General features: G+C 73.4%; 51 protein-coding genes and 1 tRNA gene (2 of these 52 cut by a window edge). 18 read left to right on the top strand and 34 right to left on the bottom strand.

All coding sequences use genetic code 11. The features are described from left to right. Both rpoD and O4U47_RS00740 read left to right on the top strand, forming a co-directional pair. Nucleotides 1-211 carry the end of an RNA polymerase sigma factor RpoD gene (rpoD, locus tag O4U47_RS00735; RefSeq protein ID WP_270675296.1) on the top strand. The gene continues 938 nt to the left of window position 1, outside the view, so the window shows 211 of its 1149 coding nt (coding positions 939-1149); its start codon lies beyond the left edge, outside the window; it ends in the stop codon at nt 209-211. A gap of 163 nt (nt 212-374) precedes the next feature. Then, nucleotides 375-1721, top strand: coding sequence for a glycoside hydrolase family 18 protein (locus tag O4U47_RS00740; RefSeq protein ID WP_270675038.1), 1347 nt, complete (start codon nt 375-377; stop codon nt 1719-1721). Between the two features lie 48 nt (nt 1722-1769). Here O4U47_RS00740 and O4U47_RS00745 read toward each other — a convergent pair whose 3' ends face one another. Then, the gene (locus O4U47_RS00745; protein WP_408638910.1) at nt 1770-2306 is read right to left on the bottom strand and encodes a pyridoxamine 5'-phosphate oxidase family protein; all 537 of its coding nucleotides are present in this window, start codon (nt 2304-2306) and stop codon (nt 1770-1772) included. 130 nt (nt 2307-2436) lie between these two features. On the opposite strand from O4U47_RS00745, the gene O4U47_RS00750 reads away from it, so the two are divergent. Next, nucleotides 2437-5367, top strand: a complete 2931-nt coding sequence (locus tag O4U47_RS00750; protein ID WP_270675044.1) for an FAD-binding and (Fe-S)-binding domain-containing protein — start codon at nt 2437-2439, stop codon at nt 5365-5367. A 69-nt stretch (nt 5368-5436) separates the two neighbouring features. On the opposite strand, the gene O4U47_RS00755 is transcribed toward O4U47_RS00750, so the two are convergent. The 3 genes from O4U47_RS00755 to O4U47_RS00765 all read right to left on the bottom strand — a co-directional run bounded on the left by O4U47_RS00755 (nt 5437) and on the right by O4U47_RS00765 (nt 7420). Next, nucleotides 5437-6246 carry a hypothetical protein gene (locus O4U47_RS00755; protein ID WP_270675047.1) on the bottom strand — a complete coding sequence of 270 codons (810 nt, stop codon included), beginning with the start codon at nt 6244-6246 and terminating at the stop codon, nt 5437-5439. A gap of 237 nt (nt 6247-6483) precedes the next feature. Continuing rightward, nucleotides 6484-6969, bottom strand: coding sequence for a hypothetical protein (locus tag O4U47_RS00760; protein ID WP_270675050.1), 486 nt, complete (start codon nt 6967-6969; stop codon nt 6484-6486). Between the two features lie 100 nt (nt 6970-7069). After that, nucleotides 7070-7420, bottom strand: coding sequence for a hypothetical protein (locus O4U47_RS00765; RefSeq protein ID WP_270675053.1), 351 nt, complete (start codon nt 7418-7420; stop codon nt 7070-7072). Nucleotides 7421-7614: 194 nt separating this feature from the next. Between O4U47_RS00765 and O4U47_RS00770 the strand changes: the two genes are divergently transcribed. Both O4U47_RS00770 and O4U47_RS00775 read left to right on the top strand, forming a co-directional pair. Next, nucleotides 7615-7690: transfer RNA gene (locus O4U47_RS00770), tRNA-Asn, on the top strand. A gap of 537 nt (nt 7691-8227) precedes the next feature. Further along, complete coding sequence (locus O4U47_RS00775; RefSeq protein ID WP_270675056.1) at nt 8228-8353, top strand: hypothetical protein; 126 nt, start codon at nt 8228-8230, stop codon at nt 8351-8353. 64 nt (nt 8354-8417) lie between these two features. On the opposite strand, the gene O4U47_RS00780 is transcribed toward O4U47_RS00775, so the two are convergent. Next, on the bottom strand, nt 8418-9572 hold the full coding sequence (locus O4U47_RS00780; protein ID WP_270675058.1) for a hypothetical protein: 1155 nt from the start codon (nt 9570-9572) through the stop codon (nt 8418-8420). 56 nt (nt 9573-9628) lie between these two features. Between O4U47_RS00780 and O4U47_RS00785 the strand changes: the two genes are divergently transcribed. Continuing rightward, a complete protein-coding gene (locus O4U47_RS00785; RefSeq protein ID WP_270675061.1) occupies nt 9629-10552 on the top strand; it encodes a toll/interleukin-1 receptor domain-containing protein in 924 nt (307 codons plus the stop codon). Nucleotides 10553-10596: 44 nt separating this feature from the next. Here the strand turns inward: O4U47_RS00785 and O4U47_RS00790 are convergent, their stop codons facing one another. The 5 genes from O4U47_RS00790 to O4U47_RS00810 form a co-directional block, all read right to left on the bottom strand. Beyond that, on the bottom strand, nt 10597-11031 hold the full coding sequence (locus O4U47_RS00790; RefSeq protein WP_270675064.1) for a hypothetical protein: 435 nt from the start codon (nt 11029-11031) through the stop codon (nt 10597-10599). A 96-nt stretch (nt 11032-11127) separates the two neighbouring features. Further along, complete coding sequence (locus O4U47_RS00795) at nt 11128-11883, bottom strand: NPCBM/NEW2 domain-containing protein (protein WP_270675067.1); 756 nt, start codon at nt 11881-11883, stop codon at nt 11128-11130. A 152-nt stretch (nt 11884-12035) separates the two neighbouring features. Next, on the bottom strand, nt 12036-12923 hold the full coding sequence (locus O4U47_RS00800) for an ABC transporter ATP-binding protein (RefSeq protein ID WP_408638906.1): 888 nt from the start codon (nt 12921-12923) through the stop codon (nt 12036-12038). After that, nucleotides 12920-14014 carry a FecCD family ABC transporter permease gene (locus tag O4U47_RS00805; RefSeq protein ID WP_270675070.1) on the bottom strand — a complete coding sequence of 365 codons (1095 nt, stop codon included), beginning with the start codon at nt 14012-14014 and terminating at the stop codon, nt 12920-12922. Before O4U47_RS00805 ends, O4U47_RS00800 begins: the two co-directional genes overlap by 4 nt. Beyond that, entirely contained in the window at nt 14011-15069 is a 1059-nt protein-coding gene (locus O4U47_RS00810) for a FecCD family ABC transporter permease (protein ID WP_270675072.1), read from the bottom strand. Before O4U47_RS00810 ends, O4U47_RS00805 begins: the two co-directional genes overlap by 4 nt. Nucleotides 15070-15243: 174 nt before the next feature. Between O4U47_RS00810 and O4U47_RS00815 the strand changes: the two genes are divergently transcribed. After that, nucleotides 15244-16254 carry an ABC transporter substrate-binding protein gene (locus O4U47_RS00815; protein ID WP_270675075.1) on the top strand — a complete coding sequence of 337 codons (1011 nt, stop codon included), beginning with the start codon at nt 15244-15246 and terminating at the stop codon, nt 16252-16254. 304 nt (nt 16255-16558) lie between these two features. On the opposite strand, the gene O4U47_RS00820 is transcribed toward O4U47_RS00815, so the two are convergent. The 5 genes from O4U47_RS00820 to O4U47_RS00840 form a co-directional block, all read right to left on the bottom strand. Next, nucleotides 16559-17440: an SAM-dependent methyltransferase gene (locus O4U47_RS00820; RefSeq protein WP_270675078.1), complete on the bottom strand. Its 882-nt coding sequence runs from the start codon at nt 17438-17440 to the stop codon at nt 16559-16561. A 210-nt stretch (nt 17441-17650) separates the two neighbouring features. After that, on the bottom strand, nt 17651-18088 hold the full coding sequence (locus O4U47_RS00825) for a thioesterase family protein (RefSeq protein WP_270675081.1): 438 nt from the start codon (nt 18086-18088) through the stop codon (nt 17651-17653). Then, the gene (locus O4U47_RS00830; RefSeq protein WP_270675083.1) at nt 18085-19122 is read right to left on the bottom strand and encodes a 3-hydroxyacyl-CoA dehydrogenase NAD-binding domain-containing protein; all 1038 of its coding nucleotides are present in this window, start codon (nt 19120-19122) and stop codon (nt 18085-18087) included. Before O4U47_RS00830 ends, O4U47_RS00825 begins: the two co-directional genes overlap by 4 nt. 148 nt (nt 19123-19270) lie before the next feature. Further along, nucleotides 19271-20173: a BKACE family enzyme gene (locus O4U47_RS00835; RefSeq protein WP_270675086.1), complete on the bottom strand. Its 903-nt coding sequence runs from the start codon at nt 20171-20173 to the stop codon at nt 19271-19273. Beyond that, on the bottom strand, nt 20170-21138 hold the full coding sequence (locus tag O4U47_RS00840) for a TetR/AcrR family transcriptional regulator (RefSeq protein WP_270675300.1): 969 nt from the start codon (nt 21136-21138) through the stop codon (nt 20170-20172). The genes O4U47_RS00835 and O4U47_RS00840 overlap by 4 nt, the downstream gene beginning before the upstream one ends. A 395-nt stretch (nt 21139-21533) precedes the next feature. Here O4U47_RS00840 and dnaK point away from each other — a divergent pair, with 395 nt between their 5' ends. Next, nucleotides 21534-23405 (top strand): molecular chaperone DnaK, encoded by a 1872-nt coding sequence (gene dnaK / locus O4U47_RS00845; protein ID WP_270675089.1) that lies wholly within the window; start codon nt 21534-21536, stop codon nt 23403-23405. Between the two features lie 129 nt (nt 23406-23534). Here dnaK and pcaC read toward each other — a convergent pair whose 3' ends face one another. The 9 genes from pcaC to O4U47_RS00890 all read right to left on the bottom strand — a co-directional run bounded on the left by pcaC (nt 23535) and on the right by O4U47_RS00890 (nt 32410). Beyond that, the gene (pcaC, locus tag O4U47_RS00850) at nt 23535-23936 is read right to left on the bottom strand and encodes a 4-carboxymuconolactone decarboxylase (protein WP_270675092.1); all 402 of its coding nucleotides are present in this window, start codon (nt 23934-23936) and stop codon (nt 23535-23537) included. A 36-nt stretch (nt 23937-23972) separates the two neighbouring features. Next, nucleotides 23973-24764: a 3-oxoadipate enol-lactonase gene (gene pcaD / locus O4U47_RS00855; RefSeq protein ID WP_270675095.1), complete on the bottom strand. Its 792-nt coding sequence runs from the start codon at nt 24762-24764 to the stop codon at nt 23973-23975. Nucleotides 24765-25267: 503 nt separating this feature from the next. Further along, nucleotides 25268-26602: a lyase family protein gene (locus O4U47_RS00860; protein WP_270675098.1), complete on the bottom strand. Its 1335-nt coding sequence runs from the start codon at nt 26600-26602 to the stop codon at nt 25268-25270. A 232-nt stretch (nt 26603-26834) separates the two neighbouring features. Continuing rightward, entirely contained in the window at nt 26835-27425 is a 591-nt protein-coding gene (gene pcaG / locus O4U47_RS00865; RefSeq protein ID WP_270675101.1) for a protocatechuate 3,4-dioxygenase subunit alpha, read from the bottom strand. Then, on the bottom strand, nt 27425-28198 hold the full coding sequence (gene pcaH, locus O4U47_RS00870) for a protocatechuate 3,4-dioxygenase subunit beta (RefSeq protein ID WP_270675103.1): 774 nt from the start codon (nt 28196-28198) through the stop codon (nt 27425-27427). The genes pcaG and pcaH overlap by 1 nt, the downstream gene beginning before the upstream one ends. Nucleotides 28199-28212: 14 nt before the next feature. Next, nucleotides 28213-29388: a thiolase family protein gene (locus tag O4U47_RS00875; RefSeq protein WP_270675105.1), complete on the bottom strand. Its 1176-nt coding sequence runs from the start codon at nt 29386-29388 to the stop codon at nt 28213-28215. Between the two features lie 49 nt (nt 29389-29437). After that, complete coding sequence (locus O4U47_RS00880; RefSeq protein ID WP_270675108.1) at nt 29438-30220, bottom strand: CoA-transferase subunit beta; 783 nt, start codon at nt 30218-30220, stop codon at nt 29438-29440. Then, entirely contained in the window at nt 30217-31077 is an 861-nt protein-coding gene (locus tag O4U47_RS00885; protein WP_270675111.1) for a CoA transferase subunit A, read from the bottom strand. The genes O4U47_RS00880 and O4U47_RS00885 overlap by 4 nt, the downstream gene beginning before the upstream one ends. A gap of 502 nt (nt 31078-31579) precedes the next feature. Then, nucleotides 31580-32410, bottom strand: coding sequence for an IclR family transcriptional regulator domain-containing protein (locus O4U47_RS00890; protein WP_270675113.1), 831 nt, complete (start codon nt 32408-32410; stop codon nt 31580-31582). A gap of 264 nt (nt 32411-32674) precedes the next feature. Between O4U47_RS00890 and O4U47_RS00895 the strand changes: the two genes are divergently transcribed. The 7 genes from O4U47_RS00895 (at nt 32675) to O4U47_RS00925 (ending at nt 40869) form a co-directional block, all read left to right on the top strand. After that, nucleotides 32675-33637: an ABC transporter substrate-binding protein gene (locus tag O4U47_RS00895; protein WP_270675116.1), complete on the top strand. Its 963-nt coding sequence runs from the start codon at nt 32675-32677 to the stop codon at nt 33635-33637. 65 nt (nt 33638-33702) lie between these two features. Next, nucleotides 33703-34668 carry an ABC transporter substrate-binding protein gene (locus tag O4U47_RS00900; protein ID WP_270675120.1) on the top strand — a complete coding sequence of 322 codons (966 nt, stop codon included), beginning with the start codon at nt 33703-33705 and terminating at the stop codon, nt 34666-34668. Continuing rightward, nucleotides 34665-35513, top strand: a complete 849-nt coding sequence (locus O4U47_RS00905) for an ABC transporter permease (RefSeq protein ID WP_270675124.1) — start codon at nt 34665-34667, stop codon at nt 35511-35513. Before O4U47_RS00900 ends, O4U47_RS00905 begins: the two co-directional genes overlap by 4 nt. Next, the gene (locus tag O4U47_RS00910; RefSeq protein ID WP_270675126.1) at nt 35510-36346 is read left to right on the top strand and encodes an ABC transporter permease; all 837 of its coding nucleotides are present in this window, start codon (nt 35510-35512) and stop codon (nt 36344-36346) included. The genes O4U47_RS00905 and O4U47_RS00910 overlap by 4 nt, the downstream gene beginning before the upstream one ends. A gap of 14 nt (nt 36347-36360) precedes the next feature. After that, nucleotides 36361-37287: an ABC transporter ATP-binding protein gene (locus O4U47_RS00915; protein ID WP_270675128.1), complete on the top strand. Its 927-nt coding sequence runs from the start codon at nt 36361-36363 to the stop codon at nt 37285-37287. After that, a complete protein-coding gene (locus O4U47_RS00920; RefSeq protein WP_270675130.1) occupies nt 37284-39170 on the top strand; it encodes a thiamine pyrophosphate-dependent enzyme in 1887 nt (628 codons plus the stop codon). Before O4U47_RS00915 ends, O4U47_RS00920 begins: the two co-directional genes overlap by 4 nt. Nucleotides 39171-39408: 238 nt before the next feature. Further along, nucleotides 39409-40869, top strand: coding sequence for an aldehyde dehydrogenase family protein (locus O4U47_RS00925; RefSeq protein WP_270675133.1), 1461 nt, complete (start codon nt 39409-39411; stop codon nt 40867-40869). A gap of 75 nt (nt 40870-40944) precedes the next feature. Here O4U47_RS00925 and O4U47_RS00930 read toward each other — a convergent pair whose 3' ends face one another. The 5 genes from O4U47_RS00930 to O4U47_RS00950 all read right to left on the bottom strand — a co-directional run bounded on the left by O4U47_RS00930 (nt 40945) and on the right by O4U47_RS00950 (nt 46825). After that, a complete protein-coding gene (locus tag O4U47_RS00930; protein ID WP_270675135.1) occupies nt 40945-41856 on the bottom strand; it encodes a carbohydrate ABC transporter permease in 912 nt (303 codons plus the stop codon). Further along, nucleotides 41856-42866 (bottom strand): carbohydrate ABC transporter permease, encoded by a 1011-nt coding sequence (locus O4U47_RS00935; RefSeq protein ID WP_270675137.1) that lies wholly within the window; start codon nt 42864-42866, stop codon nt 41856-41858. The genes O4U47_RS00930 and O4U47_RS00935 overlap by 1 nt, the downstream gene beginning before the upstream one ends. A 214-nt stretch (nt 42867-43080) precedes the next feature. Continuing rightward, entirely contained in the window at nt 43081-44574 is a 1494-nt protein-coding gene (locus O4U47_RS00940; RefSeq protein WP_270675139.1) for an ABC transporter substrate-binding protein, read from the bottom strand. A gap of 42 nt (nt 44575-44616) precedes the next feature. Next, nucleotides 44617-46155 (bottom strand): glycoside hydrolase family 15 protein, encoded by a 1539-nt coding sequence (locus O4U47_RS00945; protein ID WP_270675140.1) that lies wholly within the window; start codon nt 46153-46155, stop codon nt 44617-44619. Between the two features lie 394 nt (nt 46156-46549). After that, nucleotides 46550-46825 carry a hypothetical protein gene (locus O4U47_RS00950; protein WP_270675142.1) on the bottom strand — a complete coding sequence of 92 codons (276 nt, stop codon included), beginning with the start codon at nt 46823-46825 and terminating at the stop codon, nt 46550-46552. A 189-nt stretch (nt 46826-47014) separates the two neighbouring features. Here O4U47_RS00950 and O4U47_RS00955 point away from each other — a divergent pair, with 189 nt between their 5' ends. Further along, nucleotides 47015-47917 carry a helix-turn-helix domain-containing protein gene (locus O4U47_RS00955; RefSeq protein ID WP_270675143.1) on the top strand — a complete coding sequence of 301 codons (903 nt, stop codon included), beginning with the start codon at nt 47015-47017 and terminating at the stop codon, nt 47915-47917. 261 nt (nt 47918-48178) lie between these two features. On the opposite strand, the gene O4U47_RS00960 is transcribed toward O4U47_RS00955, so the two are convergent. From O4U47_RS00960 to O4U47_RS00970, 3 genes are read right to left on the bottom strand one after another with little or no spacing between them, the layout of a single operon-like run. Next, a complete protein-coding gene (locus O4U47_RS00960; RefSeq protein WP_270675145.1) occupies nt 48179-48685 on the bottom strand; it encodes a cytidine/deoxycytidylate deaminase family protein in 507 nt (168 codons plus the stop codon). Further along, a complete protein-coding gene (locus tag O4U47_RS00965) occupies nt 48682-49440 on the bottom strand; it encodes a RibD family protein (protein ID WP_270675147.1) in 759 nt (252 codons plus the stop codon). Before O4U47_RS00965 ends, O4U47_RS00960 begins: the two co-directional genes overlap by 4 nt. Before the next feature lie 42 nt (nt 49441-49482). After that, on the bottom strand, nt 49483-50844 hold the full coding sequence (locus O4U47_RS00970) for an alkaline phosphatase family protein (RefSeq protein ID WP_270675148.1): 1362 nt from the start codon (nt 50842-50844) through the stop codon (nt 49483-49485). Nucleotides 50845-50989: 145 nt separating this feature from the next. On the opposite strand from O4U47_RS00970, the gene O4U47_RS00975 reads away from it, so the two are divergent. Then, nucleotides 50990-51334: a YciI family protein gene (locus O4U47_RS00975; RefSeq protein ID WP_270675150.1), complete on the top strand. Its 345-nt coding sequence runs from the start codon at nt 50990-50992 to the stop codon at nt 51332-51334. Between the two features lie 31 nt (nt 51335-51365). Here O4U47_RS00975 and O4U47_RS00980 read toward each other — a convergent pair whose 3' ends face one another. Both O4U47_RS00980 and O4U47_RS00985 read right to left on the bottom strand, forming a co-directional pair. Beyond that, a complete protein-coding gene (locus O4U47_RS00980; RefSeq protein WP_270675152.1) occupies nt 51366-53885 on the bottom strand; it encodes a DEAD/DEAH box helicase in 2520 nt (839 codons plus the stop codon). A gap of 127 nt (nt 53886-54012) precedes the next feature. After that, nucleotides 54013-55449 (bottom strand): carboxypeptidase regulatory-like domain-containing protein, encoded by a 1437-nt coding sequence (locus O4U47_RS00985; protein ID WP_270675154.1) that lies wholly within the window; start codon nt 55447-55449, stop codon nt 54013-54015. Between the two features lie 219 nt (nt 55450-55668). On the opposite strand from O4U47_RS00985, the gene O4U47_RS00990 reads away from it, so the two are divergent. Then, nucleotides 55669-56165: the 5' portion of a TetR/AcrR family transcriptional regulator gene (locus O4U47_RS00990; protein ID WP_270675156.1), read on the top strand. The gene runs 112 nt beyond the window's last position; the window shows 497 of its 609 coding nt (coding positions 1-497); the start codon lies at nt 55669-55671; its stop codon lies off the right edge, out of view.

The following is a 56165-nucleotide window of genomic DNA, read 5'->3' on the forward strand; positions in this document are numbered from 1 at the left end:
CCTGGTCGACCTGCTGGGCGGGCTGTCCGACCGCGAGCAGCGCATCATCCAGCTGCGGTTCGGCCTGGCCGACGGGCACCCGCGCACCCTGGAGGAGGTGGGGCGGGAGTTCGGGGTGACCCGCGAGCGCATCCGCCAGATCGAGTCCAAGACCCTCGCGAAGCTGCGCCACCCCTCGCGCGCGCAGATGCTCCGCGACTACCTGGACTGAGGGCGCGGTCCCGTCCGGCCCGCCGCCGGGGTCCGGCCCCGCGCGGGCCGGGGCGAACGACCGGAGGCGCCGCCGGGTTCCCGCACCCGGCGGTTCGGCCTGATGTGGCCGCGTGTACCCGGCCGTGTACTCCGGAAGGGGCCCTGAAGCTACCTTCTTAGTGATGTCAGCGCAGCGGCAGACGGCGCCCCGCAAGGGGCGGGTACTCATCGGGGTCGTCGCGGCAGTGGCCCTCGGCGCCCTCTTCTTCGGCGCGTTCACCCGCGTCGTGGACTACGCGCCCGCCGGGAGCGGAGACGGGAACGGCCTGCGCAGGCTGGCCTACTTCGCCGACTGGAACACGGCCAACCGCGGCTACTCGGTCAAGGACATGCGCGACAGCGGCGCCGCCGAGCGCCTCACCCGCGTGATGTGGGCCTTCGGCGAGGTCAGCGACGAGGGGCGGTGCTTCATCGACCCCGAGGCCGACCAGCCGTGGGAGATCTACCAGCGCCGCTACGACGCCGGCGAGAGCGTGGACGGCGCGGCCGACGACTACGAGCAGGACCTGGCCGGGAGCCTGAACCAGCTGCGCAAGCTGCAGGAGGAGGAGCCGTCCCTGTCGGCGAGCATCTCCATCGGCGGGTGGAACACCTCCACCTACTTCTCCGAGGCGGTGCGCACCGAGGAGTCCCGCCGGGAGTTCGTGTCCTCCTGCATCGACCTGTGGATCCGGGGGGACCTCCCGCGGCTGAACGACGAGCCGCAGGGCGGGCCGGGCGCGGCCGCGGGCATCTTCGACGGCATCGACCTGGACTGGGAGTGGCCCGGCGGGTCCGGGCACCCGGACAACGTCGAGCACCCGGACGACCCCCGCAACTTCACCCTGGTCGTGCAGGAGTTCCGGCGCCAGCTCGACGCCCTGGAGGAGGAGACCGGGCAGGAGTACACGCTCTCGGTGTCGCTGGCCAACGACGCGGAGATCATCGACGCCAGCTACGAGCCCGAGGCCTTCGAGCCGATCGACTTCGCCACCGTGCAGGGCTACGACTTCACCGGGTCGTGGAGCCGCACCACCGCCCACCATTCGCAGCTGTACGCCCCCAGCGGCGACGAGGACGACCCCAGCGGCGACCGGGCCGTGCGCCAGCTGCTCGACCACGGGCTGCCGCGGGAGAAGCTGGTGCTCGGCTTCCCCGGGTTCGGACGCGGCTGGTCGGGGGTGTCCCCGGAGGACTTCGGGCGCCACGCGCCCGCCCAGGGGCCCGCCGAGGGCGACTACGGGGAGGCCACCGACTCCTACGGCGACCTGAGGGACCGTCCGGGCCAGCGCTTCTTCGACCCGATCCACGGCGCGTACTGGCTGTACGACGGCGACGAGTGGTGGACTTACGACACCCCCGGGATCGTCCGGATGAAGGGGGCGTACGTGCGCCGCGAGGAGCTGGCCGGCCTGATGCTGTGGAACCTGGACATGGACCCCGACGCCGAACTGGTCGAGGCCATGGACGAGTCCCTGAAGGGCGACTGAGCGGATTCCCGGCGGCGGAGGCGGGGCCGCCCGCCCCCGCCGCTCCGGTCACGTCCTGCGGTGCTCGGCCACGCCCGCGCCCGGGCGCCAGTGCCGGATCGTCAGCCCGCCGTCCTCGACCGAGGTCAGCACCACCCCGGTCGGCATCAGGCGGAACAGGTGGAACGGTCCTGGCGGAACGCCCACCTCGCGGAAGGCCTCCAGCTCTTCGGGGTCGGTGACCTCGACCGCCGTCCCCGACACCTTGGCGTCCCCGTCGCCCATGGCCTCCTCGGCGTCCTCCCGGGTCGCCTCGCCCGGGTTGGCGTGCAGCGCGAACCGGCCGTCGCGCTGGAGGTCGCGCGCCTTGACCGCGCCCGGCATCGACCCCAGGGTCAGGTGGCGGCCGTAGAACTGCACCTCGGTCCCGCTGACCCGGGGCGCCCCGTCGGAGCGCAGCGTGGCCAGCACGTGGTGCAGGGTCCGCTCGAACCTCCCGCGCACCCGCGCGGCCAGCTCCGGGGCCTCCTCCTCGAACACCGCCCAGGGAACGCCCTGCCCCTCGCCCGCCCCCGTACCGGCCGCGCCGCCGCTGTTCTTCTCCATCGTGTCCATGCCCTCCAGGGTCCCCGTCCTTCCTGACATCTTCTGTCAGGTTGCGGGGCGGGTGCGGATTCGGCGCGCCGCGCGGGCGGACGGTTGTCACGCGGTGCCGCGCCGCGACAGGGTGGGGCCCATGCGCGACACCCTCAGCGGCACCGCCGGCCCCGACGACACCCCCTCCCGGGACGCCGCACCCGGGACCCCCGACGGGGTCGACACCGAAGCCCTCCGGCGCGCCCTGCGGTCCGGGGTGGCCGGGCGGGTGGCCTTCGACCCCGGCACCCGCGCCCTGTACACCGCCGACGCCTCCAACTACCGCAGCGTCCCGCTCGGGGTGGTGCTGCCCCGCACCGCCGACGACGTCATCGCCGCCGTCGCGGTCTGCGCCGAGTACGGGGTGCCCCTCACCCCGCGCGGCGGGGGCACCAGCATCGCCGGGAACGCCATCGGACCCGGGGTGGTCATCGACGCCTCCCGCCACCTGACCGCCATCGAGGAGGTCGACCCGGACGCCCGCACCGCGCGGGTGCAGCCCGGGGTGGTCCTGGACCGGCTGCGCGAGGCCGCCGCCCCGCACGGGCTCACCTTCGGCCCCGACCCCTCCACGCACAGCCGCTGCACCCTGGGCGGCATGATCGGCAACAACGCGTGCGGGTCGCACTCGGTGGCCTGGGGCACCACCGCCGACAATGTCGAGTCGCTGGACGTGCTGCTGGCCGACGGCACCCGGATGCGGGTGGGCGCCACCTCCGAGGAGGAGTTCGACCGGCGGGCGGCCCTGCCCGACCGGGAGGGGCGCGTCTACGCCGGGCTGCGCGACCTGGCCGCCGCATACGCCGACCCGCTGCGCACCGGCATGCCGCGGCTGGCCCGCAGGGTGTCCGGGTACGCCCTGGACCGGCTGCTGCCGGAGAACGGCGGCAACATCGCCCGGGCGCTCACCGGCACCGAGGGCGGCTGCGTCACGGTCCTGGGCGCCACCGTGAACCTGGTGCCCGCGCCGCCCGCCAAGGCCCTGGCGGTGCTGGGCTACCCCGACGCCCCCGCCGCCGCCGACGCGGTGCCCGAGATCCTCGTGCACGGCCCGCTCACCGTGGAGGGCCTCAACGAGCGCCTGGTCGCCGGGCTGGACCGGCCCGGCGCCCGCTCCGGGGTGGCCCTGCCCGACGGGCGCGCCTGGCTGCTGGTCGAGCTGGCCGGGGAGGACGCGGGCGCTGCCGCCGCCGCGGGGCACGCCCTGGTCGCCGCGCTCAAGGGCGGCGCCCGCCCCGCCGGTTCGGCGGTGGTCACCGACCCGGCGCAGGCCCGCGCCCTGTGGCGGATCCGCGAGGAGGGGGCCGGGCTCACCTCCCGCACCGCCTCCGGCGCCGAGGCCTGGTCGGGGTGGGAGGACGCCGCCGTCCCGCCCGAGCGGCTCGGCTCCTACCTGCGCGAGTTCGACCGCCTCATGGAGCGGCACGGGCGCGACGGCGTCGTCTACGGGCACTTCGGCGAGGGCTGCCTGCACGTGCGCATCGACTTCGAGCTGGACACGGATCCGGGCGTGCGGAACTACCGGGCGTTCATGGAGGACGCCGCCGACCTGGTGGTCGCGCACGGCGGGTCCATCTCCGGTGAGCACGGCGACGGCCGGGCCCGCTCGGAGCTGCTGCCCCGGATGTACGGCCCGGAGCTGATGGAGGCCTTCGGCGCGTTCAAGCGGGTGTGGGACCCCGGCGGGCTGATGAACCCCGGCGCGGTGGTCGCCCCGCGCCCGCTCGACGCCGACCTGCGGGTGCCCGCCTCGGGGAGGGCGCCGCTGACCGTGCTCTCCTACGCCGAGGACGGCGGCGACTTCGCCAAGGCCCTGCGCCGCTGCTCGGGGGTGGGCAAGTGCCGCCGCCACGAGGGGCCCGGCGTGATGTGCCCGAGCTACCAGGTCACCCGGGAGGAGAAGCACTCCACGCGCGGGCGGGCGCGGTTGCTGTTCGAGATGCTCAACGGCGAGGTGGTCACCGACGGGTGGCGCTCGGAGGAGGTCCGCGACAGCCTCGACCTGTGCCTGTCCTGCAAGGGCTGCCTGAGCGACTGCCCGGTCGACGTGGACATGGCCTCCTACAAGGCCGAGTTCCTGCACCACCACTACAAGGGGCGGCTGCGTCCGGCGTCGCACTACTCGATGGGGTGGCTGCCGGTGTGGGCGCGGCTGGCGTCGCTGGCCCCGGCCGAGGCCGACCGGGCGGTCCGCACGCCGGGGCTGTCGGCCCTGCTGAAGCGGGCCGGGGGGATCGCCCGGGAGCGGGACCTGCCGTCGTTCCCCCGCACCACGTTCACCCGCTGGTTCCGGCGTCGGCCCCCGGCGCCCGGGCACCGGGGCGCGGTGGTGCTGTGGCCCGACACCTTCGGCACCTACCTGGAGCCGCGGGTGCCCGCCTCGGCCGTGCGGGTCCTGGAGAGCGCCGGGTTCCGGGTGGTGCTGCCCAAGGGGCCGGTGTGCTGCGGGCTGACGTGGGTGTCGACCGGGCAGCTCGGGACGGCCCGCCGGGTGATGCGGCGGTCGGTGCGGGCCCTGGAGCCCTTCACCCGGGCGGGCGTGCCGGTCGTGGGGCTGGAGCCGAGCTGCACCGCGGCGCTGCGCACCGACCTGAAGGAGCTGCTGCCGGGCGAGGGCGCCGAGCGCACGGCGGCGTCGGTGCACACGCTGGCGGGGTTCCTGAGCGAGGCGGCCCCCGACTGGGAGCCGCCGCGGGTGGCGGGCGACGCGCTGGCGCAGGTGCACTGCCACCAGCACGCGGTCATCGGCTACGACGCCGAGCGGGCGCTGATGGACCGGGCGGGCATCCGCACCCGGGTGCTGGACTCGGGCTGCTGCGGCCTGGCGGGCAACTTCGGGTTCGAGGAGGGGCACTACGCGGTGTCGAAGGCGGTGGGGGAGCAGTCCCTGCTGCCGGAGGTGCGGGGCGCCGACCCGGACACGATGGTGGTGGCCGACGGGTTCAGCTGCCGCACCCAGGTCGTGCAGGAGACCGGCCGCACCGCCGTGCACCTGGCGGAGGCCCTGGCGAGCGGCCTGCCGAAGGGCTGAGACACGGACCGGGCCCAGCACCTGCGAGTCAGGTGCTGGGCCCGTGGCGCGGTGCGGGGCTTCGCGGGCTCACACGCCCCAGAAGTCCCGGCCGCAGGGGTAGTCGTCCTCCGACAGGTAGGCCGGCAGGTCCGGGTCCAGCAGGTCGGCGTGCTCGGCCGCGCCCATGTTGTACTCCTCGCGGGCGCCGAGGCAGTCGTACATGTTCTGGAACAGCGTCTCGATCTGCTCCGCACTGGCGCCCTCGTCGGTGGAGGCCTCGGCGAAGTCCTGCATCGAGCTGTCGAGGTCGTCGCTGAGCGTCGTCACCTCGTCGTACAGGCCCGGGAGATCGGCGTCCTCGTAGGCCTGCTGCGCCTCCTTCTCTCGCTCCTCCGCCTCTTTCTCATTGCCCTGGATCTCGCCGCCGAGCGCCTCGATCTCGTCGTTGGCGGAGTTGAGGTCGGCGGTGGTCTGCTCGTTCTGCATGTAGAAGTACACGCTTCCGCCCGCGCCCGCCAGGGCGAGGACCACGACCACGGCCAAGGTGATGATCAGGCCGGTCGGCTTCTTGCCGGGCGCGGACGGCGGTGCGGGGGCGGGCTGCTTGTCCCACGGGTTCTGCGGTCCGCCGGGACCCGGGGCGCCGGGCCCGGACGGCCCGCCGGGGCCCTGCCCGTGGCCGCCGGGAACGGCGCCGGGCGGCTGCGCCCCGGGCGGCTGCGCCCCGGCCGGAGGGGTCGGCCGGGCCCCGGGAGGGTTCTGCCCGGGCGGGACGCCCGGAGCCCCCGGGGCTCCGGGAGCGCCGGGGGCGCCCTGCCCCGGGGCGGGCCCGGCGCCGGGCCCGCGGTACGGGTCGGAGGGGCCGTGCGGTGGGACGGGAGGGTTCGGGGACCCCATGGTTCTCCTGTCTACGACGCTGTGTGGCGTGCCGGTCGGTCGGCGCCCCGGTACGGCTCGGGGGACCGTGGTGCGGTGGTGGTCGGGGGGAGACCGGTACCGGAGAGTACGCGGGCCGTGACCGGCTTTCCCAACGTTAGAGCCCCTTTGGGGGCGGAATGTTCTCAGGGGCGGTGAAAAACGGTGGATCGTCCGACTCCGGCCGCGCGGGACCGGAGTGACCGGCGGGACGGGCGCTCATACCCCGGTCCGCTCGCGCACGGCCGCGAGTTCGCGCCCGACGGCCTCCCGCACCCGGGGGTCGTCCGGGTCCAGGCCGTCGTCCAGGTGCACCCGCCAGTCGACCTCGGCGCCGCCCGGCGGCCGCCGGGCCACCAGCCGGAACCCCGACCCGCCCTCCGGCAGCTCACCGCGGTGGCTGACCACGATGGTGGCGGTGACCCGCTCGTGCACCGTCTCGGCCAGCCGCCCCGGGTCGGGGACGGTGTACACGCGCTCGCCGGCGCCCTCCTCGGTGAAGGAGAACGCCTCGCCGTCGGCGTCCCACCGCGCGCGGTCGATGTCCTGCCAGGAGACGCGGCGCCCGTCGGGCAGGTGCAGGGCGCGGTCGGTGGACACGAGGGGCCCCTCGCGGGAGTCGGCGTGCGCCAGCACGCGTTCCCCCCGCTCCAGCCGGAGCCGGTCGCGGACCTCCCGGGGGACGGAGGGGCGGAGCCATCTCATGGGCCCACCCTAGAACGTCGGGCGCGCGGCGGTAAGTGGGGCGGGCGGGTGCGGTCCCCCGCGTCCCGCCCGCACCGTGATCCGCGGTGACCGGCTCCGGTCACCTGTCGGCGTCGGACCGGGCGCCTCCCGGACCGGAGCCGTTGGACCCGGCCCACGCCTCGGCCTCAGCGGCCATCTCCGCCTCCATCTCGGCCTCCTCCTCGGAGGTGGGCCGGGACAGGAAGTCGCGGACGGAGGTGACCGGGAGCCGCTCGCCCACCTTGGCGGCGACGGTCCTGCCGGCGTTGCCGACCTGGGCCCCGACGATGCCCGCGGTCTCCTGGACGGCGGGGTTCTCCACGATCCTGCGGGCGGTCCCGGCGATCTGCTCGTAGCGGGCGCGCCCGGCCTTGGCCCCGAGGACGTAGCCGACGGCGAGGCCGGCGATGAAGGTGATCCGGTAGCGCATGGGTACCCCTCGGCGTCGAGTTCTGATGGGTCCGACGTTACCCCGCGCGGCCGCCCCGTCCCCGGAAGCCGCCCGCGCGCAGGGCGATCGGGGCGGGGAAAGCTGTCACGAGCACGCCTGAAGGTGCGCTAGAGTATTACCTGTCGCCACGGGGGACCGGCCCACGATCCCACCGGAAGGCGGCGGGAGCACCATCCCGCGTAGCTCAATCGGCAGAGCAGCCGGCTGTTAACCGGCAGGTTACTGGTTCGAGTCCAGTCGCGGGAGCCATAGAGGTCTTACTAGAACCCTTACCCAAGCGGTTAACCCCTAGTAGCACCTCTACGGAGTTCAACGGCGTAGGGTCCTTCCCCTCTGGGGGGAGGGCCCTACGGTCGTTCTGGGCCTGCTCACCGAAGACGGGCGAGGGCACGCTAGCCAAAGCGTGCAGCCGGTCGAACGGCGCCTTGAGGTCATGGCCACCGATCCGGTCCTCTTCCAGGTAGAGGGCGTGGAAGATGGCCTGTTTGAGCATGCGCCGCTGCTGGTCATCGCAGCGCAGGTACAGCTCCTGCGGGTTCTCCAGCAGCTTCAGGCACACCTCGATCAACCGGGCGGCCTAGCTCACGGTCCTCGTTGGTACGGCCGAGGCGTTCGCCGATGCCGGCGCGTCGCTGTTCGACCTTGCGCAGCCGCGCCTTGATCTTCGCCTTGGGTAGTCCCTTTCTGGAGCGCGCATCGGTAAAGAGGTCGGCTACTCCGACCTGAAGGTAGCGCCCCCTCATTGAAGCCGGGCTCGTCACCGACGAGACGACCATCGTGGCGCCCGTGCACCAGCTCCAGGTGATTGACGAAGAGATCCCCGAGACCATGCACGACTTCAGTGTCGACCTCGTCACGCCGGACGAGGTCGTCCAGTGCGAGCGTCGCCAGTGCCCGAACGGCATCGTGTGAGAGGACTTGACGACGGAGTGAGGTGGAGGAGATTCCGGTGTCGGCAACACAGCAGAATGGTTAATTAGTTTTCCTGCTCTGGCCACCAATAGATTGTTCCTATGAACTGCTGGACGTGCTTGCGTTGGGCCGCTGTCAAATTATCGGTACCTCCAGCGCCAGGGTCAGCGATGGCCAGCAAGGTTCTGGGGTAAGTCTTGTATTTTTTGGTCACTTGTTCCTCGACGAAGGAAATTAGCTCGTCAAAGGCTTCAAATGCGGGGTTTACCTCTCTCCAGTGCGGTTCACGTCCAGCGTGGACAGCTCGGTTCCTCACATCGTACAGTTGGTTCCAGTAGATTCCAGCGGGTTTTTGATCGTTGTTCGTGTCCCAGTTTCCACCCAGTCTCTCGGGGAGCATTTTGGTAAAAAGGGGCCTGAAGTTAGTTGCCTTCAGCTGTTCTTCAATGGTTGTCCGAGATTCGCCTTCGTCGACAAGGGTTAGTTCAAAGATTCCGTAGAGATATCTTTCAACGGCTGTTTGTAGAAAAAGAATTGCGGACATGGCGTCGCCACTCATGAGGCGAGCTCGTGCTTCGACTGACAATTGGCGGGCCACGCGAAGCGGATGCGGCTTTTTTTCTGCTTCGCCCCGTCGCTCGTATCCAATGATGATGCGGGTGTGTTCGGCTTCGTCTGGAGAGTACGGCAGGAAACGTTCATTGTAGGGCTTGTTGTGTACCTGAATGAAGTTTCGGTCGATAGCTTCATTGGTCTCTTGATCAAGAATCTCGTAGACGATGCGAGGATCCAGCCCTTCTTTGGAGATGGTGCGCATCATCGTCTGTTTGGTAGCGACCTGTGAGGCGCCGATTAGTGAGTTGACGGCTGCTAGGCAACGCTCGAAGATGATGGATATTCGTTCTTCTCTCGTCGGTGAGGGTGTATTGAACTCTTCTCTGTAAATGCGGCTGGTTGTGAGAACGAGTACCCAGGTTTGCCAAGAGCGCTCGTCATTTCCAGGGTCGTAGCCATCGATGAGCGAGGCGAGCCCGTGGCCGTAAGGATCTTCCGCTAGATCGTGGAAGTTGATGTGGGTATGAGCAACGGTCATCTGCACGCGGTGTGCATCGTCCGGGTTGCTGCTGTGCCGCGGTGCGTACCCCGTACCAGGTGGGATCGGGAGATCGAAGGGGAGCCGAAAGTAGAAGACCAGCTTCACTGCTTCGGAGTCGACCATGAGTAAAGTATGCCATGCCCTGGGTCGGTACGAGCCATCTCGGGTATAGTAGAGAAATGAGCGACATCAAATACGATATAGCTGTCTCGTTTGCTGGCGAGCAACGTGGCTACGTTGCCCGCTTCGTGGAAGCCTGCAAGGCGCTTGGAGTCTCTGTCTTCTACGACAGGGATCTCACCAATGAGTGGTGGGGGAATAGCTTCATTCGGGAACAGCGCAAAGTTTACGGGGCGAAAACTCGCTATTTCGTGCCGTTTATCTCAACTGAATATCTGTCGAAGCCGATACCGCAAGATGAGTTCTCGGCTGCCATGATGGCCGCTGTTAATCAGGGGGACAGCTATGTGCTCCCGGTGCTCTGGGGTGATGTTCAGGTGCCAGCAGACCTCCTGCACCCACACATTCACTACCTGAAGGCCGGTGACTACACCCCTGAACGGTTGGCGGATGCGGTGGCGCAACGCATTGGGATATATCCGCAGCAAGCGGTGCGAGAAGTTGGCGAAGTCGTGCGTGAGGCCATGCAATACCGAATGCCAAAGGTCGTTCCGCAAGAATTTAGCAAATACCGTGAACTGAATATCGCATTCGACTATTTGGCAGAGCAATTGAGTTCCGCTGTGCGTCAATTGGAGGATGCTGGGTTTATTGGCACGGTGAATCGTACAGATTCAATGATCATGCTTCGCGTGGAACTTCAGGGCCACACTGTGTACTCTCTCGATATAACCAAGGGCGGCCCCTTTGGCGATGACAAACTCAACTTTGTCGTTGGTGGGAATCACATAAATACTCACGGTAATTCGAGTAATGGCCACGCTGCGCCATTTTTTGATCGTGATACTCAAATGTCGAAGTTGCGCATGTTCGATCTGTCGGTATTTTGTTCCATGGGCGGCCAAGATAAAGAGTATACCAAAGAGGAGTTCTTCGATGCGCTCTGGGATCGGATTATCGATCAGTTGGAGCGGTTGACTTAACCCGTAGCTCCAGAAACATGCATTGGTCGCTGTGGCGAGCGTCTCTACCGCTCGTGGCGGTCGCGGATCTGGACGCCGTGCTTGAGCTTGAGAAGGCGGTGGCGGACTGTGTCGGGGCTGATGCCGAAGTGGTCATCGACGCGTGCGAGTGACCAACCACTCTCTGGAGACGGGCGGCAACCCCAACTTGGTCGACGGGGAGGCCGCTCTGGCGTATAGGGGGCGTGCACGGCTGCGGCCTTGAGCACGGCCCTCAGCGGGAGGGCGGTGACCAAGGCGGTGATGAGGCCGAGGACCGCCATCCAGAAAGCGAAGAGCGGCGTTTTTGCCTGAGTGGTGTCGGTCGACATCATCCCGCTGAGCGCACCGAGCGGCCAGCCGAGCGCGTTCCCCGGGATGCACGCGGCCACGGTCCCCACGACCGCCGCGGAGGCCGCGGTGATCGGGCCGTCCCGGTCGGTCGGCCGAGGGGTGGTCATGGACCAGGAGGAGGGACCGGTCCGGCCGCCATGAGGACGCCTTCCGCCGAAGGTCTGCGGACGGTTCGACGTACCGGCGGCCCTGTCCGGTTGCTCCTAGCCTTCCAGGCGGGCGTCTCCCCAGGTGGCGAATCGGTCCCTGTCACCGCCTCCGGCGTCGGGGGTGGTGATGCGCATGACGAGTTCCAGCTTGCTGCCCGCGGAGACCGGGACGTCGAAGTCGTGGCTCTCCTGCATCGCCATGTCGCCGCTCTGAGCGGCGACCTTTCCGTCGACCCGGACCTCGAACTCCATCGTGGTGCCGAGCCTGGATTCGTCGGAGACCCCGGCCACGGCCCTGAACGCGGTGAAGCCCTCCGGCACGGTGTAGGTGAACACCTTCTCGTCGGCCACCGCGTTCAGCCGGTAGTAGACCGACTTCGGATACCGCGTACCGGCGATGGAGGCGGTCCCGTCGCTGACGACGACGCCCGACCCCTCGTCCTCGAGGTCTTCCAGGTAGACGGCCTCCACGGGGGCCGCCTCTGACGGGGAGGCCTCGCCCGGTTCCCCTCCGGTGTCCATTCCGGTCCCTCCGGTCCCGCCCTCTTGGCCGGAGGCCTCCGCCCCCTCCCGGCCGAAGGGCGATGCCGGAACGAGTCCAGTGGAGTAGGCCGCAGGAACCGCCGCCACCGCCATCACGACCAGGACCGACGCGAGCACCAGGCGCCGGCGTCGGCGGGGACGAGACTCGCCGTGGAGGTGGATGCCCCCGTGGATGTCCCTGGCCTGGAAGACCTTGTCGGCGTTCCCCGTGTTCTCGTTGCGGTGGTGTTCGGGGCCGGGCTCCTGCTTCGGGGGTCCTCCGTCCATTCGTCCTCCTTGATGCGTGCGGCTCCGCACCGCCGTGACGCCACCGAAGAGGACGGAGCGGGCGGTCGCGGGGACGAAGGAACGGTGCACCGGGTGGCGTTACGGGGATCGTAGCGTTCCCGGTTCCCGCCGGGGAGGTCTCCGCGCGATTCCTACCCGCCCGCGCCACGCACCCCTATCGGGACCACCAGGGGCGAGCCGGACACCGGGTCGGGGACGACCTTGCTCTCCAGGCCGAACGTGTCGGCCACCAGGTCGGGCGTCAGGACCTCATCCGGAGGGCCCGAGGCGCGGATCTCCCCGTCGTGCATGGCCACCAGCAGGTCGCTGTAGCGGCCTGCCAGGTTCAGGTCATGCAGCACCATCACCACCGTCCGGCCGTGGTCCCGGTTGAGGCCGCGCACCAGGTCCAGCACCTCGATCTGGTGGGCCAGGTCCAGGTAGGTGGTCGGCTCGTCGAGCAGCAGCAGGTCGGTCCCCTGGGCCAGCGCCATGGAGATCCACGCGCGCTGGCGCTGGCCGCCCGAGAGCCGCTCCAGCGGGCGGTCGGCCAGGTCGGCCACGCCGGTCATCTCCAGCGCCTCGGTGACCGCCGCGGCGTCCGTCGACGACCACTGCCGGTACCAGCTCTGGTGCGGGTGCCGCCCGCGCATCACCAGGTCGCCGACGGTCAGACCGGGCGGGGCCAGCGGCGACTGCGGCAGCACCGCCACCGTCCGCGCCACGTCGCGGGGCGCGGTCCGCTGGATCGGGCGCCCGTCCAGCACCACCTGCCCGGACCGGGGCCGCAGCAGCCGCCCCAGCGCCCGCAGCAGCGTCGACTTGCCGCACCCGTTGGGCCCGATGACGGAAGTCACCGCGCCGTCCGCGACCGCGAAATCCAGGTCGCGCGCGATCACGGTCTCGCCGTAGCCCAGGGTGGCGCCCTCGGCGCGCAGCCGGGACGCGGCCGGGGCACCGGACGGACCGCCGTCGGGGGCGCTGATGAGGGCGCTGTCAGGGGCCTCGGCGGCGGGGGAAGGGGAGCGGTCGGTGGTCACAGGCGGGCCTCCCGGTGCCGGAGGATGATCAGGTACATCAGGAACGGCGCCCCCAGCACCGCGGTGAACACGCCCACCGGCAGCTGGGTGGGGGCGAACAGTCCGGCGGCGAGCTGGTCGGCGCCGAGCGTCAGCGCGGCCCCGGTCAGGGCCGAGGTCAGCGGGGGCGGCTCGGCGGCGCCGCACAGCCGCAGCGCGATCTGCGGGGCCGCCAGGGCGACGAAGGTGATCGGCCCGGCCGCCGCCGTGGCCGCGCACACCAGCAGCGCCGCGCACAGCATCAGGCCCAGCCGGGCGGCGTCCACCCGGACGCCCAGGCCGCGCGCCGCGTCGTCGCCCAGCCCCAGCGCCGCCACGGCGCGCGCCGCGACCAGGGCCGTCGGCAGCAGCACCGCCAGCGCGGCGGCGGCCACCCCGACCCGGTCCCAGTCGGCGGCGTGCAGACTGCCGGTCACCCACGTCTGCGCGCGGGCCGCGTCCTGCAGGTCGCTCCAGGTCATCACCCAGTAGACGAGGTTGGCGCACATCAGCGAGACGGCGACGCCCACCAGCAGCAGCCGGGTGCTCGCCACCCCGGACCGCCAGGACAGGCCGAACACCGCGGCGGCGGCGGCCAGGCCGCCCACCACCGCCCCGGCGGGCACGCCGAACTGGGCGGCCGCGCCGCTCACCCCGCCCGAGCCGCCGCCGAGCACGATCACCAGGACGGCGCCCACCGAGGCGCCCCAGCCGATCCCCAGGGTGTCCGGGCTGGCGAGCGGGTTGCGCGCCACCCCCTGCAGGATCGCCCCGGACAGCCCCAGGGCGGCGCCGACCAGGGCCCCGGTCAGCGCCCGGGGCATCCGCAGCTCCATCACGACGAAGCGCTCCCCGCGGTCGCCGCCCCCGGCGAGCACCGCGAGCACGTCGGCGGCGCCCATCGGGTAGTCGTCGAAGGCGGTCAGCGCCCGGACGAACAGCCCGGCCAGCGCCGCAAGGATGAGCAGCGCGACGGCGGCGGTGCGCGGCCTCCACGTCCAGGAGAGCGGTCCGGCGCGCAGGGCGCGGCGGCGGCCGGGCGGGGCGGGTGCGGGCGGTGCGGCGGGGGTCACGGGGCGATCATCCTTCCCCTGCGGACGAGGGCGATGAAGAACGGGGCGCCCAGGACGGCGAGGACGATGCCGACCTCCACCTCGCCGCTGCCGCGCACCACCCGTCCGGCGATGTCGGCGGCCAGCACCAGGCAGGCGCCGGCGGGGGCGGCCAGCGGCAGCATCCACCGGTGGTCGGGTCCGGCGACCGCGCGGGCCAGGTGCGGCGCGGCCAGCCCGACGAAGGCGATCGGCCCGGCGGCGGCCGTGGCGGCGCCGGTGAGCAGGGCGATGGCGGCCACCCCGGTGGCGCGGGTCAGGCGCACCCGCTGCCCGAGCGCGGTGGCCACGTCGTCGCCCAGCGCCAGCGCGTTGAGGCCGGGGGCGTTGGCGGCGGCCAGCGCCAGCCCGGCCGCGATGAACGGCAGCACCTGCCACAGCACGTCCAGGGGCCGCCCGGCCAGGGTGCCCAGCCGCCAGAACCGGTACACCTCCAGGCTGGCGTGGTCCATCAGCACGATCGCCGAGACGAGCCCGCCGAGCAGGGCGCTCATCGCGGCCCCGGCGAGCACCAGGGTGACCGGGGTGGGGCCGCGGGACCCGCCGGCGGCGATGGCGAACACCGCCGCGGAGGCGGCGAGCGCCCCGGCGACCGCGAGCCACACGAACGCCGACACCTCGGTCAGCCCCAGCAGGAAGACGCCCAGGACCACGCCGAGGGCCGCGCCGTGCGCGACGCCGAGGACGCCGGGGTCGGCGATCGGGTTGCGGGTGTGGCTCTGCATGAGCACTCCGGCGGTGCCGAGAGCGGCGCCCACGGCGATCCCGATGGCGGTGCGGGGCAGGCGAAGCGACCACACCACCGCGCTGGCCTCGCCGCCGTCCGGCGTGCCCAGCACCCGCCAGACCTCGCCCGGTGGGAGGGCGCGGGCGCCGATGAGCAGGCTCGCCGCGGCGCAGGCGGCGAGCAGGCCCACCAGCACCGCCAGGCCGATCGTGCGGCGGGCGCGCACGGCGGCGCCGAAACCCGGAGTGCTCGGCGGTCCGGCCGCCCGGGCGGGGGAGGCGGAGGGCATCACGGTCGCGGGACTCCTCGGGGACGGGGGACGGCGGCGGGGCGCCCCGGCCGGGCTCCGGACGGGCCCGGGCTGGACAAATGGGGCGCTGAACCGCATACTGCCTGATCGCGGGCGCAAGCTCACTCTTAGGCAAGACAAACCTAAGGCATTGTCCCATCAGAAAGGTCCGCGATGTCCCCCATCCGACGCCGCACCTCCCCCGGCGCCCTCGCGGGCGCCTTCGCCACCGGGGCGGCACTGCTGCTGTCCGCCGCCTGTGGAGGCGGGGGCGAGGAGTCCGGCTCCGCCGACGGCGGCGGCGACGGCGCGTTCCCGATCACCGTCGAGCACGCCATGGGCGAGACCACGATCGAGTCGGCGCCGGAGACCGTCGTCGTCCTGGACAACAGCTACCTGGACTCGGCCATCGCGCTCGGCATGGACGTGGTCGGGCGCACCGACTACTACGACGGCGGCGACCTGCGCGACTACCTCGGCGACGAGGGCACCGAGTACGCCGGGGACGCCGCGTCCCTGGGCACTCTGGAGGCGCCCGACATGGCCGCCATCGCCGAGCTGCAGCCCGACCTGATCCTCTCGGCGAAGGTCCGCCACGAGGACATCTACGAGCAGCTCTCGAAGATCGCGCCGACCGTGTTCTCCGAGACCACCGGGGCCACCTGGAAGCAGAACCACATCATGGTCGGCGGGGCCGTCGGCAAGAAGGACGAGGCCGAGCGGCAGATCGCCGCCTACGAGGAGCGCGCCGCCGAGCTGGGCGACCGGATCGCCGAGGCCTCCGGCGGCGAGATGCCCACCATGAACATGGTGCGGTTCGCGGGCGAGCCCACGGTCCGGCTGTACCAGCCCGAGTCCTTCCCCGGCATCGTCCAGGCCGACGTGGGCGTGCCGATGCCCGAGGACGCCCCCGAGGGCGAGGACGGCGCCATCTCCGCCGACCTGGGCCCGGAGGAGATCCTGGACCTGGACGCCGATCACATCTACGTGTCCACCTGGGACGACGGCACCGGCGACGCGGCGGACAAGTCGGAGGAGTTCACCGGCAACCCGCTGTGGGACCAGCTGGAGGGCGAGAAGCACGAGGTCGACGACCGGGTGTGGGCCGGCTCCGTCAGCCTGCAGGGCGCCGACGCGATGCTCGACGACATGGCCGAGGGCTTCGGAGTCGACCCGGTCGAGTGACCCGTCCCCGGGCGCGCGGCCGCCCGCCGCGGACGTATCGGCCCGGACGCCGCAGTGCGTCCGGGCCGACGGCGTACCTCTGATTCGCGCAGGAAGCAGGCCGCTCCGGGGGCGTCGGCCTGAGCGCGGTGGTGGCACCCCGCCCCGTGCGCCCTGGCCGCCGAGGAGCAGGGCGGGACCGACGCTCGGCCGGCGCGGGCCGACGGCCGACCACAGGAGGCGGCCGGTGTTCCTTCCGACAGGACCGCCCGCGCGCGTCCCCGCCCGGAGAAGCCGCCTCGAACCGCGGTTCGACGGGGCCCGTTCAGGGCTTCTTCGCGATGCCGCCGATGATGATGTGCTTATTGCGCGGCGGCATCACATAGTTCCCCGCCTGGGCGCTCTCCTTGGGCAGGGGGCGCCAATCGTTCAGCGGGACCAGACCGGGCTCCACCAGCGGCCATCCCTGGAAATAGGAGAGGATCTCCTCCCGGCCGCGCCAGAGGCCGTGGCCGAGCTTCTCCATGAACGCCTTCTGCAGGGCCGCCGCCCTCTTCGCGCTCTTGGGCGAGCGTGCGGCGTCCGGGCAGCAGAAATGGCTGATCACGAGGTGGCTTCCGGGGGCGAGCGCGTCGCACAGTTCGCGGGTGGTCCCGCCGGGGTCGTCGTCGTCCTGCAGGTGGTGCAGGATTCCGCCGAGCATCAGCGCCACCGGCCGGTCCAGGTCGATCAGCCCGGTCCCCACGGCCTCCTGCAGCACCGTCTTGGGGGAGGTCAGATCGGCCTTGAGGACGACCGTGGTGTTGTTGTCGGCCAGCAGCGCACGGGCGTGCGTCAGCACCATGGGGTCCTTGTCGACGTAGACGACGCGGCCGTGCGGGGTGCTCTCGTGCACCACCTCGTGCACGTTGCCGTCGGTGGGCAGGCCCGAGCCGATGTCGAGGTACTGCTCGATGCCCGCCTCTGTCGCCAGGTAGCGCGCCGCGCGCTGCACGAACGCCCGGTTCCCCAGCGCCAGGTCGGTGACGCCCGGGACGACCCCCTCAGCGTAGTTCGCCATATCGCGGTCGGCCGCGAAATGGTCCTTGCCGCCGAGGAAGTACGAATAGACACGCGCGATCGACGGTTTCGTCAGGTCGATGTCGGGCGGCTCGGTGTACTTCTGGCCGGTCCGCTTGAGGAATTCGGGGGGGTCGGGTCGGGCCATCGGCGTCCCATCGTCATCCGGGGGGATAGCGCTACGCTCCGGAGTCTATTCCTCGCGGGCGCCCTTGGTAACCGTCGATTCGGGGACGGATGGCCCGAAACGGCCTCACCCCCGGTCATCGGCCTGATGCGGCCACATGCTCCGCCGACCGGGGGCGGTCTGGTATCCCGGCCGCGCCCCGGGCCGGGGCCCGGGGCGCGGCTCCGGGCGTCAGCCGATGGAGCGCCCCGCGTACTCGGGGACCTCCTCGACCGCGTCCGCCAGGCGGGCCAGGACCTCGCCGGGGAACGGCACGGTGCCGCCGTTCACCTGGTCGACGTGGAGCGCCATGACCTCCTCGGTCGCGCGCAGCACGCCGTCCAGCCACATCTCATGGCACACGCGGACCTTCTTGGCGCCCGCCGACACCACCCGCGTCCACACCTCCAGCTCCGCCCCGGGCGGGACCTCGCGCAGGTAGCGCACGTGCGCCTCGACCGTGTACAGCGAGCACCCGGTGCGCTCCCGGTACCCGGCGTCCATCCCCGCGCGGTCCATCAGGGCGTCGGTGGCGAACCCGAACACCAGCACGTAGTAGGCCTCGCTGAGGTGTCCGTTGTAGTCGATCCACTCGGGCAGGACCCGCCGGACCAGGTGCGGCCCGCTCACGCGCCGCCCCCTTCGGTGTCTTCGTTCCCTTCGGTGCCGCGGGCCCGCGCCTCGGCGGCCTCCTCGGCCTCGACCTCGGCCAGCGCCCGCATCACCGCGATCATCCGGCGGTCGCGCTGCTCGATCAGCTCGGCCGTGCTCCGCCCGGCCACCACCTCGTCGGTCCCGGCCACCATGGCGTCGCGCAGCCCGGCGGTGAGCTCGGGCGCCTCCAGGCGGGTCCACGGCGCCTTCAGCGACGGGCCGAAGTGGTCCAGCATGTGCGCCATGCCGCCCTCGCCGCCGGCCAGGTGGAAGGTCAGGCACGGGCCGAAGAACGCCCAGCGCAGCCCCATCCCGGCGGTCATGGACCGGTCGATCTGCTCCACCGTGGCCTCGCCCTCGGCCACCATGTGCAGCGCCTCCCGCCAGGCCGCCTCCTGGATGCGGTTGCCGATGAAGCCCGGCAGCTCCCGGTCCATGGTGATGACCTGCTTGCCCGCGGCGCGGTAGAACTCCGAGGCCCACTCCACGGCCCAGCGCTCCGTGGACTCCCCGCCCACGACCTCCACCAGCGGAACCAGGTAGGGCGGGTTGAACGGGTGGCCCACCACCAGGCGCTCCGGCCGGGCGGCCTTGACCTGCATCTCGCTCATCGAGTAGCCGGAGGTGGAGGAGCCCACCACCACATGCCCGGGCGCGGCCTCGTCGATCTCGGCGAGCAGGGAGATCTTCAGGTCGATCCGCTCGGGGGCGCTCTCCTGCACGAAGTCCGCCTCGGCGACCGCCTCGGCCAGCGTGCCGGTGACGGTCAGCCGGTCCATCGACGCGCCCTCGGCCAGTCCCAGGCGGGTCAGCGCGGGCCAGGCCGAGGCGACCAGGTCGCGCAGCCTGCGCTCGGCGTCGGGGGCCGGGTCCCAGGCACGCACGTCGTAGCCGCGGGCCAGGAAGTGGGCGACCCAGCCGCCGCCGATCACCCCCGCGCCCACGCACGCGACCGTGCGCACCCCGCCGGGCGCGGCCGTCGCCGCCGGGGCGCCGTTCGTCTCCGCCATCGGACACATCCTTCTCATCGTCGGGAAGTCGCAGAACCGCTTACGGGGGGTGGTGCTCCAGGACCCGCCGGGAGCGGCGTCCGGGCAGGCGGAGGGCGCCGCCCGCGGTACGGCGGCGCCCGGCCCGGGGTGCCCCGGGCGGGGGTGGTCAGCGCGCGCTGCGCAGCTTCAGCTTGGCGCGGGCCTCGTCGGGGGAGACGACCCGCGCGCCCAGGGCCTCGATGATGCCGCGGGCCTTCTCCACGAGCTGGCCGTTGGTGGCCTTGACCCCGCGGCTCAGGTAGAGGTTGTCCTCCAGGCCGACGCGGGCGTGCCCGCCCAGCAGTACGGACTGGGCCACCCACGGCATCTGCATGCGGCCGATCGCGAAGCTCGCCCACTCGGCGCCCTCGGGCAGCATCCGCACCATCGACTGCAGCACGCCCGGGTCGGCCGGGGCGCCGTAGGGGATGCCGGTGCACAGCTGGAACATGCTCGGGTCGTCGATGAGGCCCTCGGCGTACATCTGCTTGGCGAACCACAGGTGGCCGGTGTCGAAGATCTCCAGCTCCGGGCGCACGCCCAGCTCCTGGATGCGCTGGGCCCCGGCGCGCAGCATGTCCGGCGTGGAGATGTAGACACTGCTGCCGTCGCCGAAGTTGAGCGTGCCGCAGTCCAGGGTGCAGATGTCGGGAAGCAGCTCCTCGACGTGCGGCAGCCGGTCCAGCCCGCCGACCAGGTCGGTGGCGGCGCCGAAGGCGAACGGGTCGGAGCCCTGGCCGATCTCCAGGTCGCCGCCCATCCCGGCGGTCAGGTTGATGACGATGTCGGTGCCGGACTCCTTGATCCGCTCGACGACCTCCCGGTACAGCGCGTTGTCCCGGGAGGGGGCGCCGGTCTCGGGGTCGCGCACGTGGATGTGCACCGCGCTGGCCCCGGCCCCGGCGGCCTCGACCGCCGAGGCGGCGATCTGCTCGGGGGTGACCGGGACGTGCGGGCTGCGGCCCACGGTGTCCCCGGCGCCGGTCAGCGCGGCGGTCAGGATGACCTCGGTGTTCATGGTCTCGTTCACGGGGTTTCCTCGCTCGTGTGCGGGTGTTCGGTGGCCGGTGCGCCGGGCCCCGGTGCGTGGGGCGCCGGTGTGTCGGGCGCCGCTGCGCCGCCGGCCGGCGGCTCGATCTGGGTGGTGACGAACGCGTGCAGGGCGGTGCGCATCCCCTCGACGGTGCGCCCGGGGCGCCCGGTGAGCACCTGGATGCCCAGGCCGTCGATGAGGGCGGTGAGGCGGACCGTCACCGCCTCGGCGTCCAGGTCGGCGCGGAAGGCCCCGGAGGCGGCGCCGTCGCGCAGCGTCCGGGCGATGGTGTCGTGCCAGCGCTGGTAGGACTCGGCGTGCAGCTCCCGCATCGCGGGGTCGAGCGCGGACTCGGTCCACACCTGCATCCAGATGGACCACTCCCGCGCCAGGTGCCCGGGGGAGGGAAGCTGCAGCTCGATGAGGCGGTGCAGCCGCTCCCGCGCGTCCTCGATGCCGTGCAGGACCGCGACCTGGCGGTCGAAGGCCTGCTTGACCGAGGAGCGCAGGGTCTCGTCGAGCAGCTCGCGCAGAGTGGGGAAGTGGTAGTGGATGGCGGCGCTGGACACCCCGCACTCGGCGGCGATGTCGGCGGTGCGCACCGAGTGGTAGCCGCGCTCGGCGATGAGCCGCCAGGCGGCGTCGGTGATCTGGCGCCGCCGTCCCTGCTCGCGTGCGGCGCGCCCGTCCTGCCCGGCGTCGGGGGGCGGCTCGGTGGCCACGGCGACGCGGGGGGCGGCCGCGACGACGCCGTCGGCGGCGTCCTCGCCGTGCAGCAGCCAGTTGACGGTCACCCCGGCGGTGTCGGCGATGCGGATGAGCTCTTCGGCGGTGAAGCGCCGGGTGCCGCTGAGCGACTTGGAGAGCTTCGATGCCTCCAGGCCCATGACGGCGGCGAACTCGCGCTGCGGGCGCCCGGACCGCCGGATCACGTCGCGGACCCGGTGGCGCAGGCCCTCCATGTGGTCGGTCACGGGGGGTGACGCTAGCAGGGGAGTAGCGATAATCGCAACGTCGCGGCGCTGGCGGCGCACCGGATCATCGCAGCGTGTATCGGATAAACCCGGGCCGTTGCGGCGATGCGATCCATCTGACTGTCGGATCAGAAAGCGGTGGGGCGATCCAGGGGGCGCGCGCTGTCCGGCCAGGTGTCCGGGCCGGAGGGCGGCGTGCGGTGGGCGCGCATGTCGCCCCCACTGATCCACTCACCAAAGTTGAGTGGGTCAGGCTCACCCTGATTGACGCGCGGAGCGGTGTCGGGCAGTCTGTGGAGAGCGGTGACGGGTTGTGTCCGGCGGGCTCAACTTGTCTGCGCCACACCTGTTGAATCCCGAGGAGTCGGCGGAGGAACCTGCTCATGGCACGTGCGGTCGGTATCGACCTGGGAACGACCAACTCGGTCGTCTCGGTCCTGGAGGGCGGCGAGCCCACCGTCATCGCGAACGCCGAGGGCGCGCGGACCACCCCGTCCGTCGTCGCCTTCGCCAAGAACGGCGAGGCCCTGGTCGGCGAGGTCGCCAAACGGCAGGCCGTGACGAACGTGGACCGGACCATCGCCTCGGTGAAGCGGGAGATGGGAACGGACCGGACCGATGAGGTCGACGGCAAGACCTTCACCCCGCAGCAGATCAGCGCCTTCGTGCTGCAGAAGCTCAAGCGGGACGCCGAGTCCTACCTCGGCGAGGACGTGACCGACGCCGTCGTCACCGTCCCGGCCTACTTCAGCGACCACCAGCGCCAGGCCACCAAGGAGGCGGGCACGATCGCGGGCCTGAACGTCCTGCGCATCATCAACGAGCCCACGTCGGCGGCCCTGGCCTACCACCTCGACAAGGAGAACGAGGCCACCATCCTCGTGTTCGACCTGGGCGGCGGCACCTTCGACGTGTCCCTGCTGGAGGTCGGCGACGGCGTGGTCGAGGTCAAGGCGACCTCGGGCGACAACCACCTGGGCGGCGACGACTGGGACCAGGCCGTGGTCGGCTGGCTGGTCGAGCGGTTCAAGGCCTCCGACGGCATCGACCTGTCCAAGGACAAGATGGCGCTGCAGCGGCTGCGCGAGGCCGCGGAGAAGGCCAAGATCGAGCTCTCCGGCTCCAGCGAGTCGGCGATCACGCTGCCGTACGTGACCGCGTCGGCGGAGGGGCCGCTGCACCTGGAGGAGAAGCTCACCCGCGCCGAGTTCCAGCGCCTGACCGGGGACCTGCTCGAGCGCACCAGGGCCCCGTTCCACCAGGTCATCGAGGACGCCGGGATCTCGGTGGACGACATCGGCCAAGTGGTGCTGGTGGGCGGCTCGACCCGCATGCCCGCGGTCGTGGAGCTGGTCAAGGAGCTGACCGGCGGCAAGGAGCCGAACAAGGGCGTCAACCCCGACGAGGTCGTGGCCATCGGCGCGGCCCTGCAGGCCGGCGTGCTCAAGGGCGAGGTCAAGGACGTCCTGCTGCTGGACGTCACTCCGCTGTCGCTGGGCATCGAGACCAAGGGCGGGGTGTTCACCCGCATCATCGACCGCAACACCACCATCCCGACCAAGCGGTCCGAGACCTTCTCCACCGCCGCCGACAACCAGCCCTCGGTCGGCATCCAGGTGTTCCAGGGCGAGCGGGAGATCGCGGCCTACAACAAGAAGCTGGGCACCTTCAACCTCGACGGGATTCCGCCGGCGCCGCGCGGCGTGCCGCAGATCGAGGTCGCCTTCGACATCGACGCCAACGGCATCGTCAACGTCTCGGCCACGGACCTGGGCACCGGCAAGGCCCAGTCGGTGACCATCACCGGCGGCTCGGCCCTGGCCAAGGACGACATCGACACGATGGTCCGCGAGGCCGAGCGGTACGCCGAGGAGGACCGCAAGCGGCGGGAGGACGCCGAGGTCCGCAACCAGGCCGACACCCTCGTCTACCAGACCGAGAAGTTCATGCGCGAGAACGCCGACGCGGTCCCCGGGGACATCAAGGGGGAGGTCGAGGACGCCGTCGGCGAGGTGCGCCGGGCCCTGGACGGCAGCGACACCGCGGCCGTCTCCGCGGCCGCCGGCAAGCTCGGCGAGGTCAGCCGGAGAATGGGGTCGGCCATCTACGCGGCGGCGGACGGCGGCACGGCCGGGGACACGGGACCGTCGGCGTCCGGGGGCGCCCGCACCTCCGACACCGGCGACCAGGAAGAGGAGATCGTCGACGCCGAGATCGTGGACGACGACAAGGGGCAGGACGGCAAGGGCGCCTAACGGCCCCCCGCCGTTGACCTCGGGAGAATCGACGCTAAAACCGCGCCTGTAGGGTCGTTTTTCCCGAGATCAACGGGGAGGCCGCGGCGGGAGAACCGCGCACCCCCTCCGGCCCGCTCCCCTTCTCCGCTACTCCGGCACCGGCTCGGCCAGGACGCGCTGGGCGATCCCGAAGGCCTTGTTGGCGGCGGGGACCCCGCAGTACACGGCGGCCTGCAGGAACACCTCGCGGATCTCCTCCTCGCTCAGGCCGTTGCGCACCGCCGCGCGGACGTGCATGGCCAGTTCCTCCCAGTGGCCTTTGGCGACCATGGCCGTCAGCACCATGCAGCTCCGCGTCCTGCGGTCCAGCACGCCGTTCGTCCAGACCTCGCCCCACGCGTAGCGGGTGATGAAGTCCTGGAACGGCGCGGTGAACTCGCTCTTCCCGGCCTCGGCGCGGTCGACGTGGGCGTCGCCCAGCACCTCGCGCCGGACCCGCATGCCCGCGGCGCGGCGCTCATCGTCGGTCCGGTCGGTCCGCTCGGTCACGGTCGGTCTCCTCCAAGGGTCGGCGGCAGGGCGGGGTCAGGCGAAGTGCGCGACGAGCAGGCGGTTCACCTCGTCGGCGCATTCACGGTTGGCCAAGTGCGCGCCCCCGTCCAGGACGTGGCGGCGGGCGCCGGGGACGGCCCGGGCGATGCGCTCGGCGTGCTCGGGCGGTGTGGACGGGTCGTGCGCCCCGGCGACGACCAGCGTCGGAGCGGTGATGCGTCCCAGGTCGGAGCGCAGGTCCATGGCGGCGATCGCCTCACAGCACGCGGCGTAGCCCTCGGCCGGGGTGGAGGCCACGGTCTCCCGCATCCGGGCGACCTCGCCGGGGTGCGCGGCGGCGTAGCCGGGGGTGAACCAGCGCCCGACCACGGCCTCGGCCACCGCCCCGGCCCCGTGCGCGCGCACGGTCGCCGCGCGGTCGGTCCAGTTCTCCGGCGGCCCGAGCCAGGCGGCCGTGCACATCAGCGCGAGCCGGTCGATCCGCTCGGGGGCGGCGGCCGCCAGCCACATGCCGACCATGCCGCCGAGGGACAGCCCGGTGAAGCCGACCCGGTCCAGGCCGAGCCGGTCGAGCAGGCCGAGTACGTCGGCCCCGAGGTCGGCGATGGAGGCGGGGCCGTCGGGGACGGGGGAGCGGCCGTGCCCCCTGTGGTCGAAGCGGACCACCCGGAGACCGGCCGAGGTCAGCGCCTCGACCTGCGGGTCCCACATCTCCAGCGTGCTGCCGAGCGACCCGGCCAGCACGACGGCGGGTGCGGCCTCGGGGCCCTCGGCCACCGCGTGGAGTCCGCCCGTGATGGGGCGCCCGGTCGGCTGTGCGGTCAAGGGGGTACCTCCGTTCATCGGTTCGTGTCCAGTGGCCGAGAGAGCCGTGGCCACCGTTCGCATCCTGCGCCGTCGGTCCCCGGCGCCGGTGGACGCGGGCCCGGGGCGGGCGTGTCCCGCCGTGGCCTCTGTTGGAGTGGTGTGATTCCCGTGCGGCCGGGTCGACCCGCCGGTCACGGCCCGGGACGGCCGATGACGTGACCGGCGCCCCGTCCTTCGGCGCCCCGCCCTTCGGCGAGGCGGCCTCCGGCCGTTCGCCGAGGCGGTCGCGACCGGTGAAGGTTCCACCACGCCACCCTCCAACGGACACCATCCCGCCGCCCCGTTGAGGGACATCCGCAGGACCGGCGGCCCACGGGCCCACCAGGTGGCCCGCCTCCCTCTCTGTCGCTCTCTGACGCCGCGTTGTCGCTTGCATTCCGCTGACCCGCCGTGCGGCCGGGGACCGGTCGCACGGGCGCGGGCGCCGTTCGACGGGGAGGCGTCGCCGCCGCCACGGCCTCCTACCCGGGCCCTTCCGGGCGGGTGCGGTAGATGTCCAGCGCCGCGTCGATGAACGCGTCGGCCGCACCCAGGTACGCCGTCGGGTCCAACAGCTCCCGGATCCGCTCAGGGGTGCGGCGCCCGGCCAGCCTCCGGTCGAGGACCGCGGCCAGGTCCGCCCCCGGCTCGGCCGCCTCCCGGCAGGCCTCCCGCACCAGGTCGTGGGCGTCCAGCCGGCCCAGCTCGGGGGCCAGATCGGAGGCCACCCGCTCGGCCATCGGCAGCCCGCCCGACAGCTCCAGGTTGGCGCGCATCCGCTCCGGGTCCACCTCCAGCCGTTCCAGGGCGTCGGCCGTCCACGCCGCCGCCGACCCGGTCGCGCACAGCAGCCGGTCGAAGGACTGCCACTCGGCCTGCCAGGCCCCCGCCGCGCGCTGGTGCGGCTGGTGGATCTGCGCGGTGAGCAGCGTCGCGACCAGCCCCGGCACCTGTTCGGCGCAGGCCCGCGCCGACACCGCCGCCACCGGGTTGCGCTTGTGCGGCATCGCCGATGACCCGCCGACCCCCGCACCGGCCGCCTCGGCGACCTCGCCGACCTCGGTCTGCGCCAGCAGCACCAGGTCCCCGGAGACCTTGCCGCAGGCCGCCGCCGTCCGCGCCGCCGCCGACGCCACCGCCGTCAGCGGGCCCCGGTCGGTGTGCCACGGCAGGGCCGGGCGGGCCAGCCCCAGCCGGTCGGCGAAGGCGGCGACGACCGCCGGGCCGTGGTCGCCCAGCGAGGCCAGTGTGCCCGCCGCACCGCCCAACTGCGCCGGGGTGCGCTCCAGCTCGGTGCGCAAGGCGTCGGCCGCCCCCGTCACCGCGTGCAACCACCCGGCCGCGACCAGGCCGAACGTGGTCGGCAGGGCCTGTTGGAGCAGGGTGCGGCCCGGCATCACCGTCCGCCGGTGCTCCTCGGCCAGCCCGGCCAGCGCGCACGCGGCCCGGTCGGCCTCGGCGAGGACGGCGCCACCGGCGCGGCGGGCCACCAGCACCGCGGCGGTGTCCATGACGTCCTGGCTGGTCGCCCCCTGGTGCACGTGCCGCGCCGCGGACCCCTCCACGGCCCGGGTCAGCTCCCGGACCAGCGGGACGACGGGGTTGGCCGAGTCGGCGGCGCCCCGGGCCGCGGCCTCCGCGTCCACGTGGCCGTCCCTGCGGGCGGCCTCCACGGCCTCGGCGTCGCCGGGTGCGGCCAGGCCGGCCCGGACGAGCGCGTGCACCAGCGCGGACTCGGCGTCGAGCATCGCCCGGAGCCAGGCCTGCTCGCCGGTCTCCCCCGCGACGGCGCCGCGGGCGAACATGTCCCCGAACACGGCTGCTCCTCCTCGATCGTGGCCGGTCGTCGGCAGGTGGCCGACCGGTGGTCGTCCTGGTCGCATCATCGCCGGGCGCTCCGCCGCCGGACCAGGGGTGTTCCGGGCCTTCTCCGGAAAAGGCGGCCGCGGGCGGGACGGCCCGGTTCCGAGAAGCGGTCGGCGGCCGCTCCCCGTAAGGCGCCGGGCCGCGCCACGCCCGCCGGGGCGCGTCCGCCCCCTCCCGCCCGGCTCAGATGTCGAAGAACACCGTCTCCCCCTCCCCTTGGAGGCGGATGTCGAAGCGGTAGCCGTCCTCCGCCGCGACCGCCACCAGGGTCGCGCGCTCCTCGGGGTCGGTGACGGACGACAGCACCGGGTCCTGCCCGTTCGCCTCCTCCTCGTCGGGGAAGTACAGCCGCGTCACCGTCCGGTGCAGCATCCCGCGCGCGAAGACCGACACGTCGATGTGCGGCGCCTGGAGGAGCGGTGGGCCCTGCGGCCCCGGCCCCGGCCCCGGTACCGGACCCGGCAGCGGACCCGGCTTGAGCGTGTACACGCCCCACCGGCCCTCGGCGTCGGTCGGGCACCGGCCGAACCCCCGGAACCCGTCATGGCGCACCGCGCCCCGCGGGTCGTCCGGGTGGTCGAACCCGCCCCCCGGGTCGGCCTGCCACGTCTCGATCAGCGCGTCCGGGACCGGCGCCCCGGCGCCGTCGGTGACCGTTCCCCGCAGCCACACGCCGCCCGGCGCGCCCTCCCGGAGCGCGTAGGGCCCATCCGGCCACGGCAGCCCGATGTGCAGGAAGGGTCCGACGGTCTGCGAGGGTGTCGTGGGTTCCATCAGTCGTCGTCCTCCAGCGCCAGCTCGTGCTCGAACACCGTCGACTCGCGCCCGCGCAGCACGATGTCCCACGTGTACGCCAGCGCCCACTCCGGTTGGGTGCGGGCGTGGTCGTAGCGCGCCACCAGCCGTTCGCGGGCCTGCGGGTCGGGGATGGAGTTCCACATGGGGTCCTGGAAGAACAGCGGGTCGCCGGGGAAGTACATCTGCGTCACCAGCCGCTGGGTGAACGCCCTCCCGAACAGGGAGAAGTGGATGTGCGCGGGCCGCCAGGCGTTGTCGTGGTTCTTCCACGGGTAGGCGCCGGGGCGCACCGTGGTGAAGGAGTACCGCCCGTCGGCATCGGTGACCGTCCGGCCCACCCCGGTGAAGTTCGGGTCGAGCGGGCACGGCCAATTGTCGCCCTTGTGCCGGTACCGGCCCCCGGCGTTGGCCTGCCAGACCTCCACGAGGGTGTGCGGCACCGGGCGCCCGTCGGCGTCCAGCACCCGCCCCTGCACGGTGATCCGCTGGCCCTGGGGCTCGCCGTCGTGCTGGCGGGTCAGGTCGTGGTCCAGCGGTCCGACCCGGTCCTCGCCCAGCAGCGGCCCGGTGATCTCGGTCAGCAGGTGCGGCAGCACCTTCAGCGGTCGCTGCGGGTGGCGCAGCGCGGTACTGCGGTACCCGGGGTAGTCCAGCGGCGGGTGAACACCGGGGTCCCGGCGGTAGCCCGGGACGGCGGCGGTGTCCTGGCCCGCGTCCGTGCCCTGTCCGGCAGCCGTGTCCTGGCCCATGGTCCTGGCTCCTCTCACGCGTGCAGCACGGCGGCCAGGCCCTGCCCGACGCCGATGCAGATGGCGGCCAGCCCCCACCCGCCGCCGCGGCGGCGCAGCTCGTGGGCGAGCGAGCCCAGGATGCGCGCCCCGGAGGCGCCCAGCGGGTGGCCGATGGCGATGGCCCCGCCGTTGGGGTTGACGATGTCCGGGTCCAGCCCGTCCCAGCTGCGCACGCACGCCAGGGCCTGGGCGGCGAACGCCTCGTTGAGCTCGACCGCCGCCAGGTCGCCCCAGCCGATCCCGGCCCGGCGGAGCGCGGTCTCGGCGGCCGCGACCGGGCCCACGCCGAACCGGTTCGGCTCGACGGCGGCCACGCCCCGGCTGACGATGCGCGCCAGCGGCTCGCGCCCCGCCGCCCGCGCCGCCTCGGCGTCGCCGACCAGCACCGCGGCGGCGCCGTCGTTGAGCGGGGAGGCGTTGCCCGCGGTGATGGTGCCGTCGGTGCGGAAGGCGGGCTTGAGCCCGGCCAGCTTCTCGGCGGAGGTCTCGCGGACGCTCTCGTCGCGCTCCAGCTCCACCCCGGGGACGTCCACCACCTCGTCGGCGAAGACGCCCTTGGCCCAGGCGGCGGCCGCGCGCTCGTGGCTGCGCAGCGCGAACGCGTCCTGCTCCTCGCGTGCGATCCCGAACTCGTCCGCGATCTGCTCGGTGCACTCGCCCAGGGACGCCGTCCAGGCGGGCTCCATTCGCGGGTTGACCATCCGCCAGCCCAGGGTGGTGGAGTGCAGGGTCCCGTGCCCGGCGGGGAAGCCCTTCTCGGGCTTGGTCATCACCCACGGGGCGCGGCTCATCGACTCCACGCCCCCGGCGACCACGAGGGACGCGTCACCCACGGCCACCGCCCGGTTGGCGGCGATGACCGCCTCCAGCCCCGACCCGCACAGCCGGTTCAGGGTGGCCCCGGGGACGCTGACGGGCAGCCCGGCCAGGAGCGCCGCCATCCGCGCCACGTTGCGGTTGTCCTCCCCGGCGCCGTTGGCGTCGCCGAAGTAGACGTCGTCGACGGCGGCGGGGTCGAGCCCGGGCGAGCGCGCGGTGAGGCCGGAGACGGCGTGGGCGGCCAGGTCGTCGGGGCGGACGCCGGACAGGGCGCCGCCGTAGCGCCCGAACGGGGTGCGGACGGCGTCGATGACGAACACATCGTTCACGGTGGGGCCTCCAGGGGGCGGTCGGGGCGGGCGTGGACGGCGGGCGGGGTCAGCCCCGCCCGGTGAGCGAGCGCAGCACCGCCAGCTCGTGCGGTTCGGGGGCGGGGGTGGTGGCCAGGTCCGGGGCGACGGCCAGGTCCCACCCGGTGGCCTCGCGCGCCTGTTCGGCGGTGACGCCCGGGTGCACGGAGGTGAGCACGAGCTCGCGGGTGGCGGGGTCGGGCTCCAGGACCCCCAGGTCGGTGATGACGCGCACCGGCCCGGCGCCGCGCAGCCCCAGGCGCTCCCGGTCGCCGGGGCCGCCGCCGTGGCCGACCGAGGTGGTGAAGTCGACCCGTTCGACGAAGGTGCGGGGGCTCTGCCGCACGATCACGATGACCCGCCCGCAGGAGGCGGCGATCTCGGGGGCACCGCCGGCGCCGGGAAGGCGCACCGCGGGGGCGTCGTAGTCGCCGATGGCGGTGGTGTTGATGTTGCCGAACCGGTCGATCTGGGCGGCGCCGAGGAAGCCGGTGTCGATCCGCCCGGCCTGCAGCCAGTAGTTGAACACCTCGGTGACCGGGACGACGCTGTCGGCGGTCTCGGCCAGTTCACCGTCGCCGATGGACAGCGGGAGCGTGTCGGGGGAGGCGCCCAGGGTGCCCGACTCGTAGACCATCCACAGGTCCGGGGCGTGCGTGCGGCGGGCCAGGTTGGCGGCGGTGCTGGGCAGGCCGATGCCGACGAAGCAGGAGGAGCCGTCGGCCAGGGCGCGGGCGGCGGTGACCGTCATGACCTCGTCGGCGTCGGCCGTGGAGGGGGAGGGGGAGAGCGGGGAAGCGGTGGCGGTCATGCGGTCTGTTCCTCCCTGTCCTCGCCGGGCGCCCGGTCCGGGGTCCGGGGGCCGCCCGCGGCGCCGAACACCTCGTCCCGGAGCCAGGCCGTGAAGCGGTCGCGGTCCCGGCCGACGGCGTCCCAGGCGCGGTAGGCGTCATTGTCGCGGACGTAGTACCCGTGGGCATAGGAGGGGCGCGCCCCTCCGGGGACGGGGGAGACCGCGCTGACCACCCGTGAGGGCAGGACGACCTGGCCGGGGACCGGCTCCAGCTCGTCGACGACCTCCTCGACGGTGACCAGGGCGCGGTCGGCGGCCAGCACCGCCTCCTTCTGCACCCCGGTGATGCCCCACATCTGCACGTTGCCGGAGCGGTCGGCGCGCTGGGCGTGCACGATCGCCACGTCGGGGTTGAGCGCGGGCACCGCGGCCAGCTCCTCCCCGGTGAAGGGGCAGGTGATGGGCTTGATGGTGGGGGTGCGGCCGACCAGGTCGGTGCCGGCGTAGCCGCGCAGCACGGCGAAGGGCAGCCCGGCGGCCCCGGCGGCGTAGCGGTTGGCCATCCCGGCGTGGCTGTGCTCCTCCAGCTCCAGGGGGCGGGGCCAGCCGTTGACGACGGCGTCGCGGAAGCGGTGCAGCGAGCCCACCCCGGGGTTGCCGCCCCAGGAGAAGACGAGCCGGCGGGCGCACCCGGCGCCGATCATGCGGTCGTAGACGATGTCGGGGGTCATCCGCACCAGGGTCAGGTCACGCCGCCCCTGCCGGATGACCTCGTGGCCGGCCTCCACCGGGATGAGGTGGGTGAACCCCTCCATGGCGACCGTGTCCCCGTCGCGGACGAGCTCGGCCACGGCCCGGTCCAACGGCAGGATCATCGCGCCCCCTCTCGTTCGGATAGCGCATCATTGTTCTCTTTGCGAACGCCTTGGACGTTACTGGCGCCCGGACCGTCGGTCAAGGCGGGAGGGGGGCGATGGCGCTGTCGGGCGGCGGGCGTGTGCGTGGTCACTGGGCAGGGCGGCGACGGCGGGATCGGGGCGGTTCCCCGGCCCTGCCTGCCGTCCATTGGGTCCCTCGCGGTCCGGGCGGGCGGGGCGGCTCGGCGGGCGGGGCGCCCGCGTCCGTGGCGGCCGCCAGGCATGGGGCCGTTCGTCGAGATCCGCCTGGTAGTTGGTATTCGGGCGTGGATTCCAACAACCAGGCGCATCTCGGCGCGGGCCGCTGTCCGTTCCTTCCGGGGCCGGGCTCCCGGAGCAGTGCGGTGTCCAGGATGTCCGATTCTGGAGGGGGCTGGAGTCCGCCGATCCGCTGCCCGGCTGGAACCCGTGAGCGGGGGCCTGCTCGGCCGCCCCTCCTCCCGGCGGCGGGTGCCGGGCGCTACGCCCGTGCCGGGCCCGAGGTGCGGGAGGCGATCTCCAGGTCGGCTTCGACACGGGCGACCGTGGCCAGCAGCGACGGCAGGATCTCGGTGCGCAGGCCGCGCACCGGCATGCGGCTGGCCTGGACCGACACGTTGGCGGCGGCCACGACCCGGCCCTCGCGGTCGCGGATCGGGGCGGCCACCGACCGCAGGCCCTCCTCCAGCTCCTGGTCCACGATGGCCCATCCCTGGGCGCGCACCCGGTCCAGTTCCGTGCGCAGGGCCGCGGCGTCGGCGACGGTGTGCGCGGTGAGCGCGGGCACCTCCAGCCGGGCCAGGTAGGCCTCCAGCTCGGCGTCGGGCCGCCCGGCCAGCAGCACCCGGCCCATGGAGGTCACGCAGGCCGGGAAGCGCGTCCCGACGCTGATCGCGACCGTCATGATCCGGGAGGTCGCGGCGCGCGCCACGTACACCACGTCGTCGCCGTCCAGGACGGAGACCGACGACGACTCGCGGACCTCGGCGGCCAGCGCCTGCAGGTGCGGCTGGGCCACCTCGGGCAGCCCCGCCGCGGACAGGTACGCGTACCCCAGCTCCAGCACGCGCGGGGTGAGCGCGAACAGGCGGCCGTCGAAGCGCACGTACCCCAGGTCGGCCAGGGTGAGCAGGAAGCGGCGGGCGGCCGCGCGGGTCAGCCCGGTGGCGCGGGCGACCTCGCTCAGCGTCATCTCCGGCCGCTCGGCGGAGAAGGCCCGGACGACCCCGAGGCCGCGCTCCAGGGACTGGACGAAGTGGTCGCCGCGCGGCCCGGGTGCGCCGGCGCCGGCGTCGGAGTCGGTGTCGGACATGCGCTCCCTTTCGGTCCCGGGAATGTTCTCATACCGAACAGGGTGGGCGCGGGCGGGTGGGCGAGGAGGGGGGCATAGGTCCGGTGGTCCGATCTCGCTACGGATTCACCGGCTGGTCACCGTCGGTGAGGCCGCCGTACGGGGTTGACGCTGGCCGGGGCGTCAATTACGTTCGCCAGCAGAACGGCCGTTCGCAAGACGCACAAACCCCCCTCTCGGGTGGGCGCCCCGGCGCCCGCCGCACCCCCTGCGAATGGAGAGCCGATGCGTCACAGACTCCTGTCCGCCGCCGCGGCCGCGGCGGCGCTCGCCCTCGCCGCGAGCGCCTGCGGCGGCGGAGAGGACGACGGGGACGGAAGGCGCACCATCACGGTCGGCGCCATCCCCATCGTCGACCTCGCCCCCCTGCACCTCGCCGTCGACCAGGGCTTCTTCGCCGACCGCGGGATCGAGGCGGAGATCCGCAACATGAGCGGCGGCGCCCAGGCCGTCCCCAGCGTGGCCAGCGGCGACCTCGACTTCGCCTTCGGCAACGTCACCTCCCTGCTGCTCGCGCGCGACGCCGGACTGCCCCTGAAGGTCGTGGCCAACGGCGCGGCCACCACCGGTGAACAGGGCGCCGACGTGAGCGCCGTCGTCGTCCCCGAGGGCAGCCCGATCACCTCGGCCGAGGACCTGGAGGGCGCCACCGTCGCCGTGAACAACCTGGAGAACATCGGCGACACCACCGTGCGCAACTCCGTCCGCAAGGCCGGCGGCGACCCCACCCGGGTCGGGTTCACCGAACTCCCGTTCCCCGACATGCCCGCCGCGTTGGAGAACGAGGAGGTCGACGCCGCCTGGATGGCCGAACCCTTCCTGACCACCTCCTTGGAGGCGGGCGCCACCGAGGTCGCCTCGAATTTCGTCGACGCCCACCCGAAGCTGACCATGGCGACCTACTTCACCTCCGAGCAGGTCCTGTCCGAGGACCCGGAGCTGGCCGCCGACTTCACCGCCGCCATGGAGGAGGGCCTGGCCTACGCCGAGGACAACCCCGACGAAGTGCGGCGCATCCTCGGCGAGTACACCGAGATCGCCCCGGCCGTCATCGAGGAGATCCGGCTGCCCTCGTTCCCGACCGACATCAACCGCGAGTCCATCCGCACCATCGCGGACCTCATGGAGGAGGACGGCCTGGTGGAGCAGACCCCCGACGTCGACGCGCTGTTCGCGGACGCCGGATGACCGCCGCCCCCGCCCCCGCCGCCGAGGCCCCGCGCCCGCCGGTGCCCCCTGCGAATGGAGACCCCATGCGTCACAGACTTCTCCCCGCGGCCGCGTCCGCGGCGGCGCTGATCCTGGCCGCGAGCGCCTGCGGCGGCGACGGCGGCGACGACGGGGGCGGCACCCGCTCCATCACGGTCGGGGCCATCCCCATCGTCGACGTCGCGCCGCTCCACCTCGCCGTCGACCAGGGCTTCTTCGCCGACCGCGGCCTCGACGTCGAGATCCAGAACACCACCGGCGGCGCCCAGGCCATTCCCGGCGTCGCCAGCGGCGACTTCGACTTCGCCTTCGGCAACGTCACCTCCCTGCTCGTGGCCCGCGACGCCGGGCTTCCCATGAAGGTCGTGGCCAACGGCGCGGCCACCACCGGCGAGCAGGGCAACGACTTCGGCGCCGTCGTCGTCCCCGAGGGCAGTCCCATCACCTCCGCCGAGGACCTGGAGGGCGCCACCGTCGCCGTGAACAACCTGGAGAACATCGGCGACACCACCGTGCGCAACTCCGTCCGCAAGGCCGGCGGCGACCCCGCCCAGGTCGAGTTCATGGAGCTGGCCCTCCCCGACATGCCCCCCGCCCTGGAGAAGGAGGAGATCGACGCCGCCTGGGTGGTCGAGCCCTTCCTGACCACCTCCTTGGAGGCGGGCGCCACCGAGGTCGCCTCGAATTTCGTCGACGCCCACCCGAAGCTCACCATCGCCGCCTACTTCACCTCTGAACAACTCCTGTCCGAGGCCCCGGAGCTGGCCGCCGACTTCGCCTCCGCCATGGAGGAGGGCCTGGCCTACGCCCAGAGCAACCCCGAGGAGGTGCGGCGCATCGTCGGCGAGTACACCGAGATCGATCCGACCCTCATCGAGGAGATCCGGCTGCCCCTGTTCCCACCCGAGACCGACCGCGAGTCGGTGAGCACCATCGCCGACCTCATGGAGCAGGACGGCCTGGTGGAGCAGACCCCCGACGTCGACGCGCTGTTCGCGGACGCCGGATGACCGCCGCCCCCGCCCCCGCCGCCGGGACCGGCGCGGGGCCCGGCCCCGCCGCCGCGGCCCCGCGCCGCCCCCTCCCCGGGCGCGACGCCCTCCTGGGGGGCGCGGGCGCCGCCGCCTTCCTGCTGCTGTGGGAGGTGGTCCCGCGCACGCCCGCCGTTTCCGCGGACTACCTCCCGCCCGCCTCCGAGGTGCTGGCCACCCTGGCCGAACGGTCGGCGACCGCCGCCTTCTGGAGCGCCGTCGGCGCCACGGTCTCCGCCTGGGCGCTGGGCCTGGCCATCGCCTTCGCGGCCGCCGTCGCCCTGGGCCTGGTCATCGGGTCGGTCCCCGCGCTGCGCGCCGCCACCGCCTCCACCGTCGAGTTCCTGCGCCCCATCCCCTCGGTCGCGCTCATCCCGCTGGCGATCCTGATGTACGGCACCGACCTGCGGTCCACACTGCTGCTGGTCGTCTACGCCTCCTTCTGGCAGATCTACATCCAGGTCCTCTACGGGGTCGCCGACCTCGACCCCGTCGCCGAGCAGACCGCCCGCGCCTACGGGCTGGGCCGGTGGGCCCGCCTGCGCCACCTGGTGTGGCCCACCGCCCTGCCCTACCTGCTCACCGGGGTGCGGCTGGGGGCGGCGGTGGCGCTCATCCTCACCATCACCGCCCAGCTCACCATCGGAACGCCCGGCCTGGGCCAGGAGATCTCCGTCGCCCAGTCCAGCGGCGCCGCCCCGCTCGTGTACGCCCTGATCGTGGCCACCGGCCTGCTGGGCGTCGCGGTCAACACCGGGGTCCGCGCGCTGGAGCGCCGACTGCTGCGCTGGCACAGCTCCGTCCGAGGGGAGGCGGCCGTATGAGCGCGAACGGGAACGCGGACGGGAGCGTGAAGGCGACCGCGACCGCGGGCACGGCCGCGCGCACGGGTGCGGCGGCGGCCGGCCGGGTGCTCGGGCTCCCCGCCGTGCTCATCGCCCTGTGGTGGTGGGCGGCCGCGTCCTCCGGCAGCTTCTTCCTCACCGACCCCGGCACCATCGCCGCCACCTTCGCCGAGGTGTGGGTCTCCGAGCGCTTCTTCACCGACGTGCTGCCCAGCGTCGGCCTGCTGCTGACCGGCTACGCCCTGGCCGCCGTCCTCGGCATCGGGCTGGGCGTGCCGCTGGGGCTGTCGACCCGGCTGCGCGCCGCCGCCGAACCCGTCCTTGAGTTCCTGCGCGCGGTGCCGCCGCCGGTCCTGGTCCCGCTGCTGATGCTGCTGGTGGGCCTGGACGGCTCGATGCGCGCCGCCGTCGTCGTGTCCGGGTGCGTGTGGCCGGTGCTGCTCAACACGGTGGAGGGGGTGCGCGCCGTCGACCCCGTCCTGGCCGACACCTGCCGCGTCTACGGCGTCCGGGGGCGGCGCCGCCTCGGAGTGCTGGTGCTGCGCTCGGCGAGCCCCCAGATCGCGGCCGGTCTGCGCCAGGCCCTGTCCATCGCGATCATCCTCATGGTCATCAGTGAGATGTTCGCCAGCTCCAGCGGGCTGGGCTACGCCGTGGTCCAGTTCCAGCGGAGCTTCGCCATCCCCGAGATGTGGAGCGGGATCGTGCTGCTGGGCCTGCTGGGGGTGGTGCTCTCGGCCGTCTTCGCCCGCGCCGAGCGGCACGCCCTGGCCTGGCACCGCGGACTGCGCGCCGCCTCGCGCGGGGAATGAGAGGAAGGACCCCCATGCTCGACGTCGACGGGCTGCGCAAGACCTACAACGGCCGGGGCCGCGATGTGGAGGCCGTGCGCGACCTGACCTTCCGCCTCGCCGAGGGCGAACTGTCCTGCCTGGTCGGCCCCTCCGGTTGCGGCAAGACGACCCTGCTCAAGTGCGTCTCGGGGCTGATGCGCCCCACGGCGGGCGCGGTCACGATCGACGGCCGACCGGTCACCGGGCCGCCGCCGGACATGGCCGTGGTGTTCCAGGAGTACGGGCGGAGCCTGTTCCCCTGGCTGACCGTGCGCGGCAACGTCGAACTGCCCCTCAAGGAGAAGCGGCTGCCCAAGGCCCGCCGCCGCGAGCTGGTGGACGGGGCGCTGGAGGCCGTCGGCCTCGCGCACGCCGGGGCCCAGCACCCCTGGGAGCTGTCCGGCGGGATGCAGCAGCGCGTGGCCATCGCCCGCGCCATCGCCTACGAGCCCCGGGTGCTGCTGATGGACGAGCCGTTCGCCGCCGTCGACGCGCAGACCCGCGCCGACCTGGAGGACCTGATCCGGGGTCTGTGGCAGCGGTTCTCCATGACGGTCCTTTTCGTCACCCACGACATCGACGAGGCGGTGTACCTGGGACAGCGGGTGATCGTGCTGTCCGCCTCGCCGACCGTCGTGCAGGACGACGTGCGGGTGGACCTTCCGGAGGAGCGGGACCAGCTCACCACCCGCTCCGCTCCGCGCTTCGCCGAGCTGCGGGCCCAGGTGTACCGGGAGATCCAGAACGCCAAGAACGGCTCCGGAGGGGGCGGGGAAGGCGCGGCCGAGGGGGGCGGGACGGCCGGAACCGACGCCTCGGGGACCGGCGCCGACGCCTCGGAGGCCGACGAAGGCGCGGGCGGCGCGGGCGGCGCCGACGGCCCCGACCGGGCGCCCACCCCGAGCGGGGGCCTGCGGTGAGTGTCCCGGATGCGGCCGGAGCCGGAGCCACCGTCCGCGACGCCACCGTCGCGGTGCTGCGCGCCCACGGGCTCACCACGCTCTTCGCCAACCCCGGCTCCACCGAGGTCGCCTTCCTCGCCGACCTCCCCGACGACCTGCGCTTCGTCCTGGCCCTGCACGAGGGGTCGGTGGTCGGCATGGCCACCGGATGGGCGATCGCGCGGGGCCGCGCCGCCCTGGTGCAGCTGCACACCACCGCCGGGCTGGGCAACGCCGTCGGCGCCTTGGCCACCGCACGCGTCAACCGGGCGCCGCTGGTGGTGCTCGTGGGCCAGCAGGACCGCCGCCACCTGGCCCTGGAGCCGTTCCTGGCCGGGCGGCTGGGCGGGCTGGCGGGGGAGTACCCGGTCTGGACGTGCGAACCGGCGGTCCCGCAGGAGGTCCCCGGGGCGATCGCGCGGGCGCGCTTCGAGGCCGAGTACGGGCGGGGACCGGCGATCGTGGTCGTGCCGCAGGGCGACTGGTCCGCCCCGGCGGGCGGGGCCGACCACCCCGACGCGGCGCCCGCCCGCGTGGTGCGGTCGGCCGCCGCCGAGGCGGCCGACGTGGCGCCCCTCGCCGCTCTGCTGGCCGACGCGTCGGCGCCCGCCGTGGTCACGGGCGCGGGAACGGATTCGGAGGAGGGGTGGGACGCCCTTCGGGCGCTGGCCGAACGCATCGGGGCCCCGGTGTTCCAGGAGAGCTTCGGGGCGCGCGCCGGGTTCCCGCAGGACCATCCGCTGTACGCGGGGGTGCTGCCCGCCGACCGGGCCGGGCTCCGCGAGCGGCTCGACGGGTGCGACGCCGTGCTCGCGGTGGGGGCGCCGGTGTTCCGCCAGTACCCCTACACGGAGGGGCCGCTGGTTCCGGAGGGGACGCGCGTGGCGCTGCTGACGGACGACCCGGCCGAGGCGCACCGGGCCCCGGCCGAGGTGGCGGTGGTAGCGCCCATCGGACCGGCGCTGAGACTCCTCACGGCCCAGGTGCCATCGCGTCCGAAGCGGGGAACGGCGGCCCTCGCCGACGTTGGGGCCGTCCCCGGCAGCGGCGAGGAGGGCACAGGCGCAGTGGGGGCGCCGACGGACGCCGTGGCGGCCGCCGATGCCGCCGTGGCCCCGGTCCGGGCCGCATCGCCCCCAGACGAGCCCGGCGCGGAACGCGGGGCCGAAACCGGCCCGGAGGGGCGCGACTCGCGTGGTTCCGAGGTACAGGACACCGTCGGCGACGGCGCGGATGATGGTGCGAGCGCCCCGCGCACGGGGACACCGGCTGCGGAGCCGGCCGATTCCTCCGCCGTCGGCGGCGTCGCCGCACTCCGGCCCGCGCGTGTCCTGTCCGCGCTCGCCGCGCGGATGGACCCGGACACCGTCCTCGTCGAGGAGACCCCCTCCAGCCGCCCCGACCTGCACCGCCTCGTTCCCGCCCGGCGGCCGATGGGGTTCCTGTCCGCCGCCATGGGCGGGCTCGGGTTCGCCCTCCCCGCCGCCACCGGGGTGCGCATGGCCGCGCCGGACCGCCCGGTCGTGGCGGTCGTGGGCGACGGCTCCTCCCTGTACCAGGTCCAGGCGCTGTGGAGCGCGGCCCGCTACGGAGCCGGAGTCCTGTTCATCGTGCTGTCCAACGGCCGCTACGCCGTCATGGACCGCCTCGCCGAACGCCACGGCGGCAAGGCGCCCTGGCCCGACTTCTCCCAGGTGTCGGTCGCCGCGCTGGCCCGCGGCCTCGGCTGTCCCGCCCGTACCGCCACCACCGCCGCCGAGGTCGACGCGGAACTCGACGCGCTCCTGCCCGGACTGCGCGAGCGCACCGAACCGGTCGTCCTCGACGTCGCCGTGGCCCCCGACCCCGACTTCCGTCCATGACCGCGCCTGCCCAGGGCGGGCCCCGGCCCGCCGCCGATGCCCTCCGGTGCCGGGCCCCGGCCCCCGTCCCGGCCCCGAGGTCGGCCATCGGGCGGGCTCGGACCGCTCCGGGTGCGCTCCCGAGCGCGCGCGGGAACCGGTTCGGCAGGTCGCCCGACCCGCCGGTTCCGGTTCCACCCGTCCTTACCCTTCGTGCCGTCCTGCCCGGACGGACCGCCGTTTCCCTATGGAGGACCGCATGTCCCTGCTCGACCCGGCCGTCTTCGGCGGACGCGTGTTCACCGGCGACTGGACGAAGCCGCGCGGCGGCGACGCCCCCGCCACCTCACCGGCCACCGGGGAGGAGCTGGTCCGGATCGGCATGGCCGACGCGGACGACGTGACGGCGTCGGCCGCGCGCGCCGCCGGCGCCCAGCGGGGATGGGCGGCGGCCTCCTTCGAGGAACGCGCCGCCGTGCTGCGCCGCGCCGGCGCCCTCTTCGAGGAGCACGCCGGCGAGATCGCCGACTGGCTGGTCCGCGAAGCCGGGTCGGCCCAGGGCAAGGCGGGCTTCGAGTCGCACCTTGCGGTCACCGAGGCCTACGAGTCCGCGGCGCTGGCCTCCCAGCCGGCCGGGGAGGTGCTGCGGACGGCGAAGCCGCGGCTCAGCCTGTCCCGGCGGGTGCCCGCCGGAGTGGTCGGGGTGATCTCTCCGTTCAACTTCCCGCTGATCCTGGCCATGCGGTCGGTCGCGCCCGCCCTGGCGCTCGGCAACGCCGTGGTCCTCAAGCCCGACCCGCGCACCGCGGTGTGCGGCGGGGCGGTCGTCGCCGAGGTGTTCCGCCGCGCGGGGCTTCCGGAAGGGGTGCTGCACGTGCTGCCCGGCGGCGCCGAGGCGGGCGAGCGGCTGGTGTCCGAACCGCGGGTGCGCGTGGTGTCCTTCACCGGGTCGACCGCGGCCGGGCGCCGGGTCGGCGAGGCGGCGGGGCGCCACCTCAAGCGGGTCCACCTGGAACTGGGCGGCAACTCGCCGCTGGTGGTGCTGGGCGACGCCGACGTCGAGGCGGCGGCCTCCGCCGGGGCGTGGGGGGCGTTCCTGCACCAGGGGCAGATCTGCATGACCACCGGTCGGCACATCGTCCACTCCTCCATCGCCGAAGAGTACGCCGAGCGGCTCGCGGCCAAGGCCGACGCGCTGGCGGTGGCGGACCCGGCGGCCGACCCGGCCGCGCTCGGACCGCTCATCGACGCCGGCCAGCGGGACCGGGTGCACGGCCTGGTGACGCGGAGCGTGGACGCCGGGGCGCGGCTGCGCGCCGGGGGCGTGTTCGACGGCCTGTTCTACCGGCCCACGGTGCTCGACCGGGTGGGGCCGGAGGTGCCCGCCTACGCCGAGGAGGTGTTCGGGCCGGTCGCTCCGGTCATCGCGTTCGACACCGAGGACGAGGCGGTCGCGCTGGCGTCGGAGGGTGAGTACGGGCTGTCGCTGGGCGTGCTGACCGGCAACCCGATGCGCGGCACGGCACTGGCCGAGCGCATCCCGGCGGGGCTGGTGCACATCAACGACCAGACCGTGGACGACGAGGCCACCGCCCCCTTCGGCGGGGTGGGGGCCTCGGGAACGGGGTCGAGGTTCGGCGGGACCGCGGCGAACGTCGAGGCGTTCACGGAGACGCAGTGGGTGACCATGCAGGCGGACATCGAGCGGTACCCGTTCTGAACCCCCTGGCCCCGGTCCGCCCCCGGCCCCGGTCCCCCGGCCTCGCTCCGGGGGCCGGGGCCGGGGGCGGGGCCCTCACCCCTTCTCGGCGCCCGCGGTCAGGCCCGACACCAGGAGCCGCTGGGCCAGCAGGAACCCGGCCACCACCGGCACGGTGATCGCGATCGACCCGGCCATCAGCACCGGCGCGGGCACGGCGAAGTCGCCCAGCCGGGCGATGCCCAGCGACACCGTCCACCGCTCCCGGTCGCCGACCAGGAACAGCAGGGCGAACAGGAACTCGTTCCAGGCGATCATGAACACGTACAGCGCGGTGGCGGTGATCCCCGGCAGCGCCATCGGCAGCACCACCCGCACGATCACCTGCAGCCGGTTGCACCCGTCGACCTCGGCCGCCTCCTCCACCCCGGCCGGCACCGCCTGGAAGTAGCCGCGCAGCATGTACAGCGCCACCGGCACCGTCTGGGCCATGTAGATCAGCACCAGCCCGGTCAGGGTGCCGGTCAGGCCGATCCGGCTGAACAGCACGAACAGCGGGACGGCCAGCACGATGCCGGGGAAGAGGTAGACCGCCAGGAAGAACCCGTTGACGGTGTCGCGGCCGAAGAAGCGCAGCCGGACGGCGGCATAGGCGCCCAGGACGCTGCAGGCCACCGTCAGCACCGTCGTCCAAGCCGCGACGGACGCCGAGTTGCGCATGAACCGGGCGAGGCCGAACCCGCCGTCCTCCTCCGAGCGCAGGGCGGTGGCATAGGTCCCGATGTCGATCTCCGAGAGGGAGGGGAGCGCCAGCGGGTCCGCGACGAACGCGGCGAAGGGGCGCACGGACAGCACGACCCCGTAGAGGAGCGGACCGGCGGCCGCGACGGCCGCGAGGACGATCACGACGACCCGGGCGACCCCCAGCACGCGCCGTTCCACGGCATGCCGGTCCCACCGGCGCCTCGCCGCGCCGGGCGTCCCCTTCTTCGGGGCGGCGGGGGGCATCACAGCCGCCCCTTCCGCACCAGGCGCAAGTAGAGCAGCAGCGGAACGGCGAGGGCGGCCGTCATCAGCACCCCGAGCGCCGCCGCGGACCCCACGTCCGCGTTCGTCACCAGCTCCCGGTACACCCGCACGGCCACCACCTCGGTGCCGCCCGCGCCGCCGGTCAGCAGGTACACGTCGTTGAAGTTCTGGAACGACCAGATGAACCGGAGCAGGGCCAGCACCCCCAGCACACCGGCGAGCTGCGGCAGCAGCACGTACCGGAACACCTGCAGCGGCGAGGCGCCGTCCACCACCGCCGCCTCCTCCACGTCCCGGGGGACCGCCTGCAAGCGCGCCGTCAGGAACAGGAACGCCAGCGGGAACGACTTCCACACCTCGAAGGCGACCACCGTGCTCAGCGCCGCCGGGACCGGCAGCCCGGCCACGTCGATGCGGTGCTCGGTGAGGAAGTCGACCGGCGCCTGCCAGCCGAGGAACCGGCGGCCCGCCTCGTTCACCGCCCCGTACTGCGGGTCGAGCAGCATCTCGGTGATCGTGGCCGCCGCCACCACCGGCAGCACGTACGGCACCAGCGCCAGGCCCCGCATCAGGCCCCGCCCCCGGAAGGGGCGGCGCAGGGCCAGGGCCAGGGCGAGCCCGGCCGCCAGCGAGCCCGCCGTGGTCGCGGTCGCGTACACGAGGGTGGTGCGCACCGCCGCCCAGAACCCGGAGGCGGTGAGCACCCCGGCGAAGTTGGCCAGGGACACTCCCAGGTCGGCCGGGCTCAGCGTGCGGATCTCGATCAGCCGCAGCTCCTGCATGGACAGCACGACCACGGCGGCGAACGGCAGCAGCACCACCCCGCCCACCACCAGCAGGGTGGGGGCCACCAGCAGCCGCCCGTGCAGCTCCTCACGGGCGCGGCGGGTCAGGCCGCGTCGGCGGCGGTACCCGCGGCGGGGGCGGCGGCCGGTGACGGGCGCCGATGCACCGCCGCCCGCCCCCGCGCCGCTTGATGGCCCGGTCATCGGGGCCTTCCCCGGCGGATGGCCCGGCCCTCAGGGCGGAGGGGGAACGGAGCCTCTGCGGCACAGGGCAGGGAACGCCGAATCGCCGCCGGTCCGCCTGTGGAGACGGTGTCCGACCTCAAGGGGAGTCCCGCCGGACGGGGCGGTCGCCGGTGGAGCAGGAGCCCCGGCGGGCGGCCGCCGGGGCCCACCCGCCTCAAGGCGGCAGAGGACGTCATTCCGTGTCGGCCTTGACCGCGCGGGCCGCATCGGCCATGGACGCGGCGACCACCGCGGGCTCCTCGCCCTCGAAGAGCGGCCCGACTTCCTGGGCGAGGGTGTTCTGCGCGGCCAGTGGGCCCGCGAACGCCGCGTGCTCGGTGCCGTAGCCCCACCTGCGGAAGGACTGCGCACCTTCGACGATGTCCCCGATCACCGCTTCGCCGTAGAACTCCGAGAGCGGCGCCCGGCTGTCGTCGTCCTCCCCGGTGGGCAGCTCCGACCACGCCTCGGCGTAGACCTCCGGCTCGTCGGGCGTGCCGGGCCGCACGGGGACCCGTCCCTCCGGGGACACCTCCAGAGACTCCACATAGCCCGGCCCCATCAGGTACTCGACGAAGGCCCGCGCGTCCGCGGTGTCCGCACCGACGGGCACGCCCAGGTTGAGGGTGAGCCCGTACTGCACGGGCGATCCGTCGGGGGCGCTCAGGGCGCCCACCGTTCCGGAGTTCTCCGCGAGGAACTCCGGGTCGTCGGAGCACTCCGGGCACGTCGGCGGGAAGTCGGGGGCCAGCCCCGCCAGCTCGTCGTAGATGTGCGAACCCCAGAACAGCATCGCCGCCTCACCGGAGAGATAGGCGGCGCGGGTGGTCTCCACGTCCTGGTCGCCCGGGACCGACGCCCCGGCCATGCGGGCGTAGGCGTCCAAGGCGTCCACGCACGCGGGCTCCTCCAGGGCCACCTCGCCCGCGCCGTCCACCAGCTCGCAGCCCCCGGCCAGCAGCAGGGCCTCCACGGTCTGCGTGGTGAACGGGTCGCCCGGCTCGGTACCGAGCACGATCCCGGCCCTGCCGTCCCCGTCGAGCTCTTCGGCGGCGTCGGCGACGTCCTCCAGGGTCGCGGGCGGGTCGAGCCCGGCCTGCTCGAACAGGTCGGCCCGGTAGACGAGCACCTGGCCCCAGCCGTCACTGGGCACGGCGGCGGGGACGCCCTCGAAGGTGACCATGTCCAGGGCGTTGCGGCTGAAGGTGTCGGGGCCGAGCTCCTGGACGACCGCGTCCGCGGTCCCGGCGTCGAGCACCCCCTGGGCGGACCAGGCGGCGGCCTGGTCCGGGGCGAGCAGCACCACGTCGGGCACGTCGCCGGAGGCGGAGCCGACCGCCATGCTCTGGTTCTGGTCCTCGGCCGACATCGGCACCACGTCCACGTCGACGCCGGTCTCCTCGGTGAACGCGGCGGCGGTGGCCTCCTGCTGGGCGAGGCGGTCGGGGGTGACGTGCGGGGTCCAGAACACCAGGGCGCCCTGGTCCTCGGGGGCCTGGCAGGCGGTGAGCGCGAGCAGCAGGGCCGCACCGGCGGCCCAGAAGGGGCGGCGAGCGGAGCCGGGGCCGTGGCGGGGGCGGCGGGCCGCGGCCGGGGGTGCGGCCCGGTCGTCGGCGGGGGGGGGCGGGGCGGGGCCGGGGGGGGGCGGTGGGGGGTCGGGGCGGGGGGGGGGGCGCGGCTCGTGCATCGGCACCTCCGTGGGGCGGCGGCCGGTCGCGGCGCGGCCGGGTCAGTGGGGCGGGATCGGCGGGACGGGCGGCGGGCGGCCCTCCAACGCGGCGAGGGCGGCCAGCACGCACGCCCCGGTGAGGGCGAGCGGGGCCACGGCGGCCGGGCGCCCGGCGGCGGTGACCTTCTCCGGAAGGGCGCCCAGGCGGGTGCGGCGTGCGTCCAGCCAGTCGAGCAGGCGGGCGGCGACGGTGCGCTCGCCCAGGCAGGCGGCGGCCATCGCGAACAGGGACACCTGCGGGGTCCAGGCGGTGACCGGGTCGGGCCAGTCCTCGCCGGGGCGGACGCCGCCGTTGGACACGCGCAGTGCGTCGAGTGTGCGCAGCCACGCGGCGTGTGGGCCGGGGCGGGCGGGGGCGAAGGGCGGCAGCAGGAAGGCGACGGAGGCGTCGCGGCCGCCCGCACGGCCGCCGCGATCGGCGGGGTCGACGCGGTCGGTGGGTGCGGTGGGGGAGTCCGGTGCTCGGGGGACGGTGCGCGGGTAGTCGTCGGGGGCGAATCGGGCCTCGACGGCCGCCTCCATCTCCGCGGCGAGCTCGGCGGTCTCCGGGTCCCCGGTCAGCGCTGCCGCCGCCCTGGCACCCAGGGCCAGCGGCGCGGCTGTGCCGAGGGTGAGGTCGTCGGTGCGCTTCTCCCAGTAGTCGGGGGAGGGGCGCGGCAGGCGGGTACGCGGGTCGAGGGACTGTTCGACGACGGCCAGCGCGCGCGGGACGAGCCGCTCGACGGCGGCGAGGTCGTCGGCGGACGGCACCTGCTCCGCACCCTCCCGGCCCGGCCGCTCCCCCTCCGGCCGCAGCGCCTCCTCAGGCCTGAAGTGGAGAGAATCCGCGGCCCCGTCCGGGAAGGACGCGAGCGCGTCGCGCCCGACCGGGAGCTCTGTCGGAGCGCCGCCGACCGGCGGGACGGCGACGGTCGGGGACGGGAGGTGCGGATCGCCGCTCAACCTCTCCACGGTCCACGCCGCCCACAGCACCCACCCGGCGCCGTCGAGCTGGACGCCCCGGTCGTCGGGTGCGTCCCCGGACCCGTCGGGCAGGTACCGCGCCTGCCAAGGGCCCGCATGGGGCAGGACCCGCTCCAGGTAGGCGAGCACGCGGACCGCGTCGGCGCGCAGCCCGCACAGGGCCAGCGCCACGGCACAGTAGGAGGCGTCGCGGGGCCACACGTACCGCCAGTGGGGGCTGGCGGCGGCCACCATCGCGCCGTTGGGGAAGAGCAGCGCCCGGATGTCGATGAGGGCGGTGCGCGCCATGTCGCACCAGCGTGACGCCTGTCCGGGGATCCGGGCGGCGGCGAGTCCGGCGCGGCGCGCGGCGACGGCGGCCGGGTCGGCGGGTGCGGCCCCCTCCAGCGGCCAGCGCGGGTCCAGCAGGGCGGTTCCGGGGATGCGCAGCCGGTCCGAGTGCGGCGGCAGCGCGAGCGGGGAGCCGTCGGCGCCCTCGGCGACCCCGTCGGTGTACAACCGGGTCTCAGGGGACCAGGCGGTGCCCCGCGTCCCCAGCGGCACGCCCGTGTCCGGTGCGCCGTCCTGCACGGGCATGGGGACCACCTCGCTCGCTGCACCGCCCGGCTCCCGCCGCAGGGACCGGAGGGCGGGAGGGGCGTTCACCCTGCACGCCGATCGTCCCCATTCCGGGGCCGTCTGACCAGACCCGGCCTATCCGGCCGCGGTGCGCCTGTGACCGGCCGGGACGAACGAGGACACAGCGCCGGGAAAAAGGGGGGATCCGAAGCCCGGATCACGGTCCGGGGAAAACCGGGTGCGGGCCCGCCGCCCCGTACCGTTCACTCGCCCACCGGGGCCGGGAATCCCCGGTGGGAAGCCCGCGAAGGCTGCGGCCGTCCGGGCCGGACGGCCGGCCGATCGGTTCGGTGCATGATCGCGGTGCGCGGACTCGGTGCACGAACTGCGTGCATGGACTCAGCGCACGGACTCAGTGCACGCCGTCGACGTCCTTGTCGACGTTCTTCCGGGACGGCTTGCGGTCGCCGCCCCGCTGGTCCGCGCCGCGCACGTGGCGGGCGGCGTCGGCGGCGGCCCGGCGCGCCGCCGTCTCGGATTCGACCAGGAGTTCGCGCAGGTAGTGGATCTCGCGCTGCTGGCGGGCCACGATGCGGTCCATCGACCAGGTGGCGTGGTTCGACGTGAGGATCCATCCGGTGATCGCCCCCGCGATGAAGCAGGCGAGGGCGGTGAACAGAACGGCCATGGACCGTCCTCCTCCCTTGACCGACCCACCGGACTGCCGCCCGGAGGTGGCCGCCTTCGGCCACCCCGGACCGTCCGGCCACCATCAGGGGAGCACATGGGGGGAATGCTTGCCGATACACAGAATCCGTGCGAGCAAGCACGGGAAGCGGGCAAGCAAGCAGGAACGGTCACCCGGAAGGGAGCCCCCATGGCCGGATCCGCCCACGAGCCGAACTCCCCCGAGCTGAGAATCCTGGGAGAGCTCCTTCGGGCCGCCCGCACCGCGGCCGGTGCGACGACACGGCAGGTGGAGGGGTTCTCCAGCGGCCACGTGTCCAATGTCGAGAACGGCAGGGTGATGCCGTCCAGGCAATTCCTCCTCACGTATGTCACCCGCTTCGGTTGTGACCGCAATCGAGTGATGGACGCGTATCAACGGGCCAAGGTCGCCGCCAGTGGACGGCGGGAGGCCGCACGGAATGCGCAGGGGGTCGAAGGTGTCTGGGAGGTGAATCTCGATGCGACGTCGAGCCACGCCGACATCAGGTCGGCGTACCGGATCCGCAGCACTGAGTCGAGTTACCTCCTGGGCGGGCGCGGGGAGATAAAGGAGATCACCGCAATACGCACCATATCGCCTGTGTCGGCCGAGGTGTCCTTCGTGAGTGTGAGGTACACGTATCCCACCGACCCGAACCCCGGTGTTCTGAGTATTCAACCGGAATACGGGTGCAGTCTGGTCCGGTGCGACGAGTCGCACATGGGGTCGATCAGCGCGGTGCTCGCGCTTGAGGCTCCTGCGTCGGTCGGTGGGGTCGATGCCTCCGTGGCCTATCGCATCAGGGTTGATTCGGACATTCCGGCCGTTCCGCGTATCCGCCACTACGCATCCGGACAAACCCTCAAGTGTTCTGTGAGGGTGTGGTTTCACGAGAGTAAAATTCCGGTATCGGCCTGGTCTTACAGGGCCCGCTCTCGCGTGGCGGCCGATTACGTCGACTACAGTGCGGACCAGGCGAGTCCTCTGTCGAGTGTGACGGGGGGCTTCATTTTCTCTGATTTCTATGATCTCGATGATGAATACTGCGGTGTCGCCTGGTCGTGGCGGTGAGCCGCGTAGAAAAGGTGGGGCATGGATGAAGAATAATCTCGTCGGCCGCAGTGTAGACGGAGATGCGAGTTAATGACGTGCTGTGGCGGCTGCGGGAGTCGCCTCTGTGGTTCCTGCGGCTCCCTCAGTCGTCGTCCTGCATCCCTTGCCTCCCAGCGTCGTCTCTAGAGAAGTTTTTTCGCCCATGATGCGCCCTGTCCGGCGTCTGGGGAGCGCTCTCTGATACGGGGTGTACCCGGTAATGTGGGCGCTACGCCGGGATCAGTATTCCGAGGGGGTATCGCCGCCTCGGAGGAGATGGGCGTTCGGCGCCGTCGCTGCGCCCGTCAGGTCGGCGATGTGGACGACGGAGCGGCCGGAACCGGCCAAGCGCGCCGCGCCCGTCGCCTCGACGAATACGCTCGGCTCGCTCCACGCGTAGACGATGCGGGGGATCGGCGTCGCCAGGATCAGATCTGCGCACGGGTGCGGGCGGGAGGCGCGCCTTCCGCAGGGCTCCAGGGAGCTGTACAGTGTCGCGCCCGCCAGTCGGCCCTCATCGGGGCCCAGGTCCCTGAGCGCCGTCTCCTCCGCGTGGTCGTGCGGATCGTCCCTGCGCGAGTACCCCTCGGCGATGACCTCCCCGTCCCGGTCGGCGATCACGCACCCGACCGAGAACGCCGTCGTCGACGGCGGGCACAGGCGGGACAGCTCGATGGCCCTCCGCAGGAGCGCCCGGTCGCGGTCGTCGGCGGTCGCGGGGTCTCCGGTCTCCGGCCGGTCGGTCATCGGTCCGCTCCGGGGGCGGGGGCATCGAACGCCCCGTCGTCCCCATCCGCCCCCAGGCCTCCGGCAAGGGCCGCGGCCCTCTCGGACCTGTACCGCATCACCGCGATCTCCCCGAGCCGCCGGACCTCCTCCAGGCGCATCGGCGTCCCCGGCCCGTCCGGGAAGACCCCCGGCCCCGTGAACCGGGGTGCCGTGGCGTCACCGACGAAGAACGGCGCGACGGCGAGGCGCAGCTCATCGGCCAGCCCGCTGGTCAGGAACAGCGTGTGCACGTGGGTCCCGCCCTCGACCAGCAGCCGTCTCACGCCGCGCCGGGCCAGGTCGTCCAGGATCGCGCCGAGCGCGGGCGGGTCGCCCGCGTCGACGACCGAGGTCCCCGGAGCGCCCAGGAAGCGCTGCTCCGCCGCCGGGTAGGCGCTCGCGCCCGTGTAGACGACCTTCTCCGCGTCGCCGGTGACGAAGAAGCGCGCACCCGGGTCGAGCTTCCCGCTCTCGCTCAGCACCGCCTTGACCAGGTCGCCCGTGCGCCCGGCGGCGAGGCGCCGTTCGCGGCGGGCGGGGGAGCGCACCAGCAGGCGCGGGTTGTCCTTGCGGACCGTCCCCGCTCCGACGAGGATCGCGTCGCATTCGGCGCGGAGGGCGTCGACCTCGTCGAAGTCCTCGTCGCTGGATAGCCGGAGGCGGTCGGGACTCGCGTCGTCGATATACCCGTCGAGCGAGACCGCGCAGCTCAGGATGGTGTAGGGACGGTCCATGGCGGACAGGTTAGCGTCCCGGCGCCGCGCGGCACCCGGCCGCTACGCCCGGCGCGGGACCAGCACCTCGTCCAGGACCCTCCCCTGCGCATGCGCGGGCGGGGCCGCGCCCAGCAGGCGGCAGACCGTCGGCGCGACGTCGATGATCCCCGGATCGCAGAGCCGGCCGCGCGCCCGCACGTCCGGGCCCGACAGGGTCAGCGGGGCGTGGGCCTCGCGCAGGCTCGCGTGGCCGCCGCGCTCCGTGCCGCCCACCGCGTCCGGGTCGATGAAGGCGAACGGCGGCCGGGCGTCGAGGGTCAGGTCGCCCTCCTCCGGCGCCGCGCCGAGGGCGTCGAGGTCCTCGCGGGTGAGCACCGCCTCCAGCTCGTCCAGGCCGTGCAGGGCGCGCAGCAGGCGGGCGCGCCCTTCGGGGGCGGCCGCGGCGCCGCGCAGGTAGGCGTTGGCGGCGCGGGGGCTCGCCGTCAGGACGACCTCGGTCGCGGGGTCGGGCGCCTGTCCCGAGTAGAGTCGCTCGACCGAGAACCCCGCACCGGTGATCGCCCGGAACACCGCGGGCTCCAGGGAGCGCGTGTAGCCGGTCATGCCGTGGTCCGACACGAGGACGAAGGTCGTCCGCCCGAGCAGCCCCGCGCGGCGCACCTCGGCGACGATGCGGCCCAGCCCCGCGTCGAGCCCGGACAGGCGCTCGGGGATCCGCGGTGAGCGGGGACCCTCCCGGTGCCCGATGGTGTCGAGGTCGGCGGAGTAGGCCGCGATCAGGTCCGGGATCCGCGGCAGCCGCACCGGTGTCCCGTCCGAGTCGACGGGCTCGCCGCGCAGGGCCGCCGCCACTGCGTCGACGTTCTCCTCCCAGGTGCGGGCCTGGGTGTACAGGCCTTCGGGGTCGCCGTAGGCGGTGCCGCGGTCCTCCACGATGTACCACCCGGCCGACAGCACCGTCCGGCCCTGCCGCCGCAGCGCCTCGGCCAGGGTCTCGGCCCGCATGGTGCGCGTCTGCCCCCGCGCCTTCCCGGTCGCCGGGTCGAGTACGTAGGCGGTGTTGCGGTGCACTTCGGGGCGGGCGCCGGTCGCGGCGCTCGCCCGGTTGGGGTTGGAGACCGACTTGTAGGTTCCCCCCATCGTGGCGTGCGACCCGGTCCACATGAGCCCGGAGAGCACAGGGGCGCACGCGTCCAGGTGCTCGTCCAGGTAGGAGGGGGCCACGCCGTCCCAGTCGATGAGGATGACCGGGCCGGAGGGGCGCCCCGGTTCCGCGGAGCGCTCGGGCGCGGGCGCGGCCGCGGCGGAGGCTCCGGTGCCCGGGGGGTCGGGGTCCGGGAGGGCGCCTGACGGTGCACGGGACGGGGCGGCCCCACCCGGCTCTCCGGTACGGGCGGCGGATGCGACACGGTGACCGGCCACGGCGGACCCCCTCGGGTCGGGCGTCGGTACGCGGACGCGGCGATCGTAACCCCGCCGGGGCCGGAATCGTCAGACCCGTCCGGGAGGGTGTCCCCGCACCGAAGTACCGACCGGGTCCGGTCCGGCCGAGAGCAGAGGAGAATACGTGAAGTTCGCCCTCGTCATCCTGGAGAACACGGCCTCCCGCGCGTCCATCGAGCGTGATCGGGCGGCGCACCGCACGGCCATCGAGGCCTGGATGGGGGAGATGGCCGCCACCGGCCGGCTCGTCGGCGGGGACGCCTTCGAGACCGAGGAGACGGCCCCGGTCACCGTCCGCGTCGGCGCCGACGGTGTCCGGGCCGCGACCGAGGGCTCCGCCGTCCCGGGGGACGAGACCCTCGGCGGCTACATCCTGGTCGAGACCGCCGACCGCGACGAGGCCGTGGAGATCGCCCGCACCTGGCCCACGCCCGAGACCATCGAGGTCCGGCCGGTCATGGCCGGGTGAACCGGCCTCCCGGCTCCGGCCGGGAGGCCGGTCACATACGGCCGACGTCCGTCACGTGCAGCACCGCGCGGCCCTCCTCGTCGGAGGCGGTCAGGTCGACCTCGGCCGAGATGCCCCAGTCCAGGTCGCCCTCGGGGTCCTCGAAGGCCTGGCGCACCCGCCACACCGCGTGCTCCCCGTCCTCCTCGATGGACAGCATCTTCGGGCCGCGCGCGTCGGGGCCGGTGCCGACGGTGTCGTGCTCGGAGAAGTACTCCTCCAGGGCCTCCTCCCACTCCTCGGCGTCCCAGCCGTCCTCGCCGTCCAGGCGGCCCAGCTCGACGTACCGGCGCAGCGCCGACAGCTCCACCCTGCGGAACATCTCGTTGCGCACGAGCACCCGGAACGCCCGCGTGTTGGCGGTGACGGGGCGCTGCCGCTCCTCCTGGGCGGCCTGCGGCTCCTCGTCCTCCTCCGGGTTGGTGAGCTGCTCCCACTCGTCCAGCAGGCTGGAGTCGACCTGGCGCACCAGCTCGCCCAGCCACTCGATGAGGTCGTGCAGCTCCTCGGTCTTGGCGTCCTCGGGGACGGTCTGGCTCACCGCCTTGTAGGCGTTGGCCAGGTACCGCAGCACCAGCCCCTCCGAGCGCGCCAGCTCGTAGAACGACACGTACTCGGTGAAGGTCATCGCCCGCTCGTACAGGTCGCGGGCCACCGACTTGGGGCGCAGCGGGTGGTCGCCGACCCACGGGTGCCCCCGCCGGTACACCTCGTAGGCGTGGTCGAGCAGCTCCTCCAGCGGCTTGGGGTACTCGATCTCCTCCAGCCGCTCCATCCGCTCCTCGTACTCGATGCCGTCGGCCTTCATCTGGGCCACGGCCTCCCCGCGCGCCTTGTTGAGCTGCGCGCCGAGGATCTGCCTGGGGTCGTCGAGGGTGGCCTCGACGATGGTCAGCACGTCGAGCGGGTAGGTGGGCGAGGCGCGGTCGAGCAGTTCGAGCGCGGCCAGGGCGAACGTGGACAGCGGCTGGTTGAGCGCGAAGTCCGGCTGCAGGTCCACGGTCAGGCGCGCGGTGCGCCCGTCGCCGTCGGGCTCCTCCAGCTTCTCCACGATGCCGCCGTCGATGAGCGACCGGTAGATCGCGATCGCCTCGCTGATGTGCTTGCGCTGGCGCGGCCGGTCGTCGTGGTTGTCGGTGAGCAGGTGGCGCATGGCCGCGAAGCAGTCGCCCGGCCGGGCGATCACGCTCAGCAGCATCGCGTTGCTGACCTTGAACCGGGACTTCAGCGGCTCGGGCGAGGCGGCGATGAGCTTCTCGAAAGTGGACTGGTCCCACCCGACGAACCCCTCGGGCGCCTTCTTGCGCACCACCTTGCGCCGCTTCTTGGGGTCGTCCCCGACCTTGGCCAGCGCCTTCTCGTTCTCGATGACGTGCTCGGGCGCCTGGGCCACGACGTTGCCGACCGTGTCGAAGCCCGCGCGTCCCGCGCGCCCGGCGATCTGGTGGAACTCGCGCGCGCTGAGGCGGCGCACCTTGGTCCCGTCGTACTTGCTCAGCGCGGTGAACAGCACGGTCCGGATGGGCACGTTGACGCCCACGCCCAGGGTGTCGGTGCCGCAGATGACCTTCAGCAGGCCGGCCTGGGCGAGCCGTTCCACCAGCCTCCGGTACTTGGGCAGCATGCCCGCGTGGTGCACGCCGATGCCGTGCCGCACGTACCGGGACAGGTTCTTGCCGAACTTGGTGGTGAAGCGGAAGTTGCCGATCTCCTTGGCGATCGCGTCCTTCTCGGCCCGCGTGCACATGTTGATGCTGGTCAGCGATTGCGCGCGCTCCACCGCCTGGGCCTGGGTGAAGTGCACGATGTAGATGGGCGCCTCGCGGCCCTCCAGCAGCCCTTCCAGCGTCTCGTGCAGGGGCGTCTTGCTGTAGGAGTAGTAGAGCGGCACGGGCCGCTCCGCCGAGGCGACGACGGCGGTCGACCGGCCGGTGCGCCGCGTCAGGTCCTCCTCGAACCGGCTGACGTCGCCCAGTGTGGCCGACATGAGCAGGAACTGGGCCTGCGGCAGCTCCAGCAGCGGCACCTGCCAGGCCCAGCCGCGGTCGGGCTCGGCGTAGAAGTGGAACTCGTCCATGACCACGGTGCCGATGTCGGCGTCGGCCCCGTCCCGCAGGGCGATGTTGGCCAGCACCTCGGCCGTGCAGCACACGATGGGCGCGTCGGCGTTGACGCTGGCGTCGCCGGTCATCATCCCGACGTTGTCGGTGCCGAAGACCGCGCACAGGTCGAAGAACTTCTCCGACACCAGGGCCTTGATCGGCGCGGTGTAGAAGGCGCACTCGTCCCGCGACAGCGCCGCGAACAGCGCACCGGCCGCGACCAGGCTCTTTCCGGAGCCGGTGGGGGTGTTCAGGACGACGTTGCCGCCGGAGACGGCCTCGATGAGGGCCTCCTCCTGGTGCGGGTAGAGGGTGAGGCCACGCTCCTCGGCCCAGGAGGCGAACGCCTCGAAGACGGTGTCGGGTTCGGGCCGGGCCGGAAGTTGTTCAAGGAGACTCACGCTCTCCATACTGCCTCCTCCTCGGCACTGCCTTCTTCACGCCGCTCGTACCTGTGGACGAGCGTCGGCGGGAGAGGGACGGCCCCTCCCGCGCGGGACGGCGGGGGAGGGGCCGGGGCATGCGCGGCTTCCCCGGTCAGGCGGTTCCGCCGCCGTTCATCTCGCGCACCCGGCGGCCCAGCGGCACCCGTCGGCCGGACACCGGGAGGAAGCCCTCCGAGACGCCGGATTCGGGCGCCCGGACCGCGGCGTCGTCGGGGTAGAGCGCGAAGTCCAGGTGGACGAGCCCGCCGTGGTCCAGCGTCACCCGCGCCACCCGGGGCGAGTGGCCGGGCGCCGAGGCGAGCAGGGTCAGCCGGTCGCCGGGCAGGCCCGTGCCGCTGTAGGCGCCGTCGGTGCCGCTCTCCAGGGCGGCGACGTGCCGACCCGCGTGGTCGACCACGCTGACCACGGCACCGGCCACGGGGCGCCCCGAGGTGTCGGTGACCCGGCCGATCAGGGACGGCGCGGCGTCGGCCCCGGGCCCGTCCCCGGCCGCGTCGTCGGCCTCCTCCGAAACGGCGCCGCCCGTGCGCCCTCCCGCGTGCGCGCCGGGTGCGCGGCGCCGGGAGCGCTCGCGGACGGTGGCCGCGGCGAGCAGCAGGGCGCCCAGCGCCAGCCAGCCCCCGAGCACGGCCACCGCGGGCCACAGCCCGGCGCCGTCGAAGTACAGGACCGCGCGGATGGCGTCGAGAGCGCGGCCCATGGGCAGCACGGGGTGCAGGCTCTGGAAGAACTCCGGGACCATCGGCAGCGGGATCGCGCCGCCGCTGGAGGGCATGCTCAGCAGCACGAACACGGTCATCGCGACGCCGGGGAGCCACTTGGTGACGAACGGGGCCAGGCCCAGGCAGGTCCAGGAGACGGCCTGGGTGAGCAGGAACGCGATGGGGATGACGGACAGGTCGTGCGGGATCGCGTCCAGCACGTCGGCGACGGTGTAGCAGAACACCGAGGTGAAGGCGCCGAACCCGGCGACGGTGAGGACCTTGGCGCGGCGGCGCAGGTGCGGGGCGTGCGCCGAGAGCATGATCACCGAGATGTAGCCGGTGAGCGTCCAGGTGAGCACCAGGTAGAAGAGCGACATCCCCATGCCGTCGCCGGGGGCGGCCGGTGCGGCGTCGGTGACCTCCAGCTCGGCGCCGTCCTGGGCGGCGACCGGGGTGAAGGTCGACACCGCGGTCTGCTGCAGGGCGGCGCCGAGCGACCCGGCGACGTAGAGCTCGTGGTGGGCCGGGTCGTAGGCGGCCACGGCGTCGCGGTCCAGGACCTCCTGCTCGGGGGCGTCGGTGGGCAGGACGTCGAAGCCGCCGGGCGAGGCGTCCTCCAGTGCGACCGAGACCGCGGCCGCCGCCTCCTCGCCCTGGACCGCGACCGGAAGCTCGTGCGGGGCGGGGCTGTGGAAGGGCAGCAGGTAGCAGAACATGAAGCCGGCGGCGAAGAGCACGGGGAACCACAGGGCGTTGGCCAGGGTCCGGGCGGTCTCCAGGGCGCGGGAGGCGCCGCCGGGCGACGTCGCGGTCTCGTTGGGCACGTGTCACCTCGGGCAGGACGGGTCGCGGGCAGGGCAGGGGGCGGGGCGGCGGACGGCACACGGGGGGATGCCCCCACGGTAGGCGAAAACGTGCAGTAATGCAAAAATGCAATAGTGTAATTATTTGTGAACCGCCGTGGACCCGGACCGCCGCCCCGCGCCGGTACAGTCGTGCCCGGCGGATCCGGGAGCGACGAGGTGAGGGGCGCAGAGCGCACGATGACGACGGCCGATGAGGGCGCCGGACTGCGCGAGCGAAAGAAGAGGATGACCCGGCAGGCCCTGCGCACCGCGGCGGTGCGGCTCTTCACCGAGCGGGGGCCCACCTCCGTCACCGTCGAGGAGATCTGCACCGAGGCCGGGGTGTCCCCCCGGACCTTCTTCAACTACTTCGACTCCAAGGAGGAGACCCTCCTGCCGTTCACCCGTGACACCTACGAGGAGGTCGCGGGGCGCGTGCGCGCGCGGCCGCCGCAGGAGGAGCCGCTGGAGGCGGTGCGCGCGGTCGTCGAGCAGTCCATCGCGCGGGCGGTTGCGGGCGACACGTGGCACCAGGAGGCGGAACTCCTGCGCGCGCACCCGCAGCTCCTCCAGCGGGGCATGGTCGCGGCCCGCACCTTGAACCTGGCCCTGCGCGACGGCCTGGGCGAGCGCACCGGGCGCGGGGCGGACGACCCCTATGTGCGGCTGGTGGCGGCCGTGGCGGTGACGGCGGT

The sequence above is a fragment of the Nocardiopsis suaedae genome (assembly GCF_027706745.1).
GTDB classification, from domain to species: Bacteria; Actinomycetota; Actinomycetes; order Streptosporangiales; family Streptosporangiaceae; genus Nocardiopsis_A; species Nocardiopsis_A suaedae.

Coding starts and splice junctions, on each gene's coding strand:
- O4U47_RS00740 (WP_270675038.1), top strand. CDS start 375: ATGTCAGCGCAGCGGCAGACGGCGCCCCGCAAGGGGCGGGTACTCATC.
- O4U47_RS00745 (WP_408638910.1), bottom strand. CDS start 2,306: ATGGAGAAGAACAGCGGCGGCGCGGCCGGTACGGGGGCGGGCGAGGGG.
- O4U47_RS00750 (WP_270675044.1), top strand. CDS start 2,437: ATGCGCGACACCCTCAGCGGCACCGCCGGCCCCGACGACACCCCCTCC.
- O4U47_RS00755 (WP_270675047.1), bottom strand. CDS start 6,246: ATGGGGTCCCCGAACCCTCCCGTCCCACCGCACGGCCCCTCCGACCCG.
- O4U47_RS00760 (WP_270675050.1), bottom strand. CDS start 6,969: ATGAGATGGCTCCGCCCCTCCGTCCCCCGGGAGGTCCGCGACCGGCTC.
- O4U47_RS00765 (WP_270675053.1), bottom strand. CDS start 7,420: ATGCGCTACCGGATCACCTTCATCGCCGGCCTCGCCGTCGGCTACGTC.
- O4U47_RS00780 (WP_270675058.1), bottom strand. CDS start 9,572: ATGGTCGACTCCGAAGCAGTGAAGCTGGTCTTCTACTTTCGGCTCCCC.
- O4U47_RS00785 (WP_270675061.1), top strand. CDS start 9,629: ATGAGCGACATCAAATACGATATAGCTGTCTCGTTTGCTGGCGAGCAA.
- O4U47_RS00790 (WP_270675064.1), bottom strand. CDS start 11,031: ATGACCACCCCTCGGCCGACCGACCGGGACGGCCCGATCACCGCGGCC.
- O4U47_RS00795 (WP_270675067.1), bottom strand. CDS start 11,883: ATGGACGGAGGACCCCCGAAGCAGGAGCCCGGCCCCGAACACCACCGC.
- O4U47_RS00810 (WP_270675072.1), bottom strand. CDS start 15,069: ATGCCCTCCGCCTCCCCCGCCCGGGCGGCCGGACCGCCGAGCACTCCG.
- O4U47_RS00815 (WP_270675075.1), top strand. CDS start 15,244: ATGTCCCCCATCCGACGCCGCACCTCCCCCGGCGCCCTCGCGGGCGCC.
- O4U47_RS00820 (WP_270675078.1), bottom strand. CDS start 17,440: ATGGCCCGACCCGACCCCCCCGAATTCCTCAAGCGGACCGGCCAGAAG.
- O4U47_RS00830 (WP_270675083.1), bottom strand. CDS start 19,122: ATGGCGGAGACGAACGGCGCCCCGGCGGCGACGGCCGCGCCCGGCGGG.
- O4U47_RS00840 (WP_270675300.1), bottom strand. CDS start 21,138: ATGGAGGGCCTGCGCCACCGGGTCCGCGACGTGATCCGGCGGTCCGGG.
- dnaK (WP_270675089.1), top strand. CDS start 21,534: ATGGCACGTGCGGTCGGTATCGACCTGGGAACGACCAACTCGGTCGTC.
- pcaG (WP_270675101.1), bottom strand. CDS start 27,425: ATGGAACCCACGACACCCTCGCAGACCGTCGGACCCTTCCTGCACATC.
- pcaH (WP_270675103.1), bottom strand. CDS start 28,198: ATGGGCCAGGACACGGCTGCCGGACAGGGCACGGACGCGGGCCAGGAC.
- O4U47_RS00880 (WP_270675108.1), bottom strand. CDS start 30,220: ATGACCGCCACCGCTTCCCCGCTCTCCCCCTCCCCCTCCACGGCCGAC.
- O4U47_RS00885 (WP_270675111.1), bottom strand. CDS start 31,077: ATGATCCTGCCGTTGGACCGGGCCGTGGCCGAGCTCGTCCGCGACGGG.
- O4U47_RS00890 (WP_270675113.1), bottom strand. CDS start 32,410: ATGTCCGACACCGACTCCGACGCCGGCGCCGGCGCACCCGGGCCGCGC.
- O4U47_RS00895 (WP_270675116.1), top strand. CDS start 32,675: ATGCGTCACAGACTCCTGTCCGCCGCCGCGGCCGCGGCGGCGCTCGCC.
- O4U47_RS00900 (WP_270675120.1), top strand. CDS start 33,703: ATGCGTCACAGACTTCTCCCCGCGGCCGCGTCCGCGGCGGCGCTGATC.
- O4U47_RS00905 (WP_270675124.1), top strand. CDS start 34,665: ATGACCGCCGCCCCCGCCCCCGCCGCCGGGACCGGCGCGGGGCCCGGC.
- O4U47_RS00910 (WP_270675126.1), top strand. CDS start 35,510: ATGAGCGCGAACGGGAACGCGGACGGGAGCGTGAAGGCGACCGCGACC.
- O4U47_RS00915 (WP_270675128.1), top strand. CDS start 36,361: ATGCTCGACGTCGACGGGCTGCGCAAGACCTACAACGGCCGGGGCCGC.
- O4U47_RS00925 (WP_270675133.1), top strand. CDS start 39,409: ATGTCCCTGCTCGACCCGGCCGTCTTCGGCGGACGCGTGTTCACCGGC.
- O4U47_RS00930 (WP_270675135.1), bottom strand. CDS start 41,856: ATGCCCCCCGCCGCCCCGAAGAAGGGGACGCCCGGCGCGGCGAGGCGC.
- O4U47_RS00935 (WP_270675137.1), bottom strand. CDS start 42,866: ATGACCGGGCCATCAAGCGGCGCGGGGGCGGGCGGCGGTGCATCGGCG.
- O4U47_RS00940 (WP_270675139.1), bottom strand. CDS start 44,574: ATGCACGAGCCGCGCCCCCCCCCCCGCCCCGACCCCCCACCGCCCCCC.
- O4U47_RS00945 (WP_270675140.1), bottom strand. CDS start 46,155: ATGCCCGTGCAGGACGGCGCACCGGACACGGGCGTGCCGCTGGGGACG.
- O4U47_RS00950 (WP_270675142.1), bottom strand. CDS start 46,825: ATGGCCGTTCTGTTCACCGCCCTCGCCTGCTTCATCGCGGGGGCGATC.
- O4U47_RS00955 (WP_270675143.1), top strand. CDS start 47,015: ATGGCCGGATCCGCCCACGAGCCGAACTCCCCCGAGCTGAGAATCCTG.
- O4U47_RS00960 (WP_270675145.1), bottom strand. CDS start 48,685: ATGACCGACCGGCCGGAGACCGGAGACCCCGCGACCGCCGACGACCGC.
- O4U47_RS00965 (WP_270675147.1), bottom strand. CDS start 49,440: ATGGACCGTCCCTACACCATCCTGAGCTGCGCGGTCTCGCTCGACGGG.
- O4U47_RS00980 (WP_270675152.1), bottom strand. CDS start 53,885: ATGGAGAGCGTGAGTCTCCTTGAACAACTTCCGGCCCGGCCCGAACCC.